We start from the raw sequence: 57,421 nt of genomic DNA, 5'->3' as shown, positions 1-57,421 counted from the left end.
CCCATTTGCAATGGAGACAAAGCACGATGCGTAAAGCAGTAACCGCCCTCGCCCTCAGCCTTCTGGCCACTCAGGCCGTAGTGGCCGGCGAAACCACCAACAATGCCATCGGTGGCGGCCTCGGCGGCGTCCTTGGCAACGTTGTTGGCAACGCTGTTGGCGGCAGCACTGGCGCGGCCATTGGCGCCGGCCTTGGTGGCGCAGCGGGTGGCGCCATGACCGCCAAGAGCGGCCGCAAGACCGAAGCCGCTATCGGCGGTGGTCTGGGCGCAGCGGGTGGCTCGGTAGCCGGTCGCGCACTGGGCGGCTCCACTGGCTCCGCCATCGGCGCTGGCCTGGGTGGCGCAGCGGGTGGTGCCATCGCCACTGAGCTGACCAAGGACGATCACGACGGTCACCACCACAAGCACGGCAAGCATCGCCACTGATCGATGCGCCCATGAAAAAGCCCGGCATTTGCCGGGCTTTTTCGTTACAGGCCGAAGTCAGGCAATCAGATCGGTGCTGGCGAACGATGCTACGCCAAGCAAGGAAATTTCGAACTCGGCAACTGCGTCCGCGTCAGTGCTTCCAAAAAGAACCCCATTGGCAAAACGCACTTGGCCTGTTGCATTGGCGCTGAATGCGCTTGCACCAATAAAACTGAACGCCTCATTGGCAACGGTGGCCGCATTCGCATCCAGGGTGGACAGATCGAGCTTGTCGCCCTCTACAGTCTTGAAGTCCTTCACCACATCGCGCAGCGCACCCACCCCCATCTCGCCAAGGGCATTGAAGTCGAATAGGTCCGCCCCTGCGCCACCGGCCAACTGATCCACACCCAAACCACCGTTGAGGACGTTGGCCGCAGCATTGCCGGTGAGGATGTCGTTGAAGTTGCTGCCCGTCAGGCTCTCGACATTCAGCAGCGTGTCACTGCCCGAACCGCCGGTCGCCTGGGCGATCGTCACCGCCAGGCTGGCGGTGACCGCCGCTGTCGCATAGAGGTAGGACGCGGTGTCGACACCGGCACCACCATCCAGGACGTTGTTGCCCGCACCGGCGAACAGCGTGTTGGCGAGCGCATTGCCGGTGCCGTTGGCGGCACCTGCCGCCAGCAGGCGCAAATTCTCCACGTTGGCACCCAGCGTGTAGGCACCCAGAGAGCTGTAAACCGTGTCGGTGCCGCCGGTCGCGGCCACCGCGTTGGTCTCGCTGACGACATCCCCTGCTGCGTTGACGAAGTAGATATCGGAGCCATCGCCACCGATCAGCACATCGTTGCCGAGACCACCGTCGAGGGTGTTCGCCCCAGCGTTACCGGTCAGGGTGTCGTTGAAGTTGCTGCCCGTCAGGTTCTCGACATTCAACAGTGTGTCGCTGCCCGAGCCCCCGGTTGCCTGGGCAGTCGTCACCGCCAGGCCGGCGGTGACCGCCGCTGTCGCATAGAGGTAGGACGCGGTGTCGGCGCCGGCCCCGCCATCCAGGACGTTGTTGCCCGCCCCCGCAAACAGCGTGTTGGCGAGCGCGTTGCCGGTGCCGTTCGCCGCACCCGCCGCCAGCAGCCGCAAATGCTCCACGTTGGCACCCAGGGTGTAGGCCCCCAGTGAGCTGTAAACCGTGTCGGTGCCACCGGTCGCGGCCACCGCGTTGGTCTCGCTGACGACATCGCCCGCATTGTCGACGAAGTAGATATCGGAGCCATCGCCGCCGATCAGCACATCAACGCCGAGACCACCGTTGAGGGTGTTGGCTCCGGCGTTACCCGTCAGGGTGTCGTTGAAGTTGCTGCCCGTCAGGTTCTCGACATTCAGCAGCGTGTCGCTGCCCGAGCCCCCCGTTGCCTGGGCAGTCGTCACCGCCAGGCTGGCAGTGACCGCCGCCGTCGCATAGAGGTAGGACGCGGTGTCGGCGCCGGCCCCGCCATCCAGAATATTGTTGCCCGCACCGGCGAACAGCGTGTTGGCGAGCGCGTTGCCGGTACCGTTCGCCGCACCTGCCGCCAGCAGGCGCAAGTTCTCCACATTGGCCCCCAGGGTGTAGGCACCCAGGGAGCTGTAAACCGTGTCGGTGCCACCAGTCGCCGCCACCGCGTTGGTTTCGTTGACGATATCGAACACGCTGTCGACGTAATAGATATCGGAGCCATCGCCCCCGAGCATGCGGTCAAACCCAATCCCGCCATTGAGCACATCGTCGCCCGCTCCGCCAACGAGGTGATCGTTCATGGCCGCGCCGGTCAGTTGGTCGTTCCCCGCGAACCCTTCGATGATCGCGGCGCCCGGTCCTGCCCAAGTCAGGACATTGGCTGCCGCATCTCCGGTCAGGCCTGTCAGCCGGTTACCGTTGGCATCAAAACGCTGGGAATGGACATCGCCGACCAAACCAGCGGCGTCGTAGGAATCCCAGCTGATCACATAGCTGCCATCAACCAGCAGAGTGACGTGCGGAAACTCCTGAATGTTGGCGGTGTTGGTATTTATCCTGACTTCCAGGCCGACCTTGGCTCCGCTGGCATTGAAGCGCTGGGCGAAAATCCCCGTCTCGTCACCGCCACCACTTCCGCACCAGACCAACAGATATCCGCCGTCGAACAGCGCGGTGATTTCAGGCTCGCCCTGGGAACCGACGGTAGTGGTGTTAACCCGCACCTGCGTACCCACCTTGGTACCCGCGGAGTTGAAGAGCTGGACATAGGTGTCCGTCGTGCCGTCCGTACTGTCCTGGATGGTCTCCCATGTGACGACATAGCCACCATTGGCCAGCGGTGCTATGGCGGGTTCGCTTTGACTGTCGAGCACATCGGTGTTGATACGGGTTTCCACGCCCACCTTGGCACCGCTGGCGTTGAAGCGCTGCGCAAAGATCCCATATGAGTCACCGCTTCCAGTCCCTTCCCACACCACCAGGTACCCACCATCGGCAAGACCCGAGATTGTGGGGTAGTCCTGTGGACCGGCAGTGGTCGTATTGACCACAACCTCTGCTCCGACCTTCACGCCATTGGCGTCGTAGCGCTGCAGGCAACTTGTGCCGATGCTGCCGTCCTGACCATCCGATGCCCAGACAACCACGAAGCCGCCGTCGGTCAATGCAGTGATTTCGGGATTGTATTGCCAGTTCAACGTTGTGCTGTTGACCCTGGTTTCGACTCCCAACTTGACGCCTGCGGCGTCATAGCGCTGCATGAAAATCTCGGCGTCGCTGCCGGCGGCCTCAGTGATCCAGGTCACCACATAGCCGCCGTTGAGCAGCGCAACCACGGAGGGATTATTTTGCACGCCGGTCACGACAGTGTTGACGCGGGTTTCCACACCTACCGGGACGCCCCTGGCGTCATAGCGCTGGGTGAAAATACCGTCGGCGTCGCCCGTTCCAGCCCCCTTCCACACCACCACATAACCGCCGTCCGTCAGCGCCACGACGTCAGACTCGTTCTGATTGCCAGTGGTGGTGGTGTTTACGACGTTCTCTCCATAAACAAAGGTAGGCATGACAATCTCCATCTGCGAATTGACGGAAGGGACCGGGGGCCCACAGCCTCTGGAGACTAGATCGCAGACATTAGATTGCCATCACCGCACTCAGGCTACGCTGACGAACGGGCAGGGACGCTGACTCGCGTGCAGTCAGCGCCCCTGAAGGTGTTCCTTTACCAGCCGGGCGCTGGTGTGTCTCAGCCGATCTGTTCGGCGCGCGCCTCATCCACGTCGCCGTTGGCCATGCAGGCGGCGGCGGTGAAGAGAACGTCGGTGGACGAGTTGAGCGCGGTTTCGGCAGCGTCCTGAAGGATACCGATGATGAAACCGACGGCGACCACCTGCATCGCCACTTCGCTGGGGATGCCGAACAGGCTGCACGCCAGCGGGATCAGCAGCAGGGAACCACCGGCCACACCGGAAGCGCCACAGGCGCAAATGGACGCCACCACGCTGAGCAGGATGGCGGTGGGAATGTCCACGGCGATGCCCAGGGTCTTCACCGCTGCCAGGGTCAGCACGGTGATGGTAATGGCCGCGCCAGCCATGTTGATGGTGGCGCCAAGGGGAATGGAGACCGAGTAGGTGTCCTCGTGCAGACCGAGCTTTTCCGACAGCTGCAGGTTCACCGGGATGTTGGCGGCAGAGCTGCGGGTGAAGAAGGCGGTGATACCGCTTTCGCGCAGGCAGGTCAGCACCAGCGGATAGGGATTGCGGCGAATCTTCCAGAACACGATCAGCGGGTTCACCACGAAGGCCACGAAGAGCATGCAGCCCAGCAGCACCGCCAGCAGGTGGGCGTAGTCGGCGAGCACGCCGATGCCGTTTTCCGCGAGGGTCGAGGCGACCAGGCCGAAGATGCCCAGCGGAGCGAAGCTGATCACCACACGGACGATCAGCGACACGCCATGGGACAGGTCGCTGAACACGTTGCGGGTGGTTTCGCTGCCCTGGCGGATCGCGATACCCAAGCCAACCGCCCAGACCAGGATGCCGATGAAGTTGGCTTCCATCAGCGCGGTCACCGGGTTGGCTACGGCGCTGCCCAGCAGACCCAGCAGGACCTCGGAGATGTTGCCGGGCGGGGCCAGGTCATTGGCGCCGGTAGTCAGGGCGATGGTCGACGGGAAAACGCTGGAAGCCAGCACTGCCACCACTGCGGCGGCGAACGTGCCGATCAGGTAGAGGAAGAGGATCGGCTTGATATGGGTGCGCTCACCCGGTTTGTGGTTGGCGATGGCGGCGATCACCAGGACGAACACCAGTACCGGCGCCACGGCCTTCAGGGCCATGACGAAGAGCTTGCCGAGCAAGCCGACGGCACTGGCGGACGAAGGGGCGATCAGGGCGAGGGCGATGCCTGCGATCAGGCCGAGGATGATTCGGGTCACCAGGCTGGTGCCTTTCAAGCGTTGCAGGATGGAGCCGTTTGCATGAGTCATGGCAGGTACCGCAGAACGTCGGGCCGCACGAGGAGCCGGCCCGGGAATGGCAATTGGACTCCGATGACGCCCCGTCCTCCATGCTGCAGATCAAGCAAAAAGAAAGAACCCTGCCGCGTGGTGTTCACCTCGCAGCCGGTCGGGACGTTTCGGGTTTGGCGCGCATTGTGCGGATTCACACTATGGATGTGTAGAGAGGACAGATGGCCGGGCCGACACATGTCGCCATTTCGGCTGTTTCAGGTCGACTGGGTGAAAGTTGTCAACGGACTGAAAGACAGCGGGGATCTGTGTTTGTGGGGGCGAATTCATTCGCCCCCACAGGCAAAGCAGTCGGTCAGGTTGCGATCACCAACTCTGCCAATGCCGCACGCAGCGTCTCGGGAATCGGCACTGGCCGGTTGCTTTCGCGATCAACGAAGACATGCACGAAGCGTCCGGCCGCACAGGCCTCACTCTCGCCCTGCTTGAAGATCGCCAGTTCGTATTGCACCGAACTGTTGCCCAGCTTGCCAACACGCAGGCCGACCTCGATGCGGTCGGGGAAGGCGATGGAGGCGAAGTAGTCGCAGGACGAACTGACCACGAAACCCACCACGCCGCCGTCGTGGATATCCAGCCCACCCTGTTCGATCAGGTAGGTGTTCACCGCGCTGTCGAAGTAGCCGTAATAGACCACGTTGTTCACATGGCCGTAGATGTCGTTGTCGTGCCAGCGGGTGGTGATGGGCTGGAAGTGGCGATAGTCGCCGCGCAGGTGCTGGGGTTGGCTCATGGGGTTCCTGGGTTCGGTTGGATCGGTTCATGTAGGAGCGAGCTTGCTCGCGAACGGCTGCATTCGCCAGCAAGCTGGCTCCTACCGGAGGTTCAGTAGGCGGCTTGGTAGATGGCCAGGGCCTGCGCTTCGCTGACCTCGCGCGGATTATTCACCAGCAGCCGCTGTTGCAACATGGCATCGCTGGCCAGGCGCGGCAGCATAGCCTCGGGCACACCGGCATCGCGCAATCGAGTGGGCAATCCGCTGCGTTCACTGAAAGCGGCGAGCTCGAGGATCAACTGCTCGGTGAGCTGCATCTCGCTGCCCTGTTTGAGTTTGCTGCCGAGCACCAGCGGCGCCAGCTCTGCGTAGAGCGGTGCCGCCACTTCGGCGTTGAAGCGGAGCACGTGGGGCAGCACCAGGGCGTTGGACAGACCATGGGGAATATGGAAGTGCCCGCCCAGCGGATAGGCCAGTGCATGCACGGCCGCCACCGGGGCATTGGCGAACGCCTGGCCGGCGAGGCATGCCCCCAGCAGCATGGCCTGGCGCGCTTCGCGGTTGCGGCCGTCCTGGACCACCGCGTCGAGGTTGCCGGCCAGCAGGCGCAGGGCCTCGCGACCCAGCACGTCGGACAGCGGATTCTTCTTCAGTTTGCTGGTGTAGGACTCGATGGCATGGACCATGGCGTCGATGCCAGTCGCTGCCGTGACCGCCGCCGGCAGGCCGAGGGTCAGGTCGGCGTCCAGCAGGGCGAGGTCGGGCAGCAGCAGCGGCGACACGACGCCCATCTTGGTGGTCTCGCCGGTGGTGACGATGGCTATGGGCGTCACCTCGGAACCGGTGCCAGCCGTGGTCGGCACCTGCAGCAGCGGCAGACGCTGGCCGCGCGCGTTGCCCACGCCGTAGATGTCCGCCAGCCCCTGCTGGCAGTCCGGGTGCGCCAACAACGCCACCAGCTTGGCCACGTCCATCGAGCTGCCGCCGCCGAATCCCACCACCAGCTGGGCGCCTAGGACTTTCCCCAGCTCCACGGCTTCCAGCACCACCGCCTCGGGCGGATCGGCCTGGACCTGGTCGTAGACCGCAACGCTGAGGCCATCGAGGGCAAATCCGAGGAGGATATCGTCCAGCAAGCCAAGCCGCGTGATGCCCGGATCGGTCACCAGCAGAACGCGCTGGGCGCCGCGCTCGCGGCAGAGGTCGGCAAGACGTGCGGCCGAGCCGGATTCGCAGAGGATCTGCGCGGTAGTGGCAAAGCTGAAGGGCTGCATCGGGGCGTCCTCCGTTGTTGTTGTGGGGGCGCACCGCATTCACACGGTGCGCCGGCTCGCCTGGTCAGAAGGCGAAATGCGCCTCGGGCAGCGCCATCAGGCAATCCGCGCCGCCCAGCAGGGCCTCGCGGTGGCTGCTGGCACGGGGCAGCACGCGACGCAGGTAGAAGCGCGCGCTGTGCAGCTTGGCCTGGTAGAAGTCCGCCTCCGAGGTGCCCGCTTCCAGGGCGTCCTGGGCACGCGCCGCCGCCTGCAACCAGAAACCCGCCAATAGGACATAGGCCGAGTACTGCAGGAAGTCCACCGAGGCGGCACCGATTTCCTCGGGGTTCTCCCGCACCCGGTCCAGCAGGGTCGCGGTCAGGCCACGCCACTCCTGCAGGCGCGCCAGCACAGCACCGGCCAGCTCGGCCAGTTCGGTGCGCGCAGCCTGGGCATCGGCCAGGGCGGAGAACTCGTCCTGCAGGGCGGCCAGTTCGGCACCGCCGTCGCCCATCAGCTTGCGGCGAATCAGGTCCAGCGCCTGGATGCCGTTGGTGCCTTCGTAGATCTGGGTGATGCGGCTGTCGCGCATCAACTGCTCCATGCCCCACTCGCGAATGAAGCCATGACCGCCGTAGACCTGCACACCGAGGCTGGCCACTTCCTGGCCCATGTCGGTGAGGAAGGCCTTGACGATGGGGATCAGCAACGCCGCGCGACGGCTGGCGGCCTTGCGTTGGGCTGCATCCGGATGGCCGTGCTCCAGGTCCAGCTGGCGCGCGCAGTAAGCGGCCAGCATGCGGCTGCCTTCCACCAGGGTCTTCTGGGTCAGCAGCATCCGTCGCACATCGGGATGGTGGATGATCGGGTCAGCCGGTTTTTCCGGCGCAGCCGGGCCGCTGAGCGCGCGGGATTGCAGGCGCTCGCGGGCATAGGCCAGGGCGCCCTGGAAAGCCTGCTCGCCGATGCCGAGCCCTTGCAGGCCGACCTGGAAGCGCGCGTCATTCATCATGGTGAACATGCACGCCAGGCCCTGGTTGGCTTCACCGATCAGCCAGCCGGTGGCGCCGTCGAAGTTCATCACGCAGGTGGCGGCGCCCTTGATCCCCATCTTGTGTTCGATGGCGCCGCAGGAAACGGCATTCTTCGTTCCCGGCGTGCCATCGGGGTTGGCGATGAACTTGGGCACCAGCAGCAGGCTGATGCCCTTGACCCCGGCCGGCGCATCCGGCAGGCGCGCCAGCACCAGGTGGACGATGTTCTCGGACAGGTCCTGCTCGCCGCCGCTGATGAAGATCTTGCTGCCGCTGACCTTGAAACTGCCGTCGGCCTGGGGCTCGGCACGGGTGCGCAGCAAAGCGAGGTCGGTACCGGCCTGGGGTTCGGTGAGGCACATGGTTCCGGCCCACTGTCCGCTCACCAGGTTCTCCAGATAGGCCTGCCTGAGGGCATCGCTGCCGTGCTTGTACAGCGCCAGCACGGCACCTTCGGTGAGGCCGGAATACACACGGAACGACAGGCTGGCGCCCATCAGCATCTCGTGGAAGTTGCACGCGACCATCTGCGGGAAACCCTGGCCGCCGAACTCCTGCGGGCCGGTCATGCTCGCCCAGCCGTTGTCGCAGTACTGCCGATAAGCCTCGCGGAAGCCCTTGGGCGTGGTCACCTCGCCCTGCGCCAGGGTCACGCCTTCTTCGTCGCTGTTGCGGTTGAGCGGCGAGACCACTTCGGCCGCGTAGCGCGCGCCCTCTTCCAGCACGCCGTCGATCAGCTCGCGGTCCAGGCCGTTGGCCAGCAGTTCGCAGTGGCCGGAAACGTCGAAGAGTTCGTGGAGCACGAAGCGCATGTCGCGCAGGGGTGCCTTGTAAGCCATGTCAGGCCTCCTGTTGTAAATCGGCGAAGTGGTGGCCGGACTCGGCCAGGCGACGGATCAGTGCGGCCGGCTGCCAGTGGCTGCCGAAGCGCTCGGCCAGCGCTTCCAGGCGCGCGCGGATAGCCGGCAGCCCCTGGCTGTCGGCCCAGGCCATCGGCCCGCCCTTGTCGGCCGGAAAGCCGTAGCCATTGAGGTAAACGGTGTCGATGTCGGTACTGGAGGCTGCGATGCCTTCTTCGAGGATCTTCGCCCCTTCGTTGACCAGGGCCAGCAGGCAACGCTCGAGGATTTCCTCGGGGCCGACATTGCGACGCTCGAAGCCGAGCTGCTCTGACACCTGCAGCACCAGGGCGTCCACTTCCGGGTCGTGCTCGGCCTGGCGGCTGCCTTCGGCGTAGCGGTAGTAGCCCATGCGCGACTTCTGGCCGAAGCGGCCAAGGCCGCAGAGGCGATTGTCCACCTGCACCGCCGGGTCGTCCTGGCCCTTGCCCGCCAGTTCACGGGCGCGCCATTCCAGGTCGATACCGACCACGTCGTACATGCGGAACGGGCCCATGGCGAAGCCGAAGCCCTGCAGCGCACTGTCCACCTGATGAGGGAACGCGCCTTCCAGCAGCATCATGCGCGCCTCGCGCACGTAGGTATGGAGCATGCGATTGCCGATGAAACCCTTGCAGTTGCCGGCCACCACGCAAACCTTGCCCATACGCCGGCCCAGTTCCAGGGTGGCGTCCAGCACCACGGGTGCCGTGTGTGCGCCACGGACGATCTCCAGCAGCTTCATGATGTGCGCCGGGCTGAAGAAGTGCAGGCCGAGGACCTGCTCCGGGCGCCCGGTCACGGCGGCGATGGCGTCGATATCCAGGGCGGAGGTGTTGCTGGCGAGGATGGCCGTCGGCTTCAGACGGGCATCCAGCTCGCGGAAGATGGATTGCTTGAGTTCGAGGTTCTCGAAGACGGCCTCGATCACCAGATCGACATCGGCCAGCTCGTCGTAGCCGCCCACCGGCTGGATGCGGGCGACGCGCTCGGCGGCCTGGGCCTCGCTGATGCGGCCCTGGCGCACGCTGTGGGCATAGGTCTCGGCGACCACGCCCTGCGCCTGTTCGAGCATCTGCGGGTTGTTGTCCAGCCAGCGGACCTCAAGGCCGGCACTGGCCAGGCTCATGACGATACCTCGGCCCATGGTGCCCGCGCCGATCACGGCGGCCCGCTGGATGTTGGATGCGCTAGGGGTCACTGAGATGTCCTCTTGTTCTAGTAGGCGATAACGGACGCGGCCCGTCGTAGGAGCCAGCTTGCTGGCGAATGTGCTGCATGGTTCGCGAGCAAGCTCGCTCCTACAAACCTCGGTCGCCGCGTGATCACGAAAACGCCAATCACCTTAAGGAAGCCGGTACTATTTTTGAAATTTAGTCTTGTGATGAATGGCATTCCCCTGGTGAATATCTCCAATTTCGATCTCAATCTCCTGCGGGTGCTGGACGCCCTGCTGCGCGAGCGCAACGTCTCCCGCGCGGCGGAGCGCCTGGCCCTCAGCCAGCCGGCGGTGAGCAATGCGCTGAACCGTCTGCGCGAGCTGCTCGGCGACCCGCTGCTGGTGCGCGTCGGCCGGGCGATGCAGCCGACGCCACGGGCGCTGGCGCTGGAGACGCCGATCCGTGCCGCGCTCAAGCAGATCGAGCAGAGCCTGGTGATCGGTGAAGGCTTCGACCCGACACGCAGCCGCCAGCGCTTCACCATCGCCGTGACGGACTACGTGGAACTGATCTGCATGCCACGCTTGCTGCAGCAGTTGGCCGAGGAAGCGCCGGGGGTGAAGATCGCCATCCGCCACCTCTCTCCGAGCCTGCCCGCCGCCGCACTGGACCACGGAGAACTGGACCTGGTGCTGGGCCGCTTCGAAAGCATTCCCTCGCGCTTCGCCAGCCGCCGCTGGATGAGCGAAACGCTGCGCCTGGTGGCCCGCCGCGACCATCCTCAATTGCAGGAGGCGCCCGACCTCGCCGGCTTTCTCAGGCTACGCCACCTCTGGGTACACGGTGGCCAGACCAAAGGCATGGTCGATCAGTGGCTGGGGGAACAGGGGCTGGCGCGGGACATCGTCTACACCACACCTAACTACCTGCAGGCGGCCCATATCGTCGCCAGCACCGACCTCAGCGTGGTGCTGCCGGCGCGATTGGCCCATCACTTCGCCAGCCTGCTGCCCCTGCAGGTGCATCCCCTGCCCTTCGCCGTCGGCCCTTTCCACCTCGATCTGGTGAGCGTGGCCCAGCGCGAAGAGGATGAAGCCCTGCAATGGCTGATCGAGCTTTTGATGGGCATCGGCCGGATATGAGGTGGATGAGTAGGGTGGGCTTCAGCCCACCGGGATGATGGGTATCGCTCCGCTCCACCCATCCTACGGTGGAGCCTGTGGGAGCGGGGGTCGTCAGAACTGGTCGCGGATCACCGCTTCGTCGAAGGCCAGCTTGCCGATGCGCGGACGGGCCGGTGCGGTCTGCTTGCCCACGGCGACCATCAAGCCGATTGCATGATTCTCCGGCAGACGGATCAGGTCGGCCACGGCGTCGAAATCGAAGCCGTCCATGGGGCAGCTGTCCAGGCCCTTGCCACGCGCGGCGAGCATCAGGGTCTGGGCCACGAGGCCGCAGCTGCGCATCACTTCATCGCGCTGCACCTGCGGTTTGCCACGGTAGTAGGTGTCGATGGCACCAGCCATGAACTCCTGCACCGGCTGCGGAGCTTCGGCCCAGACACGGGCGGAATCCCGCTCCCAGGCGTCGAGACGGGCGCACACGATCACCAGCATCGAGGCTTCGGTCACCTGCGCCTGGTCCCAGGCCACATCGCGAATGCGCTGACGCAGGGCCGGGTCGCTGACTTCCACCAGACGCACGTGCTGCAGGTTGAAGGCAGTGGGGGCGAGCAGGGCCAGCTCCAGCAGGGCGTCCTTGTCCTCGCGGCTCATGCTGAAGCTGGTGTCGTAGTTCTTGATGGCCCGGCGGCTGCGGATGGCGTCGTCAATGCGCATGTAGGAATCCTTGGGAGAGGCGAGATTGAAAGTGGCGCCATCCTAAGCAGCCGCAAGGCCTGCTTCCAACACTGATTAACGATGGTATCGATCAAAAAATCCGTATGGCCCGACCTTCCTATGAGAGGCACGGCTTTACCTGTAGGGGCGAATTCATTCGCCAAGGACCGCGAAGCGGTCCCGCAATGCCGAAGGGCAGGCCTTCAGCCTGCTTGGCGAATGAATTCGCCCCTACAAGTCCCGCTGTTGGCTCACCCAATTGCGCACCTCGGCGTAGGGATAGGCCTCCAACGCAGCGAAGCCCGGCAGGTTGCGCGCCTTGAGCCGGGTGAAGAGCGGTGCACTGATGCCGCAGAGCAGTCGGGTCAGGCATTCGGCGCTGGGCGGCTCGCCGCGCAATTCCTGGTAGCGCTGGCTGAAGCCGCCACACAGGGCGCTGAAGCTCCGCTCCGTCAGGGGCGCCAGGGCTGGCGGCTCCGGCAGGCGCGCCACGCGGCCCTGGCATACCGAGCAGTGGCCGCAGCGCTCGGGGACCTCGTGGTCGCCGAAATAGCGGGCAAGCCGCGCACTGAGGCAACTGTCGCTGGAGAACAGCTGCAGCATCGCCTGGATGCGTGCGATTTCGCTGTCTTCCTGCTGGCGGAAGTAACGGTGCAGTTCGACGGCCAGGGCTTCCGGCTCGAAGTCGGGTTTCTGCAGGGCGTAGACCTCGGTCATCTGCTTGCTTTCCAACTCGATCCAGCCGCGCTCCTGGAAGTAATCCAGAGCCTTCACCACGCGGCTGCGCTCGGCGTTGTACTCGCGATAGAGACGGTCGAAATCCACGGTGCACCAAGTGCGTGCTCGGGTGGAGGTGCGCAGCAGCGCTTCGACGAACTGGCGACGCTCACCGTCGAACTGCTCCACCAGGGCTTCAGGCGCCAACAGATGCTTGAAGCGGTAATCGGCGAAGTACGCATAGAGCGGCGCGATGATGCCGCGCAGTTCCAGCTGCACCAGCAGGGTTTTCAGCGGCAGCTGGCGAATGTTGCTCTGGTCCGAGAGCGCGCCGAGCATCAGCTCCCAGCGGTCCCCACCCTGCCCTGCCGCCTTCAGCTCCGCCAGCACCAGGCGGATGCCAGACAGCTCCGGCGTATCGCCATAGACGAAGTTCTCCAGCACGTTGAGGCTGTCGCGGTTGGCCAGTACCAGGCAGTCCGAAGGCTGGCCGTCACGCCCGGCGCGGCCAATCTCCTGGCTGTAGTTTTCCACCGACTTGGGCAGGTCGTAGTGCACCACCTGGCGGATGTCGCTCTTGTCGATGCCCATGCCGAAAGCGATGGTGGCGACCATCACATTGACCTGCCCGGCCATGAACCGGCGCTGCAGCGCCTCACGCTCCTCATGGGCCATGCCAGCGTGATAGGCGCTCGCGGCGACGCCGCGCTCGGTCAGCCACCCGGCCACGTCTTCAGCGGTTTTCTGCAGGGTGACGTAGACGATGGCCGGCTGCCCCGCGCGATCGCCCAGCCAGCTCGCCAGCCGGTCCAGCTTGCGCGCACCGGCCACCGGCTCCACCAACAGGTTGAGGTTGGGACGGTAGAAGCCGGTGGTGATGACATCGGCATCGGCGATGGCGAACTTGCGCTGTATATCGGCGATCACCGTCGGCGTCGCCGTGGCGGTCAGCAGCAGCACCTGGGGGATGCCGAACTGGCGCTGGTACTCGGGCAGCTTGAGGTAGTCGGGTCGGAAATTGTGGCCCCACTCGGAAATGCAGTGGGCCTCATCCACCACCAGCAGCGAGATCGGCACCTGCTGGATGAATCCACGGAAGCGCTCGTTCTTCAGGCGCTCGACGGAAATCATCAGGATCTTCAGCTCACCGGCGCGCGCCCGCGCCATGACCTCGGCCGCCTCTTCGCGGCTCTGCGCCGAGTCGATGCTGGCTGCGGCGATGCCGTGACGGTGCAGGAAGGCCAGTTGGTCCTGCATCAGCGCTAGCAGTGGCGACACCACCAGGGTCAGGTGCGGCAGGTGCAGGGCCGGCAATTGGTAGCACAGCGACTTGCCGGAACCGGTGGGAAAGATGGCGGCGGCCGAACGGCCCGCCAGTACGGCGGAGATGGCGGCTTCCTGGCCGGGGCGGAAATGGTCGTAACCGAAGACCTTGGCGAGGCTGGTTGCGGGCATGGGGATCACTCCTTTGACGGGGGCATTGATCATGGACCCGCAGCACACCGCCTCGGTGCGCCAATTGGGTGGGACGATTCCGGAACTCCGGGGCGAATGTTACGGCTCGGTGTAGACGTAGGGTGGGTCACGCTTCATCGACCCACCGTCGGAGGTTGGAAGGAGTACCAATGGCGCAGGCCCCTGATGGGTTTCGCTTCGCTCTACGCCATCCTACTCGACCGCCAACAATGAAAAAGCCGCCCGGAGGCGGCTTCTTCACAAGGACGCGGTGCAGCTTAGAGCTGCGGGCCGGCGTTTTTGATGGCGTCGGAAACGTCGAACTTCTTGAAGTTCTCGACGAACTGCGCAGCCAGGACCTTGGCAGCTTCGTCGTAGGCAGCCTTGTCAGCCCAGGTGTTGCGCGGGTTGAGCAGGTTGGTGTCGACGCCCGGTACGGCTTTCGGCACGTCCAGGTTGATGGTGTCCAGGTGCTCGGTCTCGGCACCGATCAGGGCACCGCTCTGGATGGCAGCGATCACACCGCGGGTAGTCGGGATGTTGAAGCGCTTGCCAACGCCGTAGCCACCACCGGTCCAGCCGGTGTTGACCAGGTACACCTTGGAGCCGAAGCCCTGGATGCGCTTGATCAGCAGCTCAGCGTACTCGCCAGCCGGGCGCGGGAAGAACGGTGCGCCGAAGCAGGTGGAGAAGGTGGACTTGATGCCGCCGCCGGAACCCATTTCGGTGGAACCGACCAGCGCGGTGTAGCCGGACAGGAAGTGGTAGGCAGCCTGCTCGTTGTTCAGGATGGAAACGGGCGGCAGCACGCCGGTCAGGTCGCAGGTCAGGAAGATCACTGCGTTCGGCTCGCCGGCACGGTTGGCCTCGACGCGCTTCTCCACCAGGTGCAGCGGGTAGGCGGCACGGGTGTTCTGGGTCAGGCTGTCATCGCTGTAGTCGGGCAGGCGGGTTTCCGGGTTCAGCACCACGTTTTCCAGCACGGCGCCGAACTGGATGGCTTTCCAGATTACCGGCTCGTTCTTCTCGGACAGATCGATGCACTTGGCGTAGCAACCGCCTTCGACGTTGAACACGGTGCCCACGCCCCAGCCGTGCTCGTCGTCACCGATCAGGTAACGGCTCGGGTCGGCGGACAGGGTGGTCTTGCCGGTGCCGGACAGGCCGAAGAACAGGGTGGTGTCGCCTTCTTCGCCAACGTTGGCGGCGCAGTGCATCGGCAGCACGTCTTTTTCCGGCAGCAGGAAGTTCTGCACGGAGAACATGGCCTTCTTCATTTCACCGGCGTAGCGCATGCCGGCGATCAGGACTTTCTTGGCGGCGAAGTTGAGGATCACGCAACCATCGGAGTTGGTGCCGTCACGCTCCGGTTCGCAGACGAAGTTCGGGGCGTTGAGGATCTGCCACTCCTGGCGGGACTGCGGGTTGTACTGTTCCGGATTGATGAACAGGCAACGGCCGAACAGGTTGTGCCAGGCGGTCTCGGTGGTCATTTTGACGGCCAGGTAGTGCTCAGGATCGGCGCCAACGTGCACATGGGAGACGAAACGCTCACGTTCGGTCACATAAGCTTCAACGCGAGCCCACAGTGCATCGAATTTGTCCGCCGGGAAGGGACGGTTGATGTTGCCCCAGGCGATCTTGGCATCGGTGCTCGGCTCTTGAACGATGAAACGATCTGCCGGAGAACGACCGGTGCGGTGGCCGGTTTTCACTACCAACGAACCGTTGGCGGCCAGTTCACCCTCACCACGGCGGATGGCCTCTTCGACCAGTTGCGCGGCGCTGATATCGGTGTACACGGCGTTATTGGCTTGCGTCATGTGGTTCCCCGTCGGCGAAAAGCCGAGTCCTCCAAGCGATTTGTAGTGGGTACTGCGACCCCCTACAGCGAAAAAAGTGCGCGCGATTATGCCAGAAAAGCCCGCTTTGGGTAGAAACCTCCTGTCAGCCGGGCATATTCCTGACCGATAATCGCACCCCGGTCACGCAGCGACCCGATGGGCACACTACATATTCAGTGGCGCGTTTCCGACGGTGCGGCGCTGCCGCCACCGGCGAACAACTGGGCGATGTCCGCCGCGTCGAACGAGTAGCGCTGATTGCAGAACTGGCAATCGATCACCACGGTGCCGCCGCTTTCCAGCAGCAGGGCTTCAGCATCGTCCTTGCCCAGGCTGACCAGTGCGTTGGCCGAACGCTGACGCGAGCAGCTGCAGCGGAAATGGATGACCTGCGGATCGAACAGGCGTACCGCTTCTTCATGATAGAGGCGGTGCAGCACGGTTTCGTTGTCCAGACCGAGAAGCTCCTCGGCGGTCAGGGTGTCGGCCAGGGTGGTCAGGTGCTGCCAGTTGGCCTCGCGGGCCTCGGTATCCTTCAGGCGGTCCGCCGGCAGGGCCTGGAGCAGCATGCCACGGGCATTGCGACCGTCGGCGTTGAGCCAGAAACGGGTGGGTAACTGCTGGGAATTGTCGAAGTAGCTGGACAGGCACTCGGCCAGGGTGGCGCCTTCGAGGGCGACGATGCCCTGGTAGCGCTGGCCCTGCTTCGGGTCCACGGTCAGGGTCAGCGAACCTTCGGGCATCAGCTCGGCCAGGCCGGCGGACGGGCTGACCTGGCTCGCGTGATAACGGGCGATGCCACGCACTTCGCGGTCGCTGGAGCATTCCACCATCAGCAGCGGAACCGCGCCGGAGGAACGCGCCTGCAACACCAGCATGCCATCGAACTTCAGGGTGCCGACCAGCAGGGAAGCGGCGGCGAGCATCTCACCGAGCAGTTGGGCAACCGGTTCCGGGTAGGGATGCTTGGCCAGGACGTGGGCGTAGCTCTCGCCGAGGGAGACCAGTTCTCCGCGCACATCGGTGTCGTCGAACAGAAAACGTTGGGTGAAATCGGTCATGCCGGACTCGCTGCATTTGGGCCAATTTGGCCGAAAGGCTGGCGATTTTATGCGCAAATCCGCTGGCTGACCAAGGGCCGGTTGTCTATCACCGATGCGGGCGTTTTCTATCGATCGAAAACCCGGCGGCAGGGGCCGGTCTTCGCTGTGACCCTATTCGTGACCGCCGCGCAGGAAATGAATCTGCCGGCGCTGTTTCTTGGTCGGCCGGCCATCGGTCTGGATACCCAGGGCACCGGCCTTGCGCATGGCGGCGGCCTCTTCGCGCTTGGCCAGGCTTTCGGCAGTTTCCTCGTAGAGGGTCTGCGCCTCGGGGGCACCACGCCGGACCACCGACAGTGCGCGGACGACGACAGTGCGTTCATCGAAACCGGTGCGGATCACATATTCGTCCCCGACCCGGGGCTCCTTCGACGGCTTGCAGCGATCGCCGTGATGGTGGACCTTGCCTCCCTCGATGGCTTCCTTGGCCAGGGCGCGGGTCTTGTAGAAGCGCGCGGCCCACAGCCACTTGTCGAGGCGAACCTTGTCGTCGTCTTTGTCGTCTTTCTCTTTCGCACGCATGACTCGTTTCCATCCTGCACGGGCTGCCCCATTCGCCAGCCCGGTCTAAGCTCAGCCAGGGCCAGATGCAGTTGTCACATCGGCCCACTAGAATGCGCCAACTTTACCGGAAAGCCTGCATTGAAGACTTTCGACCATCTCTCCGTGATCGGACTCCGCGAATGGATCGCCCTGCCAGAACTCGGCATGGTCGGCCTGCGCGCAAAGATCGATACCGGCGCCAGCACCTCCACCCTGCACGCCAGCGACATCATCCCCTTTGAAAAGAAAGGCAAGCAGTGGGTCCGGTTCACCGCGCACCTCGGCACCCTGGTGCAGCGGCGACATCGTTGCGAAGCGCAAGTGGTTTCGGTGAAGACCATAAAAAGCTCCAACGGCCAGGCACAGACCCGTTATGTCATTCGCACCCTGCTCGCGCTGGGTGACCGGATCTGGCCTATCGAGTTCACCCTGGCCTGCCGCAAGACCATGCGTTACCGCGTTCTGCTGGGCTCCAAGGCCCTGGTCCAGGCGCAACTGGTGGTCAACCCGGCACTCACCTACGTTCAGGAAAAACCGACTCTTTCCCTTCCGGGTGCCCAATGAAAATCGCCGTGTTATCGCGCAATCCGCGCCTGTATTCGACTCGCCGCCTCGTCGAGGCCGGCCAGCAGCGCGGCCATGAGATGGTGGTCATCGACACCCTGCGCGCCTATATGAACATCGCCAGCCACAAGCCGCAGATCCACTACCGCGGCCAGCCGCTGGAGGGCTTCGACGCGGTGATCCCGCGGATCGGCGCCTCGGTCACCTTCTATGGCTGCGCCGTGCTGCGCCAGTTCGAGATGATGGGGGTATTCCCGCTCAACGAATCGGTGGCCATCACCCGCTCGCGGGACAAGTTGCGCTCGCTGCAGCTGCTCTCGCGCAAGGGCATCGGCCTGCCGGTGACCGGCTTCGCCCACTCCCCCGACGACATCCCCGACCTGATCCGCATGGTCAACGGCGCGCCGCTGGTGATCAAGGTGCTGGAAGGCACCCAGGGCATAGGCGTGGTGCTGTGCGAAACGGAGAAGGCCGCCGAATCGGTGATCGAGGCCTTCATGGGCCTGAAGCAGAACATCATGGTGCAGGAATACATCCGCGAGGCCGGCGGCGCCGATATCCGCTGCTTCGTGGTGGGCGACAAGGTGATCGCGGCGATGAAGCGCCAGGCCAAGCCGGGTGAATTCCGCTCCAACCTGCATCGCGGCGGCAGCGCCAGCCTGATCAAGATCACCCCGGAAGAGCGCATGACTGCGATCCGCGCCGCCAAGGTCATGGGCCTGTCGGTGGCGGGCGTGGACATCCTGCGCTCCAATCACGGCCCGCTGGTGATGGAGGTGAATTCCTCCCCCGGCCTGGAAGGCATCGAGACCACCACTGGGCACGATGTGGCTGGAATCATCATCCAGTACCTGGAGAAGAACGCCTGCCCCAATTCGACCAGGACCAAAGGCAAGGGGTAAGCGCCCCGCGCTGTGGGGCGATTTCAATCGCAGTGGCCAGCGAAGCTGGCCCCATGCGAGTCAGCAGGCGGACCTGCGGTCCGCTTCGCGAATGAATTCGCCCCCACATGGGGCAGATTCATGCGCCTTACAGGCTCTGCACCACCGCCTGCCGACCTTCCCGCTCGCGAATCCAGCTGCGGAAGTCTCCCTCGTCCAGCGGCCGGCTGAAGAAATAGCCCTGGCCCAGCTCGCAGCCGCGCTGGCGCAGCATGGACAGTTGTTCTTCGCTCTCGATGCCTTCGGCAATGCATTCCAGGCCGAGATTGCGGCCGATGGCCAATATGGTTTCCACCAGGGCCAGGTCGCTCGCGTCGACGGCCAGGCCATCGACGAAGCTGCGGTCGATCTTCAGCCTGTCCAGCGGCAGGCGCTTGAGGTAAGCCAGGGATGAATAGCCCGTGCCGAAATCGTCGATGGCAAAACGCACGCCCAGCGACTTGAGCGCTTGCATGGCGGAAATGCACTGTTCCACCTCTTCCAGCAGGCTGCCTTCGGTGATTTCCAGCTCCAGCCGGCCGGGCGGAACGCCATGGCGCTTGAGGGCGCTGTTGATGCGTTCGACGAAGCCGGGTTTGCGCAGCTCGCGGGGGCTGACGTTGATGGCCAGCACCAGCCACGGCAGGTCGGTCTGCCAGGTGGCGAGGCAGGTGCAGGCGCGCTCCAGCATCCAGTCTGAGAGTTCGAGGATCAGGCCGGTTTCTTCGGCCAACGGGATGAACTGCGCTGGCGGCACTTCACCGCGTGTGGGGTGATGCCAGCGCATCAGCGCCTCGGCACCCAGTACACGACCATCGGCCAGGGCCAGTTGCGGTTGAAACTCCAGGCTGAGCTGGCCGCGGTCGATGGCCTGGCGCAGCTCGCTCTGCAGCTGCAGGCGCTGGTCGATGGCCGCCTGCATTTCCGGCGCGAAGAAATGCAGGGCGTTGCGCCCGGACTGCTTGGCCCGATACATGGCGGTGTCCGCCTGCTTGAGGACGTCGGCGGCGACCTGCTCGATGAAGGGATGCAGGGCGATACCGATGCTGGCGCTGACCACCAGTTCGTGTTCGCCGATGGTGTAACTGCCGTGCAGGCTCTGCAGCAGTTTGTCGCCCACCTCGGCGGCCAGCTTGCCGGCCTGTTCCGGGTTGTCAGCCAGGGCTTCCAACAGCACCACGAACTCGTCGCCGCCAAGTCGCGCCAGGGTGTCTTCATTGCGCAGGCAACCGGCCAGACGTGCCGTGACCTCCCGCAGCAGGGCATCGCCCACTGGGTGGCCAAGGCTGTCGTTGACCGTCTTGAAGTGGTCCAGGTCGATGAACAGCAACGCCCCGTAGCGGCCCTCGCGCTGCTCACGGGCCATGGCGTGTTGCAGGCGGTCGAGCAGCAAGCGGCGATTGGGCAGGCCGGTGAGCTCGTCGCTGTAGGCCAGGCGCTCGATCTCGCGCTGGTAGCGCTGGCGCTCGGAGATATCGGTGATGCTCAGGCGGATCAGCGGCCGGCCCTCGCCGGGCAGGCGCACCAGGCGCACCTCGCACGGACGCACGCGGCCGTTCACGTCGCGCATCAGCCAGTCGAAAGTGGGCGTGTCGCCCTTGAGCGCGGCGCGGGTATAGGCATTGCCCAGCTCCCGCGACGAGCGGCCATCGGCCTGCAGCGGTGGGCTGAAGCTGGTGGGCATGTGGCCGTGCAGCAGCTCGCGGGACATGCCGAACAGGCGCGCGGCGTTCTCGTTGGCTTCGACGATGCCGTGCTGTGGATCGAACACCAGGATGGCTTCCGGCGCGTGCTCCACCAGGGTCCGGTAGCGCGCCTCGGCCTCGTGCCGGGCGCTGATGTCTTCTACCAGCGCCAGCAAGGCATAGAGCTGGCCGTCCAGGTCACGTACACCGCGCACGTTGACCCGCGCGTGCACCGTGCCACCGGAGCCTTTCATGAAGCGCTTGTCGAGTTCGTAGCCATCGCGCTCGCCCTTGCGCACCTCCTCCAGCAGTGCTTCCTCGGCAGCGCGGTCCTCGGCCACCGTCATGCTCATCCAGTCGACGCCGCGCAGCTGTTCGCGGGAGCGGCCGAGAATGCTGCAGAGCTTGTAGTTGACCTCTTCCCAGCGCTGGTCCGGGGTGCACAGCGCCATGCCGATCAACGGCGCCTCGAAGAACAGGTGCAGGTGCTTGTCGCGCTCGTGCTGCAGGCGCTCGGCGCGCTTCTGGCTGGTCAGGTCGAGCATGGCGCCGTAGATGCGGATCACCTGATCGCCATCGTGCTCGGCCAACCCCTTGATCCGTAGCCAGCGCGGAGTACCGCGAGCGGCCTGGATGCGCAGCTCCACGTCGAAGGGCTCGGCGCTGCGCAGGCACTGCTCCAGGGTGTCTTCCAGCAGCGAGCGGCTGGCCGGGTCGAAGTAGCTGAGCATCTGCCCGAGGCTGGGAGCGCCAGCACTCGGGTCCAGTTCATAGATGCGGAAGCTGCCCTCGCTCCAGGCCATCTTCAGGGTGGCGATCTCCAGCACCCAGCTGCCGATGTCGGCAATGGCTTCGGTCTGGTTCAGCAGGTGCGTCTGGCGCAGCAACTCGTCACGGCGGGTATCCAGTTCTTCGGAGAGCATTTCGCGGCCGCTGACGTCGTGCTGCAGGGCGACGAAATGGCTGATGCCCAAGGCGTCGCGCATGGGCGCCACGGTGATCTCGTTCCAGAACAGGCTGCCGTCCTTGCGGTAGTTGCGTAGCACCAGCTGGCACTGTTCGCCGCGCTGCAACGCATCCTGCAGACGCGGCAGCTCGGACTGGTTGCGGTCGTGATGGAGCAGGAAGCGCCAGTGATTGCCCAGGGCCTCGTCTCGCGAATAGCCGCTCATCTGTTCGAAGGCCGGGTTGCAGTAGATCAGCGGCTGGTCGGCCTGGCGCGCGTCGACGATGGTCACCCCCAGGGGGCTGGCCTGTAGCGCCAGGTTGCTCATGGCCAGTTCCTTCTGCATCTCGTCGCGGCGAGCCAACGCCAGACGCAGGTCGCTCAGGCTACGCCCGACCAGCAGGGCGGACATCATCAGCAGCAGCACACTGAAATAGAGTTCGACGCCCGACTGCGGCTCGGCCAGGCGCGCAGCACCATCGAACTGGCGCAGCGCCGGCAGGGCGAGCACGGTCAGGGCAGTGAGGCCGGCACCGCAGAGGGCACCGGGAAAGCCCCAGACCAGCCCCAATCCGAGCATCATCAAACCGATGGGCGGCAGGGTGAGGATCAGCGGCACGACGGTCAGCAGCCAGGGAATGAGTAGCGCCAGCACCAGCAGCAATGGCCAGGGCGGCAGGCGGTGCAGGGTCTCCGGCAACGCCTCCACCGGCTCCGGCACCCAGCCACGGCGGCTGAACAGCGGCGTGAGGTAGGTCAGCAGCGGCAGGCTGACAGCCAGAGTGGTCAGGCACGCTCCGGGCCAGACCAGCAGGGCGGAGTTGCCCCAGCTCTCGCGTGCCGTGCTATGGCTCAGCATCAGCGCCGCCTGCTCGCCGTAGACCAGCAGGCTCACCGGCAGCAGCACGCCGTAGAGCATGAAACGCAGCAATTCAGGGAAGTCGCGCAGGTCAGCGTGGCAACCGGCACGCTTGAGCGCCCACCAGCCCACGGCGACGCTGAGTGTTTCCGGCACGGCGTAGAGCGGCGCCCAGTACCAACTGAGGTCCCACAGGGGCACGCTGAGCAGCGCGTTGAAATAGATGGCAGGCAGCACCCGCGCGCCCCACCACAGGCAGAACACCAGGCCGAGGGCAAAGGGCAGGTACCAGACGGCCAGTCCACTGGAAGCCTGGGTACCAAGGGAAACCCAAGTGGCCAGATGCAGCAGCGGCAGAGGCAACCACCAGGTCCATTGGGGTAGTCGGAAAGAAGCAGCTGGCATACTGACCTCATGTCGGTGCGCAAGCTGAGGATAGCCCAGCGCCGGGCTAGCGTACGCCGAACGACTGGCGTCGTGACAGCACTGCCGATGGCAGGTCCGAATCCGGGACCGAAGGTATTTCAGGAAACGAAGCGCCCAATAGGGCGCTCGCGGAATCCCGTTCCGTATGAAAACGCGCCGAGCGATGGTCAGGCTAGGCGGAAATCGGCGAGGCCGCGGAGTTGACGACTGTCAATGAGCAGGCCGAGCCGATTTCAACGACGCATGGCCAAAGCGCAGGCCCTTTTTCGTAGGAACCTACACAGCGTCGCGGGGGAGCATGAGCCCCAACGGCAGGCAGACCCTGGCTTCAAGGCCACCACCGGAGCGATTGCGCAGTTCGACGCTGCCGCCGTGCTGCGCGGCGATGCGTTTCACGATGGCGAGCCCCAGGCCAGTGCCCTTGCCGCCACGGGCGCGGTCACCACGGATGAAGGGGTTGAAGATGTCCTGCAGCTCCGACGGATCGATGCCCTGGCCCCGGTCCAGCACGCTCAGCACCACGTAGGGCGCAGCGTTGTCGCCCGCGAGGAAGGCTGCAACCTCGACACCATTGCCGCCATATCGCAGCGCGTTCTCGATCAGGTTCACCAGCAGGCGCTTGATCGATACCCGCCGTAACGGGAACAGCGGTAGCGGTTCCAGGCACAGGCGCACCTGTTCGTCCTGCTGGTTGTAGGGCGCGACCACTTCGCGCACCAACTCGCCCAGGTCCAGCTCTTCCACCCGCTCGTCGCGGCCATCACGGATGAAGGCGAGGAACTGGTCGAGGATGGCGTCCATGTCCTCGATGTCGCGGACCATGTCTTCGGTCAGCTCGGAGTCGTTACACATCAGTTCCAGGGACAGGCGCAGGCGCGTCAGCGGCGTGCGCAGGTCATGGGAAACGCCCGCCAGCATCAGCTCGCGCTCGCGGGCGCCACGTTCGACGTCTTCGGCCATCTGGTTGAAGGCGCGGTACACCTCGGCCATCTCACTCGGCGTGTCGCTCACCGGCAGACGCACGCTGCGGCCCTGGCCGACCTGGCGGGCGGCGAAGACCAGGCGCTTGAGCGGCGCGTTGAGCTGGCGCACGAAGATCCAGGCGGCGGCGGTGGAGAGCAGGCCGATGCCGAGGAACCAGCCGAGCACGCTCCAGATACGCTGGCCGCGCAGGGGGTGTGGATAAAGCGGGATGCGCACCCAGTCCGGGCCCAGCTCCGGGGCGTGGACCCAGAGCGCCGGCGGGCTCTGGGCGCGCAGACGCACTTCGGTGCCGGGGCCGAGCTCGGCCTGCATCTGGCGCTGGAAGATTTCGCTGTAGGGCCAGTGCTGTTCACTGGCGGGCACGGCGTCGCGGGTGACGCGCTTGAGCCCGGCAGCCTTGGCCAGGTCGTGACGCTCTTCTTCACTCGCCGCCCAGTAGGCACGCAGGGTCAACGCGGCGCCGTGGCTGTACTGGCGGTCCACCAGCACGTCCTCGTTCATCATCAGGTAGACCAGGGTCAGCGCCTTGGAAAACAGGACGACGATGAGCACCAGCCAAAGGGTGCGGGAGAAGAAGCTCTGTGGGAACCAGTAGGGGGTGCGCATCACCACCCTGGGTTGCCCGGCGGCGGGAACCCCCGCCGCACGTTCACTTGTTGCCATCGGGTACGAACACGTAGCCCACGCCCCAGACGGTCTGGATATAGCGCGGCTTGGAAGGGTCCGGTTCGATCAGCCGGCGCAGACGGGAAATCTGCACGTCGATGGAGCGCTCCAGGGCGTCCCACTCGCGGCCACGGGCCAGGTTCATCAGTTTGTCGCGGGTCAGCGGCTCGCGGGCGTGCTGGACCAGCGCCTTGAGTACGGCGAACTCACCGGTGGTGAGCATCTGCACGTCGTCGCCTTTCTTCAGCTCGCGGGTGGCCAGGGACAGCTCGTACTCACCGAAGCTGACACTCTCGTCCTCGCTGGCCGGGGCGCCCGGTACCTGCGGTGCCTGGCGGCGCAGCACGGCCTTGATCCGCGCCAGCAGCTCGCGGGGGTTGAAGGGCTTGGCCAGGTAGTCGTCAGCGCCCAGTTCCAGGCCCTGGATACGGCTGGTCTCGTCGCCCTTGGCGGTGAGCATGATGATCGGCACCTGGTTGTTGGACGCGCGCAGGCGGCGGCAGGCCGACAGGCCGTCCTCGCCGGGGAGCATCAGGTCCAGCACCACCAGGTTGAAGAGTTCGCGAGCCAGCAGGCGATCCATCTGCTCGACGTTCTCCACGGCGCGCACGCGAAAGCCCTGCTCGTCGAGGAAGCGCTCGAGAAGGCGCCGCAGACGGGCGTCGTCATCGACTATGAGGATCTTTTCGCCTTCAGCGGTCGGGTTGCTGCTCATGTTTTCTCCTGTTGTGCAAGCCGCGCATTATCGCCTGCCGGCAGCGCGTAGCGGCTTGCCCATTGTTAGCAGATTTTTCCCCGAACGGTTTCCTACCCTTCGAAACTGGGTGTTTATAATGCGGCGCCTTTCATCACCGGCGAGCCCTGGCTCGCCGGTCTGTTTTTCTGCGGTAGCCGCCGTGACCCGACCCGGGCTACCGCCCATGCAGGTGTTTTCAATGGATATCAACAACCGCATCGCTGAAGAACTGGGCGTGCGCCCGCAACAGGTCGCCGCCGCCGTGGAACTGCTGGACGAGGGATCTACCGTCCCCTTCATCGCCCGTTACCGGAAAGAAGTCACCGGCAGCCTCGACGATACCCAGCTGCGTACCCTGGAAGAACGCCTGCGCTACCTGCGCGAAATGGAAGATCGCCGCGGCGCGATCCTCGCCAGCATCACCGAGCAGGGCAAACTGACGCCGGAACTGGAACGCGAGATCAAGCTCGCCGACACCAAGACCCGCCTCGAAGACCTCTACCTGCCCTATAAGCAGAAGCGCCGCACCAAGGGCCAGATCGCCCTGGAGGCCGGTCTCGGCGAACTGGCCGACGCGCTGTTCAACGATCCGTCCCTGGCTCCGGAAGCCGAAGCCGAGCGTTTCATCGACGCTGAAAAGGGCTTTGCCGACATCAAGGCCGTGCTCGAAGGCGCCAAGTACATCCTCATGGAGCGCTTCGCCGAAGACGCCACCCTGCTGGCCAGCCTGCGCGGCTTCCTCAAGGACGGCGCCACCCTCAGCGCCCGCCTGGTTGCCGGCAAGGAACAGGAAGGCGCCAAGTTCAGCGACTACTTCGAACACGACGAAAACCTCAAGGGCGTGCCCTCGCACCGTGCCCTGGCGATCTTCCGTGGCCGCAACGAAGGCGTGCTGAGCATCGCCCTGAAGGTCGGCGAAGAGCTGCCGGGCACCATGCATCCGTGCGAAGTGATGATCGGAGAGCGCTTCGGCATCGCCAACCAGGGCCGCGCCGCCGACAAGTGGCTGTCCGAAGTGGTGCGCTGGACCTGGAAGGTCAAGCTCTACACCCACCTGGAAACCGACCTGCTGGGCGAGCTGCGCGAAGCCGCCGAAGGCGAAGCCATCAACGTCTTCGCCCGCAACCTGCACGACCTGCTGCTGGCCGCGCCGGCCGGCCCGCGCGCCACCCTGGGCCTCGACCCGGGCCTGCGCACCGGCTGCAAGGTCGCCGTGGTCGATGCCACCGGCAAGCTGCTGGACACCGCCACCGTCTACCCCCACGTGCCGCACAACAAGTGGGACGAGACCCTGGCCATCCTCGGCAAGCTCTGCGCCAAGCACAGCGTCGACCTGATCGCCATCGGCAACGGCACCGCCAGCCGCGAGACGGACAAGCTGGCCATCGAGCTGATCAAGAAATACCCGGCCCTGAAGATGACCAAGATCATGGTCAGCGAGGCCGGCGCATCGGTGTACTCCGCTTCCGAGCTGGCGGCGAAGGAGTTCCCGGACCTGGACGTTTCCCTGCGTGGCGCTGTGTCCATCGCCCGCCGCCTGCAGGACCCGCTGGCCGAGCTGGTGAAGATCGACCCGAAATCCATCGGCGTCGGCCAGTACCAGCACGACGTGTCCCAGCTTCAGCTGGCGCGCAGCCTGGACGCCGTGGTCGAGGACTGCGTGAACGCCGTGGGCGTGGACGTGAACACCGCCTCCGCAGCCCTGCTGGCCCGCATCTCCGGCCTCAACGCCACCCTGGCGCAGAACATCGTCAGCTACCGTGACGCCAACGGCGCCTTCAAGACCCGCGACGAGCTGAAGAAAGTCAGCCGCCTGGGCGAAAAGACCTTCGAGCAGGCCGCCGGCTTCCTCCGCGTGATGAACGGCGACAACCCGCTGGACGCCTCCGCCGTGCACCCGGAAACCTATCCGCTGGTGCAGCGCATCGCCGCCGATACCGGCCGCGACATCCGCTCGCTGGTCGGCGACTCCGGCTTCCTCAAGCGCCTGGACCCGGCCAAGTTCACCGACGAGACCTTCGGCCTGCCCACCGTCACCGACATCCTCAAGGAACTGGACAAGCCCGGCCGCGACCCGCGTCCCGAGTTCAAGACCGCCGAGTTCCAGGAAGGCGTCGAGAGCCTGAAGGACCTCAAACCCGGCATGACGCTGGAAGGCGTGGTGACCAACGTCACCAACTTCGGCGCCTTCGTCGACATCGGCGTCCACCAGGACGGCCTGGTGCACATCTCCGCGCTGTCGGAGAAGTTCGTCAAGGACCCGTACGAAGTGGTCAAGGCCGGCGACATCGTCCGCGTGAAGGTCATGGAAGTGGACATCCCGCGTAACCGCGTCGGCCTGTCCATGCGCATGAGCGACACCCCTGGCGAGAAGGTCGAAGGTCCGCGCGGCGGCGGTCGCCAGGGCGGCCAGCCGCGCCAGCAGCAGAGCGCCCCGCGCAACAGCGCTCCGCCGGCGACCGGCGCCATGGCCTCGCTGTTCGCCAACGCCAAGCAGATCAAGAAGAAGTGACGATGGACTTCACCGACCAGCAAACCACCAGCGCCTACAGCAAGCTGCTGGGTATCGAGCCGCTGAGCCTCGGCGATGGCATTGCCGAGGCGCGCCTGGTCATGGACGAGCACCTGCGCAACCGTGGCCAGGTCATGCATGGCGGGGCGATTTTTTCGCTGCTGGACATCACCATGGGGCTGGCCTGTACCAGCACCCACGGCTTCGACCGGCGCAGCGCCACGCTGGAATGCAAGATCAACTACATCCGCCCGGTGGCGGAGGGCGAGGTGATCTGCAAGGCGCGGGTGCTGCATGCCGGCAAACGCACGCTGGTGGTGGAGGCCGACGTGCTGCAGGGCGACAAGCTGGTCGCCAAGGGACAAGGCACCTTCGCTCAGCTGTAACCGCGGGGTGGTGGCAAGGCTCTATTCTGGACGAAGCGACAACGCGAACCGCCGGCTGGAAAAGTATTTCGGCCGGCGGCCAAGTCCGCCTCTTGTAGACAGCTAGGTCCACCCCCATATTGGGGCGACCGACGCGTGAAGGATTCCAAATTGAGCGATCTTCTTTCCCGCCGCCTGGCCTTGCTCGGCGAGCGCGCCAACCTGCCCCTGCTCACCCAGTGCCTGCACGGCATCGAGCGTGAATGCCTGCGGGTCGACGGCAATGGCCAACTGGCGCTGACGCCACACTCCCCTGCCCTGGGCTCGGCCCTGACCCATGCGCAGATCACCACGGACTATTCCGAATCGCTGCTGGAGTTCATCACTCCGGCCGAGGCCGATCCGGCGCAGACCCTGGCGGACCTGGAGAAGATCCATCGCTTCACCGTGGACAAGCTCGGCGACGAACTGCTCTGGAGCCCGTCCATGCCTTGCCGGCTGCCGTCGGAAGAAGACATCCCGATCGCCCGCTACGGCACCTCGCCCATCGGCCGCCTGAAGTACGTCTACCGCAAGGGCCTGGCCGTGCGTTACGGCAAGACCATGCAGTGCATTGCCGGCATCCACTACAACTATTCCCTGCCCGACGCGCTCTGGCCGCTGCTCAAGCAGGCCGAAGGCGACCCGCAGAGCGACCGCGAGTACCAGTCCGCGCGCTACATCGCGATGATTCGCAACTTCCGCCGCTACAGCTGGCTGCTGATGTACCTGTTCGGTGCCGCCCCGGCACTGGACAAGAGCTTCCTGCGCGGCCGTCCGCATGACCTCGACAGCCTGGACGCCGACACCCTGTACCTGCCCTACGCCACCAGCCTGCGGATGAGCGACCTGGGCTACCAGAACAACGCCCAGGCCGGCCTCACCCCCTGCTACAACAGCCTCGACAGCTACCTCGGAAGCCTGCGCCAGGCGGTGTCCACGCCCTACCCGCCCTACGCCGAGATCGGCACCAAGCAGGACGGCGAATGGGTGCAGCTGAACACCAACGTCATCCAGATCGAGAACGAGTACTACTCGTCGATCCGCCCCAAGCGTGTCACCTACACCGGCGAACGCCCGATCCAGGCGCTGATGGCCCGTGGCGTGCAGTACGTGGAAGTGCGTTGCCTCGACATCAACCCCTTCCTGCCGCTGGGCATCGACCTCACCGAAGCGCGCTTCCTCGATGCCTTCCTGCTGTTCTGCGCCCTGCAGGACAGCCCGCCGATGGCCGGCGAGGAATGCCGCAGCGCCACCGACAACTTCCAGCGCGTGGTCAAGGAAGGACGCCGTCCCGGCCTGCAACTGCAGCGCCACGGCCATACCACCAGCCTGACCGAATGGGCCAATGAGCTGCTCGACCGCATCGCCCGCACCGCCGAGCTGCTGGACGCCGCCCAGGGTGGCCAGGAACACGCCGAGGCGCTGGCCGCCCAGCGTGCCAAGGTCGCCAACCCGGAGCTGACCCCGTCGGCGCGGGTGCTGGCCGAAATGCGCGAGCGCGGCGAAAGCTTCAGCCAGTTCTCCCTGCGCCAGAGCCGCCAGCATGCCGACTACTTCCGCAGCCAGCCGCTCGACGCCGAGGACCAGGACCGCTTCGAGAACATGGCCCGCCAGTCTCTGGACGAACAGGCGCGCCTGGAAGCCGAGCCGGAAGTGGATTTCGACACCTTCGTCGCCGCCTACCAGGCGAGCATCCTGGGCCTGATCAGCAATTGATCGCGCTGGGGAAAACTTGTGGGGGCGATTTCATTCGCTAAGGGCAGCTCCGCTGCCTCCTGCAACTTCCAAGTGCAGGTCTACGACCTGCTCAGCGATTGAAATCGCCCCCACAGAAAAGAAGTCCTCGCCCGATGGGGCGAGGAGCTCGGGGTTCAGAGCGCCTTCTCGAAGACCTGCGAATTGCGCTGGAAGTTGTACAGCGACGCCCGCGCGACCGGCAGGCGCTCAACGCCGCTGGGCTGGAAGCCGCGCTCGCGGAACCAGTGGGCGGTGCGGGTGGTGAGGACGTAGAGGGTCTTCAGGCCCAGGGCGCGGGCGCGCTCCTCGATGCGCTCCAACAGCTCATCGCCACGACCGCCGTGGCGGTATTCCGGATTCACCGCCAGGCAGGCCAGCTCGCCGGAGTCGGAGTCGGCGATGGGATAGAGCGCCGCGCAGGCGATGATCAGGCCATCGCGCTCGACGATGGTGAACTGCTCGATCTCCCGCTCCAGCACCTCCCGCGAACGGCGCACCAGAATGCCCTGGTCCTCCAGCGGGGTGATCAGGTCGATCAGGCCGCCGACATCATCGATGGTGGCTTCGCGCAGGGATTCGAACTGTTCCTGGTCAACCAGGGTGCCGCCGCCATCGCGGGTGAACAGCTCGGTGAGCAGCGAACCGTCCTCGGCATAGCTGACCATGTGGCTGCGCTTGACCCCCGCGCGGCAGGCCTGGGCAGCGGCGTCGAGCAGCTCGGCCTGGTAATTGTTGCCGAGGCGCGCCAGGTGCGGCGGTACCTGCTGTGGACGCAGCTCGCGCACCAACTTGCCGGATTCATCGATCAGGCCGCGCTCGGCGCCGAACAGGATCAGCTTGTCTGCCCCCAGGTCGATGGCGACGCGGGTGGCCACGTCCTCGCAGGCGAGGTTGAAGATTTCCCCGGTGGGCGAGTAGCCGAGCGGCGACAACAGCACGATGGTGCGCTCGTCCAGCAGGCGGCCGATGCCCTTGCGGTCCACCCGGCGCACTTCGCCGGTGTGGTGGTAGTCGATGCCGTCAACGACGCCGATCGGGCGTGCGGTGACGAAGTTGCCGGTGCTCACCCGCAGCCGCGAACCCTGCATGGGCGAGGCGGCGATATCCATGGACAGACGTGCCTCGATGGCAATGCGCAGCTGACCCACGGCATCGATCACGCATTCCAGCGTAGGGCCGTCGGTGATCCGCAGGTCGCGGTGGAAGTGCGGGGTCAGGCCGCGCGCGGCCAGGCGCGCCTCGATCTGCGGGCGCGAGCCGTGCACCAGCACCAGGCGCACGCCCATGCTGTGCAGCAGCACCAGGTCGTGGACGATATTGCCGAAGTTCGGGTGAGCAACGCCCTCGCCGGGCAGCATCACCACGAAGGTGCAGTCCCGGTGGGAGTTGATGTATGGGGTAGCGTGGCGCAGCCAGTTGACGTAGTCGGGCATGGTTCCGTGAGCCTGTCGTAGAGCGAATTGACGAGTGCGATCCCCGGCTTGTCCGGGAATGAAAGTGAGGCGGCGCGTTATCGTCGTCGCATGAGCATCAACGGAAACCCTCCTGGTCAGGACTTGGTGGCGGATTGAAGGCAGTAATGCTGGATGAGCTGGCGCAATAGCGCAACGGTAGGCTCGATCCGTGACAGTTCGAGATGCTCGTCCGGCTGGTGGGCGCAGGCGATGTCGCCGGGGCCGAGCACCACGGTCTCGCAACCGAGCTGCTGAAGATACGGTGCTTCGGTGCCGAAGGCCACCGACTGCGCGGTATGGCCGGTAAGACGTTCGGCCAGGCGCACCAGATCACTTTCCGGCGACTGCTCGAAGGGCGGCACTGCCGGGAACAGCGGCTTGAAGTCGATCTTCACCTGGTAGTGCTCGGCCACCGGACGCAGGCGCTGGCGGATCACCGCACGCAGGGTGTCCGGGTTCATTCCCGGCAGCGGGCGCAGGTCGAATTCCAGGCTGCACTGGCCGCAGATGCGGTTGGGGTTGTCGCCACCGTGGATGCAGCCGAGGTTCAGCGTGGGCTGGGGCACAGTGAACTGCGGATTGCGGAATTCCTGCTGCCATTCGCCACGCAAGGCGATCAGGTCGCTCATCACCGCATGCATGGCTTCCAGGGCGCTGTGGCCCAGGCTGGGGTCCGAGGAGTGGCCGCTCTGCCCGAGGATGTCGATGCGCTCCATCATCACCCCCTTATGCAGGCGGATGGGCTTCAGCCCCGTCGGCTCGCCAATCACCGCCGCGCGACCCAGGGGCCTGCCGGCCTCCGCCAGCGCGCGGGCACCGGCCATGGAGCTTTCCTCGTCACAGGTGGCGAGGATGATCAGCGGCTGCTGGAACCGCTGGTCCAGCAGGCCACGCACGGCCTCGATGACCAGGGGGAAGAAGCCCTTCATGTCGCAGCTGCCCAGGCCGTACCAGCGGTTGCTGACTTCACTCAGCTTGAGCGGGTCGGTTTTCCACAGGGCGGCGTCGAAAGGCACCGTGTCGCTATGGCCGGCCAGCACCAGGCCGCCGGGGCCCGTGCCGTAGGTCGCCAGCAAGTTGGCCTTGCCCGGCGAGACCTGCTGGATCTCGCAACGGAAACCGAGATCACCAAGCCAGGCGGCCAGCAATTCGATCACTGCCTGGTTCGACTGGTCCCAACTGGGCTGGGTACAGCTCACCGAGGGGGTGGCAATCAGCGCGGCGAACTGGGATTTCAGGTCTGGAACGGACATCGGGGGGCCTCCACGGACGAGCGATCATCATAGGCCCAAGGTTGCACAGGGTGAAACCGCTGCGGCACGGGGTCCGCCCGTCCTGTAAACTTCACCGCCTTGGCAGCCACCCCCTGGCTGCGTCCGAAGACCCCGGCGATGAACAAAGAGACCGAAATCAAGCTTCGCGCCAGCCGCGAGACCCTGGAAGCCCTGCGCGACCACCCGCTGCTGAAGAAGCGCAACAAGTCCGGCTGGGAACGCCGCGAACTCTTCAACCAGTACTTCGACACGCCCGACCGCGATCTGGCCCAGGCCCGCGTGGCCCTGCGCCTGCGCCGCGACGGCGAGCAGTTCATCCAGACCCTCAAGACCCGTGGCCAGAGCGTGGCCGGGCTGTCCGAGCGCAATGAGTGGGACTGGTACCTGGACAAGGCCAAGCTGGACCCGAAGAAACTCACCGACGACTGCTGGCCCGCCAGCCTCGCCGAACTGGACAAGAAGCAGCTCAAGCCCATCTTCACCACCGACTTCCACCGTGACCGCGCCGAGATCGCCTGGGGCCGCGGCAAGGCCAAAGTGGTGATCGAGGCCGCCCTGGACCAGGGCAAGGTAATCGCCGGCAAGCTGGAAGAAGACATCTGCGAACTGGAACTGGAACTGCGCCAGGGCGAACCTGAAGCCCTGCTGGAACTGGCCGCCGAGCTCGCCGCCGATCTGCCGCTGATGCCCTGCGACATCAGCAAGGCCGAGCGCGGCTATCGCCTCCATGACGCCAACAGCTACCACCTCAGCCTGCCGGTGCCGGCCCTGTCGGCCGAACTGCCGCTGGACGACGCCTTCGCCGCCCTCGCCTGGCACCTGCTGGGCAGCAGCCAGCGCCTGGCCGAGCAATACCGCTTCAACGGACACTGGAAGCTGCTGGTGGACTGGCTGCAGCAACTCATCGACCTGCGCGCCCTGATCGGCAGCCTCGGCCAGGCCGCCCCACGCGCCAGCAGCCATGACCTGCGCGAGGTCCTGGACGCCCTGCTCAACGACTGGCGCCCGCGCGTGCAGGCCGGTGAACTGGACGAAACCGTACGCCACGCCGCACCACAGCAGTTCGCCGAAGAACTCGCCGGCACCCGCTGGGGCCTGTTCTCCCTCAATGCTTCCCGCTGGCTGCTGAGCCGCGCCTGGACCGTCGAACGCAATGAGCGTGGCAATCGCCAGGGCAAGGCCGTGCTGGGCAACTGGCTGCCGCGCCTGCTAAGCGAAGAAGGCGAAGCCCTCAAGCTGGATCGCTACAAGCGCCAGCCCGAGGACCTGTCCGAGCAGCTGCCGCGCATCGAGCGCCTGCTGGTCTGGCTGCGTCTGGCGCGCCAGGTGCTGGAAGTGCCGGAAGTCGACCGCGCCTACGGTGAGCTGTCCAAGTTCGCCGAACTGGCCGCCCAGCCGCTGGACGCGGAAGTACTGGCAGCCCGCAGCGAGCAGGCTCAAGCCCTGATCAGCCTGCGCAGCTGGAAGGCGCTGACCCGCTAAGGCGGTAGAGGCCCCACCATGCTCAAGCAAAGCTTCCGCTCCGTGGTCACCACCTGGCTGACCGGCCTGCTGGCCCTGTTGCCACTGGTACTGACCCTGGCCCTGCTGGCCTGGCTGGTAAGCCTGCTGAACCGGCTGGTGGGGCCATCCACGGTGATCGGCCAGCTCCTCGGCGCCCTCGGCCAGCCCTTTGCGAGTAACCCGGTGCTGGCGTATCTGGTCGGCACCCTGGTGCTGCTGGGCAGCCTGTATCCCCTGGGCCTGGCGGTGCAGCTCGGCCTGCGCCGGCCGCTGGTCTGGCTGCTGGACATGACCCTGCGCCGCGCGCCGCTGATCGGCAGCCTGTACGGGCTGGCAGATCGCTTCGTCGGCCTGCTGGACCGCAGCCAGAACGCCGACATCGCCGCCATGAGCCCGGTGTGGTGCCTGTTCGGCGGCAACGGCGCTGCGGTGCTGGCCTTGCGCCCGAATCCGGAAACCTTCGAACTGGACGGCCGCCCCTACTGCGCCATCCTCGTCCCCACCGCGCCCATTCCAGTGGGCGGCGGCCTGATCTACGTGCCGGTGGAGTGGGTACGTCCGGCGGAGATGGGCGTGGACGGGCTGACCAGCATCTACCTGTCCATGGGCCTCACGCCGCCGCACCAGGCCGGGAAGCTGGCGAAGGAGCCAAGGCCTCCTGAGGCTCTCGTGTAGGGGCGAATTTGCAGGTGACTGCATTGCCCGTAGGAGCTGGCTTGCCAGCGAATGGCTCCTTTTCGCTAGCAAGCTAGCTCCTACAATTTCTTGGGGCAGCTGCACTGCCCTTGGCGATTGAAATCGCCCCTACAGACGCGCTACTCGATATGCAGGCTGGTCGTGGACTTGATCTCCGACAGCGCGACGATGGAGTTCACCTCCTGTATCCCCGGCACCAGCGACAGCTTCTCGAAGAAGAAGCGCTCGTAGGCCTCGATGTCGCGGGTGACGATGCGCAGCATGAAATCCACCGCCCCCATCAGCACATGGCACTCCAGCACCTCGGGAAACTGGCGCATGGCCTCGGCGAACTCGGTGAGGTTGGAGCGGCCGTGGGCGTTGAGTTTCACCTGGGCGAAGATCTGCGCATTGAGGCCCACCTTGCGCCGGTCCAGCAGGGTGACCTGACGGCGGATCACACCCTCGTCCTTCAGGCGCTGGATACGCCGCCAGCAGGGCGATTGGGACAGTCCCACCCGTTCGGCGATCTCGGCGGTGGACAGGCTCGCATCCTCCTGCAGCAGGTCGAGGATGCGCTTGTCGTAGCTATCCAGGGTGACGGACATAAAAATTCCCGACTCTGATCGATTTCAGGAAAGTCTATCCAAAGAATCTGCCCATCAGCGCAATTCAGGCAGAAAAATCCCGCTCCAGGCTGGAAAACTATCGGCGTCCAAACCGAGGAATCCCCCATGCTCAGCCTGCAGACCGCTCCCGCCACCCGCGAAGACCACTGGCACCCGCGCGCCACCCAGTTTCAGGCCCGCGAGATGCAGTTCGCCATCATCGCCGAGGCGGAAGCGGACATCCTCGGTCGCCTGCTCGCCTTCTTCTCCCAGCTGCAGCTGGTGCCGCACTGGCTGGAAGTGAACCGGCTCGGCGACAACCTGCTGGTGCAACTGCGCCAGCCGGGGCTGACCCCACACCGGGCCGAAGTCATTGCGCAGAAGATGCGCTCGCTGGTCAGCGTGTTCTCGGTGGAGCTGGAGCACGCTGCCGTTCCTTGATCCAGCACTTAGTCGAAAACCTGCGATTCGGGCATGCTTGCCGTCCCGTGAGAAGAGCGATTGACTACTCTTCCAGACTGAGCAGCGTGACCGAGGAGCATGCATGTCCGCCTTTGCCTCACCCGCCCAGGATCGTTGGCTGGACCTCAACGACCTGATGCGCGAACTGGTGGCCCAGGGCCGCCTGAGCCAGGACCAGGCCGAACACTGCCTGGCCATTCGCCGTAGCGCGGTGAACAACCAGCAGCATCCCCTGGAGTTTCTTGCCAGCCAGCAGGTGGACGACCTCAAGCGTCCCGGCAAGAAGCTGGACCTGGAAACCCTCAGCCACTGGCTGGCCGAACTTGCCGGCCAGCCCTACCTGCGCATCGACCCGCTGAAGATCGACGTTGCCGCCATCACCCCGTTGATGTCCTACGCCTTCGCCCAACGCCACAAGATCCTCGCCGTGGCTGTCGATAGCGAGGCGGTGACCATCGCCAGCGCCCAGCCCTTCGTGCAGAGCTGGGAAAGCAACCTTACCCACGTGCTCAAGCGCCCGATCAAGCGTGTGGTGGCCAACCCGGGGGACATCCAGAAGTTCACCCTGGAGTTCTATCGCCTGGCCAAGTCCGTCAGCGGCGCCAGTGCGGTGGACCAGAAGATCAGCGGCGTCGGCAACTTCGAGCAGTTGCTCAAGCTCGGCTCCAACGAGCAGGAGCCGGACGCCAACGACGCGCACATCGTCAACATCGTCGACTGGCTGTTCCAGTACGCCTACCAGCAACGCGCCAGTGATATCCACATCGAACCGCGTCGCGAGCAGGGCACCGTGCGCTTCCGTATCGACGGCGTACTGCACACCGTCTATCAATTCCCGCCGCAGGTGACGATGGCGGTGGTCAGCCGCCTGAAGAGCCTCGGCCGCATGAACGTGGCGGAAAAGCGCAAACCCCAGGACGGCCGGGTCAAGACCAAGACCCCGGACGGCGGCGAGGTGGAACTGCGCCTGTCGACGCTGCCCACCGCCTTTGGCGAGAAGATGGTGATGCGGATCTTCGACCCCGAAGTGCTGCTGAAGAGTTTCGACCAGCTCGGCTTCTCCCAGGACGACCTGCGCCGCTGGCAGAGCATGACCAACCAGCCCAACGGCATCATCCTGGTCACCGGCCCCACCGGCTCGGGCAAGACCACCACGCTCTACACCACGCTCAAGCAGCTGGCCACCAGCGAGGTGAACGTCTGCACCATCGAAGACCCCATCGAGATGATCGAGGGCGCCTTCAACCAGATGCAGGTGCAGCACAACATCGACCTGACCTTCGCCAGCGGCGTGCGCGCGCTGATGCGCCAGGACCCGGACATCATCATGGTCGGCGAGATCCGCGACCTGGAAACCGCCGAAATGGCCATCCAGGCCGCGCTGACCGGCCACCTGGTGCTCTCCACCCTGCACACCAACGACGCCCCCAGCGCCATCACCCGCCTGTTGGAACTGGGCGTGCCCTACTACCTGCTGCGCGCCACCCTGCTCGGGGTCATGGCCCAGCGCCTGGTGCGCACCCTGTGCCCGCACTGCAAGGCGCCGATGGAGCTTCGCGAGGACGACTGGGCCGGCCTGACCAAACCCTGGAGCGCACCGCTGCCCACCGGCGCCCACCATGCCGTCGGCTGCCTCGAATGCCGCGACACCGGCTACCGCGGTCGCGCCGGGGTCTACGAGATCATGCTGCTGTCCGACGGCATCAAACCGCTGATCACCGCCGATACCGATCTCATCGCCCTGCGCCGCGCAGCCTTCAAGGAAGGCATGCGTAGCCTGCGCCTGTCCGGCGCGCAAAAGGTCGCCTCGGGCCTGACGACCATCGAAGAAGTGCTGCGGGTCACGCCACAAAGCGAGCAGAAATGAAATGCTTGGCGGCTGGGGCGGAGGGGCCCCAGTCACCGAGATACAGCCAGCAAAAGGAGCACATCCCATGGAAATCGGCAGTGTCGTCATCCTCTTCGTCGCCCTGGCGATCGCCATCGTCTTCATGGGCTTCAAGGTCGTGCCGCAAGGCTTCGAGTGGACGGTAGAGCGCTTCGGCCGCTACACCAACACGCTCAAACCGGGCCTCAACATCATCGTGCCGGTCATGGACCGCATCGGCCGCAAGATCAACGTCATGGAAAGCGTGCTGGACATTCCCCCGCAGGAAGCCATCAGCGCCGACAACGCCATCGTCACCATCGACGCCGTGTGCTTCTTCCAGGTGATCAACACCGCCCAGGCGGCCTACGAGGTCAACGACCTGGAGCACGCCATCCGCAACCTGGTGATGACCAACATCCGCACCGTGCTCGGCTCCATGGAGCTGGACGCCATGCTCAGCCAGCGCGATGCGATCAACGAGCGCCTGCTGCGCACCGTGGATGAAGCCACCGCGCCCTGGGGCATCAAGGTCACCCGTATCGAGATCAAGGACATCACGCCGCCGGCCGACCTGGTGGAAGCCATGGCGAGCCAGATGAAAGCCGAGCGCCTGAAGCGCGCCCAGGTCCTCGAAGCCGAAGGCCGGCGCCAGGCGGAAATCCTCACTGCCGAGGGTGAGAAGCAGGCGCAGATCCTCAAGGCCGAAGGCGAGCGTACCGCCGCCTTCCTTGAAGCCGAGGCCCGCGAGCGTGCCGCCCAGGCCGAAGCCGAGGCGACCCGCGTGGTGTCCGAAGCCATCGCCAACGGCAACGTGCAGGCGGTGAACTACTTCGTCGCACAGAAATACGTGGAGGCACTGGGCAAGTTGGCCAGCGCCAACAACAGCAAGGTGGTGCTGATGCCGCTGGAAGCCAGCCAGGTGATCGGCGCCGTGGGCGGCATCGGCGAAATCGTCCGCGCCACCTTCGACGGCAAGAAGGGCTGAAATGATGTGGAACTACCTCCAGCACCTGACCTACTGGGACTGGTTGGCCCTCGGTACCCTGCTGCTGATCCTCGAAGTCTTCGGCGCCGGCGGCTACCTGCTGTGGATCGGCGTGGCTGCGGCCGGCGTCGGGGTCATCACCTTCATCGCCCCGGAGCTGCACTGGGCCGTCCAGTTCCTGCTGTTCGGCATCCTCTCCATCCTCACCGCCGTGCTCTGGTGGCGTCGCCAGCGCAGCGCCGCGAAAGTCTCCGACCAACCCGGCCTGAACCGGCGCGGCTATGAGTTCGTGGGCCGCGAATTCGCCTTGCATGAAGCCATCAGCGGCGGTCGCGGCAAGATCCGCGCCGGCGACTCCGTCTGGCTGGTGTCCGGACCAGACCTGCCCGCCGGTAGCCAGGTGCGTGTCGTCGGCCAGGACGGCGTGCTACTCAAGGTTGAACCCGTCTGATCATCCCGCGCCGCTGATCGCCAGCTAGGCTTGCAAGGCCGAACCTGGCGATCGCGAAGGGCGTATCGAAATGTCAGCCACCCAGCACCTGCGTCCGCTATCGCTGAGCGGGATCGACATGCAGCCTTGACGGCCTCCGGGGCATTCATCGAACCTGCACGCCCGTGAAGCACGCTTGCCTGTACAGCGGATGTCTGCATGTCGAAGCACCACAAGATCGCCCCACCCAAGTCTGTCCGGCGCCCTGTCTATCCGGTCCTGGCAGCCCTGCTGCTGTTGATCGGACTGGGTGTCTGGCTGTACCTCAAGGGCGGCAGCGGTGCCCTGCCGGGCAAGCTCCCATCCCAAGCTGGTATCCAGTCCGCGAGCATGGTGGACGAAGGCCAGTGCGCCGGTTGCCATGCCCAGCAGGCGAACGACTGGCGGGGCAGCCACCACCAACTGGCGATGCAGGAAGCCACCGACGCCAGCGTGCTGGGCGACTTCAATGACATCACCTTCCAGGGCGAAGGCGAGACGACCCGCTTCTTTCGCAAGGACGGCGGCTTCTGGGTCAACACCCCCGGCGCCGACGGTAACCCAGCCGATTTCCGCGTTGCCTACGCCTTTGGCGTTGCGCCGCTGCAGCAGTACCTGATCGAGGTTCCGGGCGGACGCCTGCAAGCCCTTGGCGTGGCCTGGGACGTGGACAAGCGCGCCTGGTTCCACCTCTACCCCGGACAGGGCGCGGACTTCCGGAATCCCCTGCACTGGAGCCGCCCACAGCAGAACGCCAACTTCATGTGCGTGGAATGCCACACCACGGGCTTCAAACGTAACTACGACCCGGTCGCTGATCGCTTCTCCAGCCAGTGGAACAGCCTGGGCGTCGGCTGCCAGGCCTGCCATGGCCCGGCCTCCCGCCATCTCGACTGGGCGGCGAAGAAGCTCGATGCGGCGAACGCCGGCTTCGCCATCGACCTTGGCCGAACCAACAAGATCAAGGCCGTGGAAACTTGCGCCCGCTGCCATTCGCGCCGCGCACCGCTGGACGACGGCTACCACCAGGAAAGCCGCCTGATGGACGACTACCTGCCCAGCGCGCTGACCCGTGAACTCTACGAACTGGACGGCAAGATCAAGGACGAGGTGTTCGAGTACGGATCCTTCGCCCAGAGCCGGATGTTTGCCAAGGGCCTGCGTTGCAGCACCTGCCACAACCCTCACAGCACGGCGCTCAAGGTGACGGGCAACGGCCTCTGCCTGCAGTGCCACAACCCGGCGGGCAAGACCGGCGTCGCGGGGATCGACGGCAAGGGGCTGAAGGCGAAGAACTACGACAGCCCCGAGCATCACCATCACGCCCAGGGACGGGCCGGCTCGCAATGCGTGGATTGCCACATGCCGGGCAAGCTGTTCATGGTCAACGACTATCGCCACGACCACGGCTTCACCCTGCCCAACCCGCCGCGCGCCCTGCGCCTGGGTACCTCGGATGCCTGCCTCGGCTGCCACCGCGACAAGCCGGGTGACACGGTCGCCGAGCAGTTCCGCCTCTGGTACGGCGAAGCCAAGGCCGACGGGCCCCGCTATGACGAAAGCCTGTGGCTGATTCGCAATGGCCGTCCGGGCGCCTCTCGGGCGCTCTACCAGCAACTGGAAGTCCGCGAGCTGCCGGCCATTCGCCGCGCCACCCTGCTGGCGGAGCTGCCGACCTATCCCAGCGAACGGGCGCTCAAGGCCGCCGCACGGGACTTGACCCACCCCGCACCGCAAGTGCGCCTGGCGGCGATCCGTGCGGTTGCGGCCCTGGTGCCGCCGGAGCAGCGCCGCAATCTGCTGGCACCGCTGCTCACCGACCCGGTGCGTGGCGTACGCATCACCGCCGCCTATGAGCTGCTGGGGCTGCGCGTCACAGGCCTAGGCAATTACGAGAAAGCCTGGGACAAGGCCATCGCCGAATACGAGGCCGTGCAACTCAACCTGCAGGAGCGCGCCGAGGCCAACCTCAACCTGGCAATGCTCTATCAAGCCAACGGGCGCAGCGACGCCGTGGAGTCGCGCCTGCGCACAGCGCTGCAGCGTGATCCGGAATTCCTGCCAGCCCTGGTCGCCCTGGTGCAATGGCTGGATGGCAACTTCCGTTGGGAGGAAGGCCGAGCCCTGCTCGACCGGGGTCTCAAGGAACATCCCCAGTCCGCCCTGCTGCAGCACGCCAACGGGCTGATGCTGGTGCGCAAGGGCGATCTGCCGGCGGCGCTCAAGGCCTTTGCCGAAGCCGTCCGCCTGGAGCCGCAGAACAGCCAGTACGACTACGTCTACGCCGTGGCCCTGCACGACAGCGGCCAGTTGGAGACGGCCTGCCATCGACTGGAGGAACTGCTGGAACACGACGCCGCCAACCGCGAGGCGCGCCTGGCACTGATCAACTACTGGCGCGAAGCCGGGCAGATCCAGAAGGTCCAGGCGCTGCTGGCGGAACTGGAGCAGCAGAACCCGGACGACCCGGCGCTGAGGCGGGAGTAGTCGGAGCTCGTCCCTGGGAACGATCCTTGCGCCGCCTGACGCTGGTGCGCGCGGCGTACCCTACCCGTCCCCGTGACCGGTGGGCAGCGAGGTTGAACTACGTCACTGGCGGCCGAATCTGATGTTTCAGGCCCACCCGAGAACGGAGTAACAGCCTATGCGCACCCGCCTCTATGCAGCCGCCTTCGCCCTGATCGCCGTGCCTTTCGGTTCAGCCATGGCAGACAGCGATTTCTGGCGAGACATCATTTCGTCCGGCGCCACGACCGCTTCCACCTACCTCACCTTCAAGGACGACAAGCTGATAGTCGCGGCCCGCGACGACGCCAGCAGCTACGTCGCCAGCGGCGGGGAAATCCGCGGCCCTTACCTGGAGGCCGCACTGCAGCGCATTCGCAGCGAACACCCCGACCTCAAAGCCAGCGACGCCGAACTGGCCAACGCGATCCTCACCACCGAGGAGTGAAGCTTCGCGCGGGTCTTTCGCGAGCAAGCTCGCTCCCACAGGGATAGGCAAGGCCCAGATGTAGGAGCCAGCTTGCTGGCGAATGGTGGTGTTTCGCGAGCAAGCTCGCTCCTACCCCCTACTCCCGATAGTCCTCGATCGGCACGCAAGCGCAGAACAGGTTGCGGTCGCCGAAGACATTGTCCACCCGGTTCACCGTCGGCCAGTACTTGTGGGCGCGGGTGTGGCCGGTCGGGGTGACGGCTTCCTCGATGCTGTAGGGCCGCTCCCAGTGGCCGATGACATCAGCCAGGGTGTGGGGCGCACGCTTGAGCGGGTTGTCCTCGGCCGGCCAGTCGCCCGCCTGTACCTTGGCGATCTCCGCGCGAATGCTCAGCATCGCCTCGATGAAACGGTCCAGCTCGTGTTTGTTTTCGCTTTCCGTGGGCTCGACCATCAGGGTGCCCGGCACCGGGAAGCTCATGGTCGGTGCATGGAAGCCGTAGTCCATCAAGCGCTTGGCCACATCCTCCTCGGTGATCCCGGTTTCCGCCTTGAGCGGCCGCAGGTCGAGGATGCATTCATGGGCCACCCGGCCGTTGCGCCCGCTGTAGAGCACCGGGTAGGCGTCGCCGAGCTGCCGGGCCAGGTAGTTCGCATTGAGGATCGCCACTTCGGTGGCATCGGCCAGTTCCGGCCCCATCATGGCGATGTACATCCAGCTGATCGGCAGGATGCTCGCGCTCCCCCAGGGCGCCGCGCTGACCGCGCCATTCTCCGGGTTCGGCCCCTTCAGCTCGATCACCGGGTGGTTGGCGACGAAGGGCGCCAGGTGCGCGCGCACGCCGATCGGCCCCATGCCCGGCCCGCCGCCGCCGTGGGGAATGCAGAAGGTCTTGTGCAGGTTCATGTGCGAGACGTCGGCGCCGATATCCGCCGGACGCGCCAAGCCCACCTGGGCGTTGAGGTTGGCGCCATCCATGTACACCTGGCCGCCGTGGCTGTGGATAACCTCGCAGATCTCGCGGATGCCCTCTTCGTACACACCGTGGGTCGAGGGATAGGTGGCCATCAGGCAGGACAGCTGGCCACCGGCGTCCTCGGCCTTGCGCTTGAGGTCTTCCAGGTCGACGTTGCCTTCCTGGTCGCACTCGACGATCACCACCCGCATGCTCGCCATCTGCGCCGAGGCCGGGTTGGTGCCGTGGGCCGAGGCGGGAATCAGGCAGATGTTGCGATGCCCCTCGCCGCGGCTCTCGTGGTAGCGGCGGATGGCGAGCAACCCGGCGTACTCGCCCTGGGCGCCGGAGTTGGGCTGCATGCAGATGGCGTCGAATCCGGTGATGGCGCATAACCAGGCTTCCAGCTCGTCGATCATCAGTCTGTAGCCGAGGGCCTGCGCGCGGGGCGCGAAGGGGTGCAGGTTGGCGAACTCCGGCCAGGTGATGGGGATCATCTCGCTGGTGGCGTTGAGCTTCATGGTGCAGGAGCCCAGCGGGATCATCGCCTGGTTCAGCGCCAGGTCCTTGTTCTCCAGCTGTTTGAGGTAGCGCAGCATCTCGGTTTCGCTGTGGTGGGCGTTGAACACCGGGTGATCGAGATAACCGCTGCTGCGCGACAGCTCCGCCGGAATCCCGGGAACCAGTACCGCCTGGTCCAGCTCGTCAACGGACAGGCCGTGGTCGGCGCCGAGGAAGATGCTGAACAGCTGATTCACGGTTTCCGCCGTGCAGGTTTCGTCGAGGCTGACCCCCAGCTTGCCGCGACCGAGGATGCGCAGGTTGACGCGCGCGGCCTTGGCCGACTCGATGATCGCCGTCTGGCTGCCGCCGACATCCAGGGTCAGGGTATCGAAGTAGTACTGGTTGTCGCGCTGGACGCCCCGGCGCGCCAGGCCTTCGGCAAGGATCGCGGTCAGCCGGTGGACCCACTGGGCGATGCGTTTCAGCCCCTCGGGGCCGTGGTAGACGGCGTAGCAGCTGGCGATATTGGCCAGCAGCACCTGGGCCGTGCAGATGTTCGAGTTGGCCTTCTCGCGGCGGATGTGCTGCTCGCGGGTCTGCAGCGCCATGCGCAGGGCGACGTTGCCGCGGGCGTCCTTGGAGACGCCGATGATCCGCCCGGGCATGGCGCGCTTGAAGTCGTCACGGGTGGCGAAGAAGGCCGCGTGTGGGCCGCCGTAGCCCATGGGTACGCCGAAGCGCTGGGCCGAGCCGAATACCACGTCCGCCCCCAGCTCGCCGGGCGGGGTGAGCACCAGCAAGCTGAGCAGGTCGGCACCGACGCAGGCCAGCGCCTGCTGGCCATGCAGGTGCGCGATGAGCGGGCGCAGGTCGCGGATCTCGCCATGGGTATCCGGGTACTGCAGCAGCGCGCCGAATACCTGGTGCTGCGCCAGGTTATCCACATGGTCCACCACCAGGTCGAAGCCAAAGGCCTGGGCGCGGGTCTGCACCACGGAAATGGTCTGCGGGTGGCAGTCCTCGTCGACGAAGAACAGGTTGCTCTTCGACTTCGCCACGCGCTTGGCGAGCGCCATGGCTTCGGCGGCGGCGGTGGCTTCATCGAGCAGGGACGCACTGGCGAGGTCGAGACCAGTGAGGTCGATGGTCAGTTGCTGGAAGTTCAGCAGCGCCTCCAGCCGGCCCTGGGCAATTTCCGGCTGATAGGGGGTGTAGGCGGTGTACCAGCCGGGGTTTTCCAGCACGTTGCGCAAGATAACCGTGGGAGTGATGGTGCCGTAGTAGCCCATGCCGATCAGGCTGGTCCACAGCTGGTTCTGGTCGGCATAGCCACGCAGCTTGGCCAGGGCCTGTTGTTCGTCCAGCGCCGGAGGCAGATCGAGGGGCCGATTGAGGCGGATCGCCGGCGGCACCGTCTGCACGATCAGCTCATCGAGGCTGTCGAGGCCCATGGCCTCAAGCATGGCCCGCTGCTCCGCTTCGTCCGGCCCCAGATGGCGACGGAGGAAGGCATCGGGCTGTTGGAGCTGGGACAGCGAGGGCATCTGGGACATGGGACAGAACCTCGTTTGGCCGCATCAAAAAACAAAAAGCCTCGACTAGCGAGGCTTTTTGAAGGATAGCGGGTGAATCAGCTATCGGCGTCGGCGGCTGCCTTGTAGGCGGCGGCATCGAGCAGTTTGTCCAGCTCGGCGACGTTGCTCGGCTTGAGCTTGAAGAACCAGGAGCCGTACGGATCGCTGTTGACGCTCTCGGGGGCATCGCTGACGCCTTCGTTCACGGCGATCACTTCACCGCCGATCGGCGCGTAGATGTCGGAAGCGGCCTTCACCGATTCCACCACGCCAGCTTCCTGACCAGCGGCCAGGGTCTTGCCGACTTCCGGCAGCTCGACGAATACCACGTCGCCCAGGGCTTCCTGGGCATGGTCGGTGATGCCCACGGTAACGCTGCCATCGGCTTCCAGACGGGCCCACTCGTGGCTGGGGGCGTAACGCAGTTCAGCGGGGATGTTGCTCATGTCGAATTCCTCAGAGACTGTGGCGGATGGCCCGCCTGCAAATTTAGATCAAGGCTTTGCCATTGCGCACGAAGTTCGGTCGCACGATGCGTACCGGGAACCACTTGCCGCGGATTTCCACTTCGGCACGCTCGCCGGCGGCCATCGGCAGCCGCGCCATGGCGATGGATTTGTTCAGGGTCGGGGAGAAGCTGCCGCTGGTGATCTCGCCCTCGCCCACGCCCTCTACCCGTACCACCTGGTGGGCACGCAGCACACCGCGCTCTTCCAGCACCAGGCCGACCAGCTTGCTGGCCACGCCGGCGGCGCGTTCTGCTTCGAGGGCCTGACGGCCGATGAAGTCACGGGATTCGGGTTCCCAGGCAACGGTCCAGGCCATGTTGGACACCAGCGGAGAGGCCTCTTCGCTCATGTCCTGGCCGTAGAGGTTCATGCCGGCCTCCAGGCGCAGGGTGTCGCGGGCACCGAGGCCAATGGGGGCGATGCCGGCGCCCACCAGTTCGTTGAAGAAGCTGGCGGCCTGATCGGCGGGGAGCATGATTTCCAGGCCGTCTTCGCCGGTGTAACCGGTGCGGGCGACGAACCAGTCGCCTTCAGGCAGGCCCTGGAAAGGTTTCAGTTCGTGGATCAGCGCCGCGCGCTCGGTGCTCACCAGCTCGGCCACCTTGGTGCGGGCGCTGGGGCCCTGGATGGCCAGCACGGCGAGGTCAGCACGTTCGTCGAGCTTGACGTCGAAACCCTGGCTGCTGGCCTGCATCCAGGCCAGGTCCTTGTCGCGGGTGGCGGCGTTGACCACCAGGCGATAGCCGAAGCCGGTGAGGTAGACGATCAGGTCGTCGATCACCCCGCCCTGCTCATTGAGCATGGCACTGTAGAGAGCCTTGCCGGAGGTTTGCAGGCGCTCGACATCGTTGGCCAGCAGGTACTGGAGCCAAGCCTTGGCCTGGGCACCGGACACGTCCACCACCGTCATGTGGGAGACATCGAAGACGCCGCAATCGCGACGCACCTGGTGATGCTCCTCAACCTGGGAGCCGTAGTGCAGCGGCATGTCCCAGCCGCCGAAATCGACCATCTTGGCTCCCAGCGCCAGGTGCTGGTCGTGCAATGGAGTGCGCTGTCCCATGGGTTTCTCCTTCCGGGCTTGGCGAGGATGCGGCGGGCCTTGGGCGCGGGATCATCCGCTGCCGCAGCTGGGGGGCCGCAACGAATGGCGCGCATTGTAGCCGCAAGGTCGGGCACTGGACACTCCGGCTGGCAGTCAGCAAAAAGTGTGGTCGCGTATTAGCAAATTGCCATCGCGTCCTGCCCGCTCCGGACTGGCCGACCCTTGTCCCACCGCGTTCAGTGGCCGATCCGTCGTGCCGAACGGCGTATCAAGCCGATCACCGGCAGCAGGCCGACCAGCACCAGAGTCAGGGCGGGCAATGCGGCGCGGGCCCATTCCCCTTCGCTGGTCATTTCGAAGATGCGCACGGCCAGGGTGTCCCAGCCGAAGGGACGCATCAGCAGGGTGGCGGGCATTTCCTTGAGGACGTCGACGAACACCAACAGCGCGGCGCTCAGGGTGCCCGGCACCAGCAGCGGCAGGTAGACGCGGAAGAACAGCGCCGGGCCGCCGACACCAAGGCTGCGGGAAGCCTCCGGCAGCGACGGGCGGATGCGCGCCAGACCGTTCTCCAGCGGGCCGTAGGCCACCGCCATGAAGCGCACCAGGTAGGCCAGCAGCAGCGCGCCGAGGCTGCCCAGCAGCAGCGGCTTGCCGGCACCGCCGAGCCAGCCGGACAGCGGGATCACCAGATGCTTATCGAGGTAGCTGAAGGCAAGCATGAGAGACACCGCCAGCACCGAACCCGGCAGCGCATAGCCGAGATTGGCCAGGCCGACTGCGGCGCGCACCGGCCGGGCCGGCGCCAGGCGGCGGGAGAAGGCCAGCAGCAGCGCCACACAGACGGTGAGCAGCGCAGCCATGCCGCCGAGGTAGAGGGTGTGCAGGATCAAGCCGGCATAGCGCTCGTCGAGGTCGAAGCGGCCACGCTGCCAGAACCACACCAGCAACTGCAGCATTGGGATGACAAAGGCACAGGCGAACACCAGGGAGCACCAGAAGGTCGCCGCCAGGGCCTTGATCCCGTGCAAGTGGTAAAGCGCCTTGCCGCGGGGCCGCTCGCTGGCCGGGCGGCTGGCGCCACGGGCGCGGCGCTCGCCATAGAGCACCAGGCAGACGCCAAGCAGCAGCAGGCTGGCCAGCTGGGCGGCGCTGGAGAGGCTGAAGAAGCCGTACCAGGTCTTGTAGATGGCGGTGGTGAAGGTGTCGAAGTTGAACACCGCCACGGCGCCGAAGTCCGCCAGGGTTTCCATGACCGCCAAGGCCAGGCCGGCGCCAATGGCCGGTCGCGCCATGGGCAGGGCGACCCGCCAGAACGCCTGCCAGGGCGATTGTCCGAGAACCCGGGCGGCTTCCATCAGCCCCTTGCCCTGAGCCAGGAAGGCGGCGCGGGCCAGCAGGTAGACGTAGGGATAGAAAACCAGCACCAGCACCGTGATCACCCCGCCTGTCGAGCGCACTCGCGGCAACCGCAAGCCGCTGCCGAACCACTCGCGGAGCAGGGTCTGCACCGGGCCGGAGAAATCGAACAGGCCAATGAACACAAAGGCCAGCACATAGGCCGGCACGGCGAAGGGCAGCATGAGCGCCCAATCCAGCCAGCGCCGGCCGGGGAATTCGCAGAGGCTGGTAAGCCAGGCCAGGCTGACGCCAATCACGGTCACGCCAACCGACACGCCGGTGACCAGCACCAGGGTATTGCCCAGCAGGCGCGGCATCTGGGTTTCCCAGAGGTGGGACCAGATTTCCCCATCCACTTCCCCCCAGGACAGCAGCAGAACGCTCAGGGGCAGCAGAACCAGGAAGGCGACGGCAAAGCTGATGGGATACCAGCGACGCTGGGCGGGATGGGCCACGCAAACCTCTCGGGGATCGAAACAGGACGCCCCGGACTGGCCGGGGCGTCGAGTATAGCGGCAGTGCGGCGGATCAGTTCCAGCCGACGCGGTCCATCATCTTGATGGCCTCGGCCTGGCGCTTGCCGGCCACTTCCACCGGGATGGTGTCGGCCTTGAAACTGCCCCAGGCGGCGACTTCATCCGACGGCTTGACCTTCGGGTTGGCCGGGAACTCCTGGTTGATGCCGGCGAACAGGCTCTGCGCCTCGTCGGTGGTCATCCACTCCACCAGGGCCTTGGCGGCCTCGGGGTGCGGCGCGTGCTTGGTCAGGCCGACGCCCGACAGGTTGACGTGCACACCGCGGTCAGCCTGGTTCGGCCAGAAGATCTTCACCCGTAGCTCCGGGTTTTCCTTGTGCAGGCGGCCGTAGTAGTAGGTGTTGACGATGCCGACGTCGCACTGGCCGGCATCCACCGCCTGGATCACGGCGTTATCGTCGGCGAACACGTCGGTGGCCAGGTTGTTCACCCAGCCCTGGAGGATTTCCTCGGTCTTGGCCGCACCATGGGTTTCGATCAGGGTGGCGGTCAGCGACTGGTTGTAGACCTTCTTCGCGGTACGCAGGCAGAGGCGGCCTTCCCAGTTCTTGTCGGCCAGCGCCTCGTAAGTGGACAGCTCTTCCGGCTTCACCCGCTCGGTGGAGTAGACGATGGTCCGCGCGCGCAGCGAGAGGCCAGTCCAGGCGTGGGTGCCGGAGCGGTACTGGGGCGGGATATTGCTGTCGATCACCGGCGAGGTGAAGGGTTGCAGGATGCCCATCTGTTCGGCTTGCCACAGGTTGCCGGCGTCGACGGTGAGTAGCAGGTCGGCTACGCCGTTCTCCCCTTCGGCCTTGATCCGCTGCATCAGCGGAGCTTCCTTGTCGGTGATGAACTTGATCTGCACGCCGGTCTTGGCGGTGTAAGCATCGAACACCGGCTTGATCAGCTCGTCGATTCGCGAGGAGTAGACCACCACTTCATCGGCGGCCTGGGCCGAAACAGCGGCGGCGGACAGCGCCAGGAGCGCGAAAAGGGACTTACGTACCCGCATTGCAGAAGCCTCTTGTGATGACAACAAAGGCTGAATGATAGTCAACCTCAGTTGAGAGCTGTAGCTAGATTTTTCCCGGGGAATGTTTCGACATGTATCCCGCTCCGCCATGGAGCGGGATTGAGCTTGCTCAGGCGCGTGCCAGATCCGGCAGGTCCCCGGAAAGCCCCAGCGCCTGACGCACAAAAAGCGCCTTGGCCTCAGGCATGCCGTCGACCCATTTCAGGCCGCTGTTGCGCAGCCAGCGCAGGGGCAGCGGATTGGCCTGGAACAACCGCTCGAAACCTTCCATTGCCGCCATCATCGCCAGGTTGTGGGGCATGCGCCGACGCTCGAAGCGGCCCAGCACACGCTCGTCAGCCAGGCGCTCACCACGGCCATTGGCATGCAGCAGGACTTCGGCCAGCACCGCTGCATCGAGGAAGCCGAGGTTGACCCCCTGCCCTGCCAGCGGATGGATGGTGTGAGCGGCATCGCCGATCAGGGCCAGGCCCTCTTCCACATAGCGCTTGGCATGGCGCTGGCGCAGCGGGATGCACAGGCGCGGGTCGGCGCCGAGTACTTCGCCCAGGCGCCATTCGAATGCCCGGCCGAGTTCGTTGCAGAAGGCGGCATCGTCCAGGGCCATCAGGCGCTCGGCCTCGGTCGGGGTGACCGACCAGACGATGGAGCACCAGTGCTCGTCATCCCGTTCCAGGGGCAGGAAGGCCAGCGGACCGTCATCGGTGAAACGCTGCCAGGCGGTGCGCTGGTGCGGTTCGGCACAGCGCACGCTGGTAACGATGGCGTGGTGCAGGTAATCCCACTCGCGGGTGGCGCAACCGGCCAGGCGGCGCACCGCAGAGTTGGCACCGTCGGCGGCGACTACCAGGGGCGCGCGCAGTTCGCGGCCGTCCACCAGGGTCAGCAGCCAGTCGTCACCGGAGCGGCGCAGGCGTTCCAGGCGCGCACCGGGCATCAGGCCGATACCGCTGTCGTGCAGGGGTTCCATCAGCGCGTCCTGGACCACTCGGTTCTCGACGATGTGGCCCAGCACCTCGGCATGCACGCTGGAGGCGGAGAAGTGAATCTGCCCGGTACCGGAGCCGTCCCAGACACGCATTTCGGAATACGGGCTGCTGCGCCGCGCGAGCACGCCCGGCCAGGCGCCCAGGCGCAGGAGGATGCGCTGACTGGCGGCGGACAGGGCGCTGACGCGCGGTTCGAAGGCCGCGGCCGGGTCGAATGGCTTGACGCTGAGCGGACTGCCGTCGATCAGCAGGATGTCCAGGCCACTGTCCTTCAGCGCCAGGGCCAGTGCACTGCCGACCATGCCGGCGCCCACGATGATCAGATCCGCGCGCAATTCCATATCAGGCCTTGAGGCTCCCTGTGTGTCCGTTCGAGGCACACCCGGTCAATCCGGGCGAGTGCCCAGGCCCATGGCCTGGCGGGCGAACCAGCGTTTGGCCGGCGGCAGCAGGTCGAGGCCGAGCAGGCCCAGGTTGCGTCCGGCGGCCAGCAGCGGCTCGGCGTTGGAGAAGAGGCGGGTCACCTGATCGGAGAAGCCCACCGTGAGGTTCTGGTCCAGGCGCTGGCGCTGCAGGTAGCCCTGCAGGGTGGCGAAGTCGCCCGGCGTCTGGTCGCTGGCCAGCAGCGCCTCGGCCAGGGCCTGGGCGTCGCGCAGCGACAGGTTGTAGCCCTGGCCGGCGATGGGGTGCAGGCTGTGGGCGGCGTTGCCCAGCACCACGAGGTTGGAGCGCACCTGCTCTTCGGCTTCCACCAGTTCCAGCGGATAGAGGTGGCGCGCGCCGACCTGCTGGAACGCTCCCAGGCGATAGCCGAAGGTTGCCTGCAGTTCATCGAGGAAGCGCCGTTCGTCCAGTCGAGCCAGGCGCTCGGCGTCGTCACCGGGGCGGCTCCAGATCAGCGCACAGCGATTTTCCGGAAGCGGCAGCAGGGCCATCGGACCGTCATCGGTGAAGCGTTCGAAGGCCTGGCCACGGTGGGCTTCCAGCGGGCTGACGTTGGCGATCAGCGCGGTCTGCTGGTAAGGGGAGCGGCGCACGCCGATGCCCAGTTGTTCGCGCAGGCCGGAACGGCCGCCATCGGCGAGCACGGCGAGGTCGCAGTCGAGCTGGGTTTCGTCGTTCAGGGTCAGGCGGTATCCGCCCTCCAGGGCCTGCATGCCGACCACTTCGGCCGGGCAGTGCCAGGTCACCACGTCCTCGTCCAGGGCCTGCCAGAGGCATTGGCCAAGCCACGCGTTCTCGACCACGTAGCCGAGTGCCGGAACGCCTTCTTCAAGTGCGGCCAGGCGGGCGGCGCCGAAGCGTCCGCGGTCGGAGACGTGGATCTGCAGGATGGGTTCAGCGCGCTGGGCGATGGTCTGCCAGAGACCATGGCGCTCGTAGATCTGCCGGCTGCCAAAGGACAGCGCGGAGGAACGGGCATCGTAACTGGGCTGGAAGCTGTTGCCGGGGGCGAATGGTTCGATCAGGACGATCTTCCAGCCCCGCGCCCGGGCGCCTTCCTGCAGCGCCAGGGCGAGGCTGGCACCGACCAGTCCGCCGCCGATGATTGCGACTTGGCTGTGGTGCATGTCAGGCGGCCTGGCTGCGCGCAGCGGCCATCAGCGCCTCGATTTCGTCCACGGTCTTGGGCACGCCGCCGGTGAGGATTTCGCAGCCGGTCTTGGTCACCACCACGTCGTCCTCGATGCGCACGCCAATGCCGCGCCACTTCTTCGCCACGTCCTGGTTGTCGGCGCCGATATAGATGCCGGGCTCGACGGTCATCGACATGCCGGGCTCCAGCACGCGCCACTCGCCGCCGACCTTGTATTCGCCGACATCGTGCACATCCATGCCCAGCCAGTGGCCGGCTCGGTGCATATAGAAGGCCTTGTAGGCTTCGGAGGCGATCAGTTCATCGACATCGCCCTTGAGCAGGCCCAGCTCCACCAGTCCGGCGGTGATGACCCGCACGGTGGCTTCATGGGCTTCGTTCCAGTGCTTGCCGGGGGCGATTTCAAGGAAGGCGGCTTCCTGGGATTTCAGCACCAGCTCGTAGATGGCCTTCTGCTCGGGGCTGAAGCGGCCGCTGACCGGGAAGGTGCGGGTGATGTCGCTGGCGTAGCAGTCGAGCTCGCAGGCGGCGTCGATCAGCACCAAGTCGCCGTCCTTCAGGGGCGCATCGTTCTCGCGGTAGTGCAGGATGCAGGCGTTCTTGCCGGCGGCGACGATGGAGCCGTAGGCCGGCATCTTCGCGCCGCCCTTGCGGAATTCATATTCCAGCTCGGCTTCCAGGTGGTACTCGTACAGACCTGCACGGGAGGCCTGCATGGCGCGCACGTGGGCACGGGCGGACACCTCGGCGGCCTCACGCATGACCTTCACTTCCGCCGCCGACTTGTACAGGCGCATGTCGTGCAGCAGGTGATCGAGCGCGACGAATTCCTTCGGCGGCTGGGCACCCTGGCGGGCCTTGGAGCGGATGGTATTGACCCACTCCATCAGGTGCTGATCGAACTCGGTGTTGGTGCCGATGGAGTAGTAGACGCGGCTGCGCCCTTCGATCAGGCCCGGCAGAATGTCGTCGATATCGCCAATGGGGAACGCGTCGTCGGCACCAAAGTCACGGATGGCGCCGTCCTGGCCGGCGCGCAGGCCGTCCCAGAGTTCACGCTCCGGATCGCGCTCGCGGCAGAACAGCACGTACTCGCCATGCTCGCGGCCGGGAATCAGCACCAGCACCGCTTCCGGCTCGGGGAAGCCGCTGAGGTACTGGAAGTCGCTGTCCTGGCGGTAGACGTGCTCGACGTCGCGATTGCGAATATGCACGGGCGCGGCGGGCAGGATGGCGATGCTGTTGGCTTCCATCTGCGCCATCAGCGCCTTGCGGCGACGGGCGTATTCGGCCTTGGGGATACGGGTCATGCGCGCTCCTTCAGGGCGGGCGGGTGCCCGCCACAAGGGTCAATGCAACGAGGGTTTGGCAGCTGGCGCGGCGGGCTTGGCACACTCGGCGAAGAGCAGCAGGGGCGCCACGCGCAGGTACTCCATCACTTCCATATAGTCGCTCTCGCCATCGTCGGAGTCTTCCAGGGCGCTCTGCACCTGGGCGATCGAGGCGAGATCCTGGAGCACTTCCACGGCCTCACCGGATAGCGCGCCCTCGCGGGCGGTCAGGCCGAAGCCGCCGAGGAAGCCCTGGCACCACTGGCCAAGGGCGGCGGCACGCTCGGCCAGCGGCGCGTCGTCGCTGGGCAGCAGCAGGACCACGGCCATTTCGGTGCCGGTCAGCTCGCTCTTGACCATTTCCTGCAGGCCGATCAGGGCCTGGCGCAGGCTGTCCTGGGGAGCGCTGCCGAGCAGTTCCTCGGCGTCGACCAGCCAGGGCTCGGGCTCGAAACCGGCACCGGCGCAGCTGCGGCCGAGCAGCATGCCATGCAGTTCGGCTGGGGAAACCGGCTGGCCGGAGGTGGTCAGAAGCGCGGCGAAAGCGTTGTAGGGAGAATTCGAACTGGACATAAGGGTGGCTAGGCGCCAGAGGGCGCAATCACTAGAATGACGGCCTCGTATCCTAGCAGCCTGGCGCCCTGAAGGCAGCATTGGCCGCCCGGTCACGACGCCCTATCTGCGTACCTGCGACAATTCGCACCGGCAGTTATGGGTTTGACCCTTCCTCGCGTCGATCCTATATAGTCCCGGTCACTCCTCACCAAGTAGACAGCCCATGGAAGACGCCGAACTGCATGCACTGACGGCCAAGCTGGAATTGCTGATCCAGCGTGTCGAGCAGCTCAAGGCCCAGAACCGGCTCCTGCTTGCCAGCGAGAAGGCCTGGCGTGAAGAACGCGCTCATCTGATCGAAAAGAACGAAATGGCCCGGCTCAAGGTCGAAGCGATGATTTCGCGCCTGAAAGCCCTGGAGCAGGATTCATGACCCAGTCCAACACCGTCACCGTCCAAATCCTCGATAAGGAATACTGCATCGCCTGTCCTGCGGACGAGCGCGCCAACCTGGAAAGCGCCGCCCGTTACCTGGACGGAAAGATGCGCGAGATTCGTTCCAGCGGGAAAGTCATCGGCGCCGACCGCATCGCCGTGATGGCTGCGCTGAACATTACCCACGACCTGTTGCACAAGCAGCAGCGCCTGGACCAGGAAGCCACGTCCACCCGTGAGCGGGTACGTGACCTGCTGGAGCGCGTCGACCACGCCCTGGCCGCCGATCCGGACGCACAGCAGGCCTGAGCATCGCCCGGCCGCGGCAAAGTGACGCTCCTTGACGTTTTTTGACGCAGCCGGACCGACGCACAGCAGTTTCCTGAATGGTTCTTGGGGTATACTCGCCGCCAGCTCCCTGGTGTGTTGGCCAGTCGGTGATGTCCCTGAGCCGATAAATGCAACCACGGGGGTTGCAAGTTGAGGCCGGTGTGCATGTCCGCCTGACGGAAAGCCTTAACGCCTCCTGCAGCCTCCACCTTGAACTTTCGGGTTCAAGGGCTAACCCGACAGCGGCACGACCGGGGAGTCTATTTTCTTCATGATCTGCGCCGGATCCCACTCCCGCCAGAGCCTGCGCCGCCTGCTCCGCCAGGCACGTCGCGCACTCTCCCCCCTCCAGCAGAAGCAAGCCGCCAAGGCCCTGTACCGCCAGCTCGCGCAGGATCCGCTGTTCCGTCGCGCCCGGCATGTCGCCCTCTATTTGCCCACCAATGGCGAGATCGACCCCCGCCCGCTGCTGCGCGAAGCCCAGCGCCGGGGCAAGAATGCCTACCTGCCGGTGCTCAACGCCTGGCCACGGGAAAAAATGGTGTTCCAGCGCCTGCTGCCGGGCGAACGGCTGCAGAAGAATCGCTTCCGTATCCTCGAACCGCGCGCCAATCAGGCGCAGCAACGCAAGGTCTGGGCACTGGATCTGGTCATGATGCCCCTGGTGGGCTTCGATGAATTCGGCGGACGTCTGGGAATGGGCGGCGGTTTCTACGACCGCAGCCTGGCCTACCTGGCGCGCCGGCGCCAATGGCGCAAACCAACCCTGCTGGGCCTGGCGCATGAATGCCAGAAAGTGGACAGGCTGGAGCTCGCCAGCTGGGACGTGGCCCTGCAGGCGACCGTGACGGACAGAGGCTGGTACTGAGTAGGCTGACGGCGGCACCGCGATCCTTGCGGTGCCGGTCGGGGTAGGATCAGGGCTGTTGGGTCAGATTGATGGGCGCGCTGCTCTGGCGTTCCCACAGACTCTGCGTGTAACCGGTGGTAACCACACCCAGGCCAAAAATGATGACCAATACCCAGAGGATGTCTGGCTTTTTGCGTTTCATCGATTGCCTCCCCCTTGCAGGCAAACTTCGCGCGATAACCGATGGCGAATTGTTGTTTTGGTTTTGACCGTACGGCGGCAGCAGCTTAAAGCGCGGCATTTTCCGGCAACGTGAGCGAACACGCAATTTATGACGCCAACCGGCTGTCGGCCAGACTCCAAGCTGGGAAGCCCCAATTAAGGACGAACGTACAGGAGCAAAGTTCATGCCTTTCTGGCTGATGAAATCCGAACCCGACGAACTTTCCATCCACGACCTGCAGCGCCTGGGCAAGGCGCGCTGGGACGGCGTGCGCAACTACCAGGCGCGCAACTTCATGCGTGCCATGCGCCCGGGCGAACTGTTCTTCTTCTATCACTCGAGCTGCCCGGAACCGGGCATCGCCGGCATCGCGCGGATCGCCGGGGAGGTCTATCCGGACCCCACTGCGCTGGATCCACAAAGCCACTACCACGACCCCAAGGCCAGCCCGGAGAAGAACCCCTGGAGCGCCCTGGACGTGGAGTTCGTCGAGGCATTTCCGCAGGTCATCCCCCTTGGCCAGATACGCCAGCAGGCGGTGTTGTCCGGCATGCCGCTGGTGCAGAAAGGCAGCCGCCTGTCGGTAATGCCGGTAACCGAAGAAGAATGGGCCGGGGTACTCGCCCTCCGTTGAGTCGAACATGGCCCTGTGCTATGACGGAGGGGAATTCCCCGGGGCGCCCCCATGTCGCATTCTCATCCCGCCTGGCTGGTCCGAACGACACTCGCCCTGCTCTTCCTGGCGCTGTGCGGTACCAGCCTGCTGCTCTGGAAACAGATGGAAAATGCCCAGCAGGAGCGCATCCGCGACCGCGTCGGCTACCAGGCCCGTGCTCTGGCCGCCGAACTGGAAAACAACCTGGTGGACGAAGTCGAGGGCCTGCGCCGCATGGCCCTGCTGTGGAGCCATCAGGACCGGATTCCGCGTGACGAATGGACCCTGGAAGCCAACTTCGCCATGGAGCACTTCCCCGGCTACCAGTCCATCCAGTGGATGGGCGCCGACCTTCGCATGCGCTGGGTCCTACCCGAGAAGGGCAACGAGGCGGCGATCGGCTTCCGCCTGACCCGCAACCATCCCAACTTCAACCTCGCCATGCAGGCCAAGGCCAGTGGCGAGGCGCAACTGTCCAACAGTTTTCCCCTGATCCAGGGTGGCCGCGGCTTCGTGCTCTACACCCCGCTCTACATCAAGGATGAACAGAGCGACCACACGTTCGACGGTTTCCTCCAGGGCGTTTTCCGCGTCGAACCTTTGATGGACGCGCTCCTCGCCAGCCTCGATAACCGCGACTTCAGCGTCCAGCTACTGGAATCGGGCCAATCCATCTACCAGCAGGATCAGCCGGAGAGCCTGACCTCGCTCAGCCAGCGCGTCCCGCTGCACCTGCTCAACAACAGCAACTTCG

Annotated in this window: 47 protein-coding genes and 1 other RNA gene (1 of these 48 cut by a window edge); 21 read left to right on the top strand and 27 right to left on the bottom strand. The window is 65.4% G+C overall.

All coding sequences use genetic code 11. The features are described 5' to 3' along the window. Positions 1-26: 26 nt before the first annotated feature. Entirely contained in the window at positions 27-428 is a 402-nt protein-coding gene (locus E8F06_RS19330; protein WP_280370125.1) for a glycine zipper domain-containing protein, read from the top strand. Positions 429-485: 57 nt separating this feature from the next. Here E8F06_RS19330 and E8F06_RS19325 read toward each other — a convergent pair whose 3' ends face one another. From E8F06_RS19325 to E8F06_RS19300, 6 genes are all read right to left on the bottom strand, one after another. Next, on the bottom strand, positions 486-3,473 hold the full coding sequence (locus tag E8F06_RS19325; protein WP_280370124.1) for a calcium-binding protein: 2,988 nt from the start codon (positions 3,471-3,473) through the stop codon (positions 486-488). A gap of 182 nt (positions 3,474-3,655) precedes the next feature. Beyond that, on the bottom strand, positions 3,656-4,900 hold the full coding sequence (sstT, locus tag E8F06_RS19320) for a serine/threonine transporter SstT (protein ID WP_280370122.1): 1,245 nt from the start codon (positions 4,898-4,900) through the stop codon (positions 3,656-3,658). Between the two features lie 337 nt (positions 4,901-5,237). After that, the gene (locus E8F06_RS19315; protein WP_280370120.1) at positions 5,238-5,675 is read right to left on the bottom strand and encodes a thioesterase family protein; all 438 of its coding nucleotides are present in this window, start codon (positions 5,673-5,675) and stop codon (positions 5,238-5,240) included. 92 nt (positions 5,676-5,767) lie between these two features. Beyond that, positions 5,768-6,931 carry an iron-containing alcohol dehydrogenase gene (locus tag E8F06_RS19310; protein WP_280370118.1) on the bottom strand — a complete coding sequence of 388 codons (1,164 nt, stop codon included), beginning with the start codon at positions 6,929-6,931 and terminating at the stop codon, positions 5,768-5,770. A gap of 64 nt (positions 6,932-6,995) precedes the next feature. Continuing rightward, a complete protein-coding gene (locus E8F06_RS19305; protein WP_280370116.1) occupies positions 6,996-8,786 on the bottom strand; it encodes an acyl-CoA dehydrogenase C-terminal domain-containing protein in 1,791 nt (596 codons plus the stop codon). A 1-nt stretch (position 8,787) separates the two neighbouring features. Further along, on the bottom strand, positions 8,788-10,026 hold the full coding sequence (locus tag E8F06_RS19300; RefSeq protein WP_280370114.1) for a 3-hydroxyacyl-CoA dehydrogenase: 1,239 nt from the start codon (positions 10,024-10,026) through the stop codon (positions 8,788-8,790). A 201-nt stretch (positions 10,027-10,227) separates the two neighbouring features. Here E8F06_RS19300 and E8F06_RS19295 point away from each other — a divergent pair, with 201 nt between their 5' ends. Next, positions 10,228-11,127 carry a LysR family transcriptional regulator gene (locus E8F06_RS19295; protein ID WP_280370634.1) on the top strand — a complete coding sequence of 300 codons (900 nt, stop codon included), beginning with the start codon at positions 10,228-10,230 and terminating at the stop codon, positions 11,125-11,127. A 93-nt stretch (positions 11,128-11,220) separates the two neighbouring features. Here the strand turns inward: E8F06_RS19295 and E8F06_RS19290 are convergent, their stop codons facing one another. The 5 genes from E8F06_RS19290 to E8F06_RS19270 form a co-directional block, all read right to left on the bottom strand. Next, complete coding sequence (locus tag E8F06_RS19290; protein ID WP_280370112.1) at positions 11,221-11,823, bottom strand: nitroreductase family protein; 603 nt, start codon at positions 11,821-11,823, stop codon at positions 11,221-11,223. 231 nt (positions 11,824-12,054) lie between these two features. Next, a complete protein-coding gene (locus E8F06_RS19285; protein WP_280370110.1) occupies positions 12,055-13,995 on the bottom strand; it encodes an ATP-dependent DNA helicase RecQ in 1,941 nt (646 codons plus the stop codon). A 278-nt stretch (positions 13,996-14,273) separates the two neighbouring features. Beyond that, positions 14,274-15,818, bottom strand: a complete 1,545-nt coding sequence (locus E8F06_RS19280; RefSeq protein WP_280370108.1) for a phosphoenolpyruvate carboxykinase — start codon at positions 15,816-15,818, stop codon at positions 14,274-14,276. A gap of 194 nt (positions 15,819-16,012) precedes the next feature. Beyond that, on the bottom strand, positions 16,013-16,900 hold the full coding sequence (gene hslO, locus E8F06_RS19275) for an Hsp33 family molecular chaperone HslO (protein WP_280370106.1): 888 nt from the start codon (positions 16,898-16,900) through the stop codon (positions 16,013-16,015). Between the two features lie 153 nt (positions 16,901-17,053). Continuing rightward, positions 17,054-17,464 (bottom strand): S4 domain-containing protein, encoded by a 411-nt coding sequence (locus tag E8F06_RS19270; protein ID WP_280370104.1) that lies wholly within the window; start codon positions 17,462-17,464, stop codon positions 17,054-17,056. Between the two features lie 147 nt (positions 17,465-17,611). On the opposite strand from E8F06_RS19270, the gene E8F06_RS19265 reads away from it, so the two are divergent. Further along, positions 17,612-18,049: an ATP-dependent zinc protease gene (locus E8F06_RS19265; RefSeq protein ID WP_280370632.1), complete on the top strand. Its 438-nt coding sequence runs from the start codon at positions 17,612-17,614 to the stop codon at positions 18,047-18,049. Further along, positions 18,046-18,951, top strand: coding sequence for a 30S ribosomal protein S6--L-glutamate ligase (gene rimK, locus E8F06_RS19260; protein ID WP_151138159.1), 906 nt, complete (start codon positions 18,046-18,048; stop codon positions 18,949-18,951). The genes E8F06_RS19265 and rimK overlap by 4 nt, the downstream gene beginning before the upstream one ends. Before the next feature lie 127 nt (positions 18,952-19,078). Here the strand turns inward: rimK and E8F06_RS19255 are convergent, their stop codons facing one another. From E8F06_RS19255 to ompR, 3 genes are all read right to left on the bottom strand, one after another. Beyond that, complete coding sequence (locus E8F06_RS19255; RefSeq protein WP_280370102.1) at positions 19,079-22,864, bottom strand: EAL domain-containing protein; 3,786 nt, start codon at positions 22,862-22,864, stop codon at positions 19,079-19,081. 297 nt (positions 22,865-23,161) lie between these two features. After that, positions 23,162-24,475 carry an ATP-binding protein gene (locus tag E8F06_RS19250; protein WP_280370630.1) on the bottom strand — a complete coding sequence of 438 codons (1,314 nt, stop codon included), beginning with the start codon at positions 24,473-24,475 and terminating at the stop codon, positions 23,162-23,164. Positions 24,476-24,518: 43 nt separating this feature from the next. Beyond that, complete coding sequence (gene ompR / locus E8F06_RS19245) at positions 24,519-25,250, bottom strand: two-component system response regulator OmpR (protein ID WP_120654036.1); 732 nt, start codon at positions 25,248-25,250, stop codon at positions 24,519-24,521. A 220-nt stretch (positions 25,251-25,470) separates the two neighbouring features. Here ompR and E8F06_RS19240 point away from each other — a divergent pair, with 220 nt between their 5' ends. The 3 genes from E8F06_RS19240 (at position 25,471) to gshA (ending at position 29,906) form a co-directional block, all read left to right on the top strand. Next, entirely contained in the window at positions 25,471-27,783 is a 2,313-nt protein-coding gene (locus tag E8F06_RS19240; RefSeq protein ID WP_280370100.1) for a Tex family protein, read from the top strand. A gap of 2 nt (positions 27,784-27,785) precedes the next feature. Continuing rightward, complete coding sequence (locus E8F06_RS19235; RefSeq protein WP_280370098.1) at positions 27,786-28,169, top strand: PaaI family thioesterase; 384 nt, start codon at positions 27,786-27,788, stop codon at positions 28,167-28,169. Between the two features lie 150 nt (positions 28,170-28,319). Further along, entirely contained in the window at positions 28,320-29,906 is a 1,587-nt protein-coding gene (gene gshA / locus E8F06_RS19230) for a glutamate--cysteine ligase (protein ID WP_280370096.1), read from the top strand. A 155-nt stretch (positions 29,907-30,061) separates the two neighbouring features. Here the strand turns inward: gshA and argA are convergent, their stop codons facing one another. Next, positions 30,062-31,360, bottom strand: a complete 1,299-nt coding sequence (gene argA, locus E8F06_RS19225; RefSeq protein ID WP_280370094.1) for an amino-acid N-acetyltransferase — start codon at positions 31,358-31,360, stop codon at positions 30,062-30,064. Between the two features lie 116 nt (positions 31,361-31,476). Further along, complete coding sequence (gene argE, locus E8F06_RS19220; protein WP_280370092.1) at positions 31,477-32,634, bottom strand: acetylornithine deacetylase; 1,158 nt, start codon at positions 32,632-32,634, stop codon at positions 31,477-31,479. A 138-nt stretch (positions 32,635-32,772) separates the two neighbouring features. Here argE and E8F06_RS19215 point away from each other — a divergent pair, with 138 nt between their 5' ends. Both E8F06_RS19215 and E8F06_RS19210 read left to right on the top strand, forming a co-directional pair. Then, complete coding sequence (locus E8F06_RS19215) at positions 32,773-34,137, top strand: inorganic triphosphatase (protein WP_280370090.1); 1,365 nt, start codon at positions 32,773-32,775, stop codon at positions 34,135-34,137. 18 nt (positions 34,138-34,155) lie between these two features. After that, entirely contained in the window at positions 34,156-34,833 is a 678-nt protein-coding gene (locus E8F06_RS19210; RefSeq protein ID WP_280370088.1) for a DUF502 domain-containing protein, read from the top strand. A gap of 140 nt (positions 34,834-34,973) precedes the next feature. Here the strand turns inward: E8F06_RS19210 and E8F06_RS19205 are convergent, their stop codons facing one another. Further along, complete coding sequence (locus tag E8F06_RS19205; protein WP_280370086.1) at positions 34,974-35,441, bottom strand: Lrp/AsnC family transcriptional regulator; 468 nt, start codon at positions 35,439-35,441, stop codon at positions 34,974-34,976. A 126-nt stretch (positions 35,442-35,567) separates the two neighbouring features. Between E8F06_RS19205 and E8F06_RS19200 the strand changes: the two genes are divergently transcribed. The 6 genes from E8F06_RS19200 to E8F06_RS19175 all read left to right on the top strand — a co-directional run bounded on the left by E8F06_RS19200 (position 35,568) and on the right by E8F06_RS19175 (position 42,180). Beyond that, the gene (locus E8F06_RS19200; RefSeq protein ID WP_280370084.1) at positions 35,568-35,882 is read left to right on the top strand and encodes a hypothetical protein; all 315 of its coding nucleotides are present in this window, start codon (positions 35,568-35,570) and stop codon (positions 35,880-35,882) included. Positions 35,883-35,985: 103 nt separating this feature from the next. Continuing rightward, positions 35,986-37,770 (top strand): GspE/PulE family protein, encoded by a 1,785-nt coding sequence (locus E8F06_RS19195; protein ID WP_280370082.1) that lies wholly within the window; start codon positions 35,986-35,988, stop codon positions 37,768-37,770. Between the two features lie 67 nt (positions 37,771-37,837). Beyond that, on the top strand, positions 37,838-38,758 hold the full coding sequence (locus E8F06_RS19190; protein ID WP_280355321.1) for an SPFH domain-containing protein: 921 nt from the start codon (positions 37,838-37,840) through the stop codon (positions 38,756-38,758). Positions 38,759-38,762: 4 nt separating this feature from the next. Next, positions 38,763-39,209 (top strand): NfeD family protein, encoded by a 447-nt coding sequence (locus E8F06_RS19185; RefSeq protein WP_280370628.1) that lies wholly within the window; start codon positions 38,763-38,765, stop codon positions 39,207-39,209. A gap of 198 nt (positions 39,210-39,407) precedes the next feature. Next, positions 39,408-41,714 carry a tetratricopeptide repeat protein gene (locus E8F06_RS19180; RefSeq protein ID WP_280370080.1) on the top strand — a complete coding sequence of 769 codons (2,307 nt, stop codon included), beginning with the start codon at positions 39,408-39,410 and terminating at the stop codon, positions 41,712-41,714. 157 nt (positions 41,715-41,871) lie between these two features. Continuing rightward, a complete protein-coding gene (locus E8F06_RS19175; RefSeq protein WP_280370078.1) occupies positions 41,872-42,180 on the top strand; it encodes a DUF2388 domain-containing protein in 309 nt (102 codons plus the stop codon). 118 nt (positions 42,181-42,298) lie between these two features. Here the strand turns inward: E8F06_RS19175 and gcvP are convergent, their stop codons facing one another. The 9 genes from gcvP to E8F06_RS19130 all read right to left on the bottom strand — a co-directional run bounded on the left by gcvP (position 42,299) and on the right by E8F06_RS19130 (position 54,192). Continuing rightward, the gene (gene gcvP / locus E8F06_RS19170) at positions 42,299-45,175 is read right to left on the bottom strand and encodes an aminomethyl-transferring glycine dehydrogenase (RefSeq protein ID WP_280370076.1); all 2,877 of its coding nucleotides are present in this window, start codon (positions 45,173-45,175) and stop codon (positions 42,299-42,301) included. Positions 45,176-45,252: 77 nt separating this feature from the next. After that, positions 45,253-45,642, bottom strand: coding sequence for a glycine cleavage system protein GcvH (gcvH, locus tag E8F06_RS19165; protein WP_280370074.1), 390 nt, complete (start codon positions 45,640-45,642; stop codon positions 45,253-45,255). Positions 45,643-45,685: 43 nt separating this feature from the next. Then, positions 45,686-46,768, bottom strand: a complete 1,083-nt coding sequence (gene gcvT / locus E8F06_RS19160) for a glycine cleavage system aminomethyltransferase GcvT (protein ID WP_280370072.1) — start codon at positions 46,766-46,768, stop codon at positions 45,686-45,688. A gap of 218 nt (positions 46,769-46,986) precedes the next feature. Further along, entirely contained in the window at positions 46,987-48,606 is a 1,620-nt protein-coding gene (locus E8F06_RS19155; RefSeq protein ID WP_280370070.1) for an iron ABC transporter permease, read from the bottom strand. Positions 48,607-48,679: 73 nt separating this feature from the next. Further along, positions 48,680-49,681 (bottom strand): extracellular solute-binding protein, encoded by a 1,002-nt coding sequence (locus E8F06_RS19150; protein ID WP_280370069.1) that lies wholly within the window; start codon positions 49,679-49,681, stop codon positions 48,680-48,682. Positions 49,682-49,811: 130 nt separating this feature from the next. Further along, positions 49,812-51,026, bottom strand: a complete 1,215-nt coding sequence (locus E8F06_RS19145; RefSeq protein ID WP_280370626.1) for a 2-octaprenyl-3-methyl-6-methoxy-1,4-benzoquinol hydroxylase — start codon at positions 51,024-51,026, stop codon at positions 49,812-49,814. A gap of 51 nt (positions 51,027-51,077) precedes the next feature. Next, positions 51,078-52,262 (bottom strand): 2-octaprenyl-6-methoxyphenyl hydroxylase, encoded by a 1,185-nt coding sequence (ubiH, locus tag E8F06_RS19140; protein ID WP_280370067.1) that lies wholly within the window; start codon positions 52,260-52,262, stop codon positions 51,078-51,080. 1 nt (position 52,263) lies between these two features. Further along, a complete protein-coding gene (pepP, locus tag E8F06_RS19135) occupies positions 52,264-53,598 on the bottom strand; it encodes a Xaa-Pro aminopeptidase (RefSeq protein WP_280370065.1) in 1,335 nt (444 codons plus the stop codon). A gap of 39 nt (positions 53,599-53,637) precedes the next feature. Then, on the bottom strand, positions 53,638-54,192 hold the full coding sequence (locus E8F06_RS19130) for a YecA family protein (protein ID WP_280370064.1): 555 nt from the start codon (positions 54,190-54,192) through the stop codon (positions 53,638-53,640). Between the two features lie 205 nt (positions 54,193-54,397). On the opposite strand from E8F06_RS19130, the gene E8F06_RS19125 reads away from it, so the two are divergent. From E8F06_RS19125 to E8F06_RS19110, 4 genes are all read left to right on the top strand, one after another. After that, a complete protein-coding gene (locus E8F06_RS19125) occupies positions 54,398-54,607 on the top strand; it encodes a TIGR02449 family protein (protein WP_028626819.1) in 210 nt (69 codons plus the stop codon). Then, positions 54,604-54,918: a cell division protein ZapA gene (locus tag E8F06_RS19120; protein ID WP_077525606.1), complete on the top strand. Its 315-nt coding sequence runs from the start codon at positions 54,604-54,606 to the stop codon at positions 54,916-54,918. Before E8F06_RS19125 ends, E8F06_RS19120 begins: the two co-directional genes overlap by 4 nt. A gap of 103 nt (positions 54,919-55,021) precedes the next feature. After that, positions 55,022-55,201, top strand: a non-coding RNA gene (ssrS, locus tag E8F06_RS19115) — 6S RNA. Between the two features lie 9 nt (positions 55,202-55,210). Then, the gene (locus tag E8F06_RS19110; RefSeq protein ID WP_280370062.1) at positions 55,211-55,807 is read left to right on the top strand and encodes a 5-formyltetrahydrofolate cyclo-ligase; all 597 of its coding nucleotides are present in this window, start codon (positions 55,211-55,213) and stop codon (positions 55,805-55,807) included. A 49-nt stretch (positions 55,808-55,856) separates the two neighbouring features. Here E8F06_RS19110 and E8F06_RS19105 read toward each other — a convergent pair whose 3' ends face one another. Next, positions 55,857-55,991 (bottom strand): hypothetical protein, encoded by a 135-nt coding sequence (locus E8F06_RS19105; protein ID WP_263399163.1) that lies wholly within the window; start codon positions 55,989-55,991, stop codon positions 55,857-55,859. Between the two features lie 205 nt (positions 55,992-56,196). On the opposite strand from E8F06_RS19105, the gene E8F06_RS19100 reads away from it, so the two are divergent. Both E8F06_RS19100 and E8F06_RS19095 read left to right on the top strand, forming a co-directional pair. Beyond that, entirely contained in the window at positions 56,197-56,646 is a 450-nt protein-coding gene (locus tag E8F06_RS19100; protein WP_280370060.1) for an EVE domain-containing protein, read from the top strand. Positions 56,647-56,697: 51 nt separating this feature from the next. After that, positions 56,698-57,421, top strand: the start of a protein-coding gene (locus E8F06_RS19095; protein WP_280370058.1) for a diguanylate cyclase. The gene runs 1,121 nt beyond the window's last position; the window shows 724 of its 1,845 coding nt (coding positions 1-724); it begins with the start codon at positions 56,698-56,700; its stop codon lies beyond the right edge, outside the window.

Source organism: Pseudomonas sp. BN411, assembly GCF_029871235.1.
Classification (GTDB): domain Bacteria; phylum Pseudomonadota; class Gammaproteobacteria; order Pseudomonadales; family Pseudomonadaceae; genus Metapseudomonas.
The sequence above is the reverse complement of the archived record's forward strand: the minus strand, read 5'-3'. Positions and strand labels throughout refer to the sequence as shown.

What these genes read in the sequence shown, in the direction of transcription:
- E8F06_RS19330 (WP_280370125.1), top strand. Translation starts at nt 27, where the DNA reads ATGCGTAAAGCAGTAACCGCCCTCGCCCTCAGCCTTCTGGCCACTCAG.
- E8F06_RS19325 (WP_280370124.1), bottom strand. Translation starts at nt 3,473, where the DNA reads ATGCCTACCTTTGTTTATGGAGAGAACGTCGTAAACACCACCACCACT.
- sstT (WP_280370122.1), bottom strand. Translation starts at nt 4,900, where the DNA reads ATGACTCATGCAAACGGCTCCATCCTGCAACGCTTGAAAGGCACCAGC.
- E8F06_RS19315 (WP_280370120.1), bottom strand. Translation starts at nt 5,675, where the DNA reads ATGAGCCAACCCCAGCACCTGCGCGGCGACTATCGCCACTTCCAGCCC.
- E8F06_RS19310 (WP_280370118.1), bottom strand. Translation starts at nt 6,931, where the DNA reads ATGCAGCCCTTCAGCTTTGCCACTACCGCGCAGATCCTCTGCGAATCC.
- E8F06_RS19305 (WP_280370116.1), bottom strand. Translation starts at nt 8,786, where the DNA reads ATGGCTTACAAGGCACCCCTGCGCGACATGCGCTTCGTGCTCCACGAA.
- E8F06_RS19290 (WP_280370112.1), bottom strand. Translation starts at nt 11,823, where the DNA reads ATGCGCATTGACGACGCCATCCGCAGCCGCCGGGCCATCAAGAACTAC.
- E8F06_RS19285 (WP_280370110.1), bottom strand. Translation starts at nt 13,995, where the DNA reads ATGCCCGCAACCAGCCTCGCCAAGGTCTTCGGTTACGACCATTTCCGC.
- E8F06_RS19280 (WP_280370108.1), bottom strand. Translation starts at nt 15,818, where the DNA reads ATGACGCAAGCCAATAACGCCGTGTACACCGATATCAGCGCCGCGCAA.
- hslO (WP_280370106.1), bottom strand. Translation starts at nt 16,900, where the DNA reads ATGACCGATTTCACCCAACGTTTTCTGTTCGACGACACCGATGTGCGC.
- E8F06_RS19270 (WP_280370104.1), bottom strand. Translation starts at nt 17,464, where the DNA reads ATGCGTGCGAAAGAGAAAGACGACAAAGACGACGACAAGGTTCGCCTC.
- rimK (WP_151138159.1), top strand. Translation starts at nt 18,046, where the DNA reads ATGAAAATCGCCGTGTTATCGCGCAATCCGCGCCTGTATTCGACTCGC.
- E8F06_RS19255 (WP_280370102.1), bottom strand. Translation starts at nt 22,864, where the DNA reads ATGCCAGCTGCTTCTTTCCGACTACCCCAATGGACCTGGTGGTTGCCT.
- E8F06_RS19250 (WP_280370630.1), bottom strand. Translation starts at nt 24,475, where the DNA reads ATGCGCACCCCCTACTGGTTCCCACAGAGCTTCTTCTCCCGCACCCTT.
- ompR (WP_120654036.1), bottom strand. Translation starts at nt 25,250, where the DNA reads ATGAGCAGCAACCCGACCGCTGAAGGCGAAAAGATCCTCATAGTCGAT.
- E8F06_RS19240 (WP_280370100.1), top strand. Translation starts at nt 25,471, where the DNA reads ATGGATATCAACAACCGCATCGCTGAAGAACTGGGCGTGCGCCCGCAA.
- E8F06_RS19235 (WP_280370098.1), top strand. Translation starts at nt 27,786, where the DNA reads ATGGACTTCACCGACCAGCAAACCACCAGCGCCTACAGCAAGCTGCTG.
- argA (WP_280370094.1), bottom strand. Translation starts at nt 31,360, where the DNA reads ATGCCCGACTACGTCAACTGGCTGCGCCACGCTACCCCATACATCAAC.
- argE (WP_280370092.1), bottom strand. Translation starts at nt 32,634, where the DNA reads ATGTCCGTTCCAGACCTGAAATCCCAGTTCGCCGCGCTGATTGCCACC.
- E8F06_RS19215 (WP_280370090.1), top strand. Translation starts at nt 32,773, where the DNA reads ATGAACAAAGAGACCGAAATCAAGCTTCGCGCCAGCCGCGAGACCCTG.
- E8F06_RS19210 (WP_280370088.1), top strand. Translation starts at nt 34,156, where the DNA reads ATGCTCAAGCAAAGCTTCCGCTCCGTGGTCACCACCTGGCTGACCGGC.
- E8F06_RS19205 (WP_280370086.1), bottom strand. Translation starts at nt 35,441, where the DNA reads ATGTCCGTCACCCTGGATAGCTACGACAAGCGCATCCTCGACCTGCTG.
- E8F06_RS19200 (WP_280370084.1), top strand. Translation starts at nt 35,568, where the DNA reads ATGCTCAGCCTGCAGACCGCTCCCGCCACCCGCGAAGACCACTGGCAC.
- E8F06_RS19195 (WP_280370082.1), top strand. Translation starts at nt 35,986, where the DNA reads ATGTCCGCCTTTGCCTCACCCGCCCAGGATCGTTGGCTGGACCTCAAC.
- E8F06_RS19190 (WP_280355321.1), top strand. Translation starts at nt 37,838, where the DNA reads ATGGAAATCGGCAGTGTCGTCATCCTCTTCGTCGCCCTGGCGATCGCC.
- E8F06_RS19185 (WP_280370628.1), top strand. Translation starts at nt 38,763, where the DNA reads ATGTGGAACTACCTCCAGCACCTGACCTACTGGGACTGGTTGGCCCTC.
- E8F06_RS19180 (WP_280370080.1), top strand. Translation starts at nt 39,408, where the DNA reads ATGTCGAAGCACCACAAGATCGCCCCACCCAAGTCTGTCCGGCGCCCT.
- E8F06_RS19175 (WP_280370078.1), top strand. Translation starts at nt 41,872, where the DNA reads ATGCGCACCCGCCTCTATGCAGCCGCCTTCGCCCTGATCGCCGTGCCT.
- gcvP (WP_280370076.1), bottom strand. Translation starts at nt 45,175, where the DNA reads ATGTCCCAGATGCCCTCGCTGTCCCAGCTCCAACAGCCCGATGCCTTC.
- gcvH (WP_280370074.1), bottom strand. Translation starts at nt 45,642, where the DNA reads ATGAGCAACATCCCCGCTGAACTGCGTTACGCCCCCAGCCACGAGTGG.
- gcvT (WP_280370072.1), bottom strand. Translation starts at nt 46,768, where the DNA reads ATGGGACAGCGCACTCCATTGCACGACCAGCACCTGGCGCTGGGAGCC.
- E8F06_RS19150 (WP_280370069.1), bottom strand. Translation starts at nt 49,681, where the DNA reads ATGCGGGTACGTAAGTCCCTTTTCGCGCTCCTGGCGCTGTCCGCCGCC.
- ubiH (WP_280370067.1), bottom strand. Translation starts at nt 52,262, where the DNA reads ATGCACCACAGCCAAGTCGCAATCATCGGCGGCGGACTGGTCGGTGCC.
- pepP (WP_280370065.1), bottom strand. Translation starts at nt 53,598, where the DNA reads ATGACCCGTATCCCCAAGGCCGAATACGCCCGTCGCCGCAAGGCGCTG.
- E8F06_RS19130 (WP_280370064.1), bottom strand. Translation starts at nt 54,192, where the DNA reads ATGTCCAGTTCGAATTCTCCCTACAACGCTTTCGCCGCGCTTCTGACC.
- E8F06_RS19125 (WP_028626819.1), top strand. Translation starts at nt 54,398, where the DNA reads ATGGAAGACGCCGAACTGCATGCACTGACGGCCAAGCTGGAATTGCTG.
- E8F06_RS19120 (WP_077525606.1), top strand. Translation starts at nt 54,604, where the DNA reads ATGACCCAGTCCAACACCGTCACCGTCCAAATCCTCGATAAGGAATAC.
- E8F06_RS19110 (WP_280370062.1), top strand. Translation starts at nt 55,211, where the DNA reads ATGATCTGCGCCGGATCCCACTCCCGCCAGAGCCTGCGCCGCCTGCTC.
- E8F06_RS19105 (WP_263399163.1), bottom strand. Translation starts at nt 55,991, where the DNA reads ATGAAACGCAAAAAGCCAGACATCCTCTGGGTATTGGTCATCATTTTT.
- E8F06_RS19100 (WP_280370060.1), top strand. Translation starts at nt 56,197, where the DNA reads ATGCCTTTCTGGCTGATGAAATCCGAACCCGACGAACTTTCCATCCAC.